This is a genomic window from Agreia sp. Leaf283 (genome assembly GCF_001422485.1).
In the GTDB taxonomy this organism is placed as follows: domain Bacteria; phylum Actinomycetota; class Actinomycetes; order Actinomycetales; family Microbacteriaceae; genus Agreia.
Map to the genome: position 1 here is coordinate 169,825 of NZ_LMNF01000002.1, position 56,635 is coordinate 226,459.

Here is a 56,635-nt window from a genome sequence, read left to right on the forward strand (position 1 = left end):
TCCCCTCGTCATCGACAAGGCCGTCGATCGCTACCGCAAGGGCAAGCGCACGCTCGAGGCCGCCGCGGTCGTCTACGGAGTCGAGCTGCTCGACGCCCACGACGCCGGCGCAGACGCCATAGCCGCGGGCCGCGTCGCCCAGGCGCTTGCCCAGAAGCACGACGCCGTCTCGGCGCTGGCCGTGCACGAACTGCATGAGAAGCAGGTCGACTGGTTCCGCGAGCAGGCCGAGAGCTTCCAGGAGTACATGCGGCGCACGCACAACCCCGAGTTCACGGCGCGCACCGCGTGGCCCGTCGGCTGAGCGGGTATCGCCCCGTCTCGGCGGGTTCCGTCTCGACAGGCTCGACGAACGGGGGCGGGGCTCGACGAACGGGGGCGGGGCTCGACGAACGGGGCCAGACACACAGAAGAAGGGCCGGAAGCGAATCGCTTCCGGCCCTTCTCTCGTGCGGTGCGGCGTGTTACGCGCCGAAGCCCTTGTAGCGGCTGTTGAACTTCTCGACGCGACCGGCCGAGTCCATGATGCGCTGCTTGCCCGTGTAGAACGGGTGCGACTCGGACGAGATCTCGACGTCGATGACCGGGTAGGTGTTTCCGTCTTCCCACTCGATGGTCTTCGAGCTGCCGACCGTCGAACGGGTCAGGAAGGTCGCGCCGGAGGCGAGATCGCGGAAGACAACCGGAGCGTAGTTCGGGTGGATGTCTGTCTTCATGGGGGTTTCCTTATGGGTACGAGTAATGCGAAAAAGTCTGTTCGGCCCTGTACGAACGCGGCACACTGCAGCGCCGACCGGGCCAGCGGTCAACTCTATCAGAAAAGTGCCGAGTCGGAGCGAGTGTCAGGCGGCTCGCGCCGAGTACCGGCCGTCTGTCTCGGTCAGCGTGATGGGAAGGCCGAAGGTGGTCTCGAGATTCTCGGCGGTCAGGACCTCTGCGAGGGGGCCTGCTGCCACGATGCGACCGCCCGAGACGAGCAGCACGTTCGTGAAGCCCCGCGGGATCTCCTCGACGTGGTGAGTGACCATGACGATGGCCGGGGAGTCCGATGAGCTGGCGTAGCCGCCGAGCAGCTGCAGGAGCTCCTCGCGGGCGCCCAGGTCGAGGCTCGCGGCGGGCTCGTCGAGCAGGAGCAGCTCAGGATCGGTCATGACCGATCGGGCGATCTGCACGCGCTTCTGCTCGCCGTCGCTCAGCGATCCGAACAGGCGGTTCTCGAGGTGGTCGAGCTTCCATTCGGCCAGAACCCGGTGGGCGCGTCGGAGGTCGACGTCTTCGTAGTCCTCGTTCCAGCGGCCGGTGACCGAGTAGGCGGCGGTGAGAACGACGTTGAGAACCGTCTCGTCGGCGGGAAAGCGGCGGGCCATGGCGCTCGACGCGAAACCGACACGGGGCCGCAGTTCGAACACGTCGACCTGGCCCAGCTTTCCGTCGAGGACGGTTGCGGTTCCCGTCGAGGGGTGGCTCATCGCCGCTGCGATCTGGAGCAGCGTCGTCTTGCCCGCACCGTTCGGACCGAGGATGACCCAGCGTTCGTCGCCCTCCACCGTCCAGTCGAGGTTCGAGAGAATCGGATTTGCGTCTCGGACTACGGACACATCGGACAGCTGGAGTACCACGGGCATGGCACTAGCTTAACCGGTGATCACAGGAGCGAGCGGTAGATACGCTCCGTCTCGACCGCGATCTGGGCCCAACTGAAGGTGCTCTCCGCCCGGAGCCTGCCGGCGCGCCCCATGGCCCTCGCCCTCTCGGGGTCGTCGAGGACTCTGGTGAGTGCCGCCGCGAGATCGGCGACGAAGCGATCGGGATCGACGGGTGTGCCCGTGCCGTCCTCGACCTGGTCGATCGGAACGAGCACGCCCGTGACGCCGTCGTCGACGACCTCGGGGATTCCGCCCGTCGCGGTTCCGACGACGGGCAGGCCGCAGGCCATCGCCTCGAGGTTCACGATGCCGAGCGGTTCGTACACGGAGGGGCACACGAAGACAGTGGCGCTCGAGAGCATGACCGACAGTGTGCGCGTGTCGAGAAGGCGGTCGATCCAGACGATTCCGGAGCGGGTCTTCTGCAACTCCCGCACGCCGGACGCGACCTCCTCGAGGATCTCGGGCGTGTCCGGCGCTCCCGCGCAGAGCACGACCTGAACCTCGGGAGACAGGCGATCGATGGCCCGGATCAGGTACGGCAGACCCTTCTGGCGAGTGATCCGGCCGACGAAGACCACGGTGGGCCGGTCGGAGTCGATTCCGAGCTCCGCGAGCACGGCGTCGTCGCTCACCGGGTGCCACTTCTCGAGGTCGATCCCGTTGTAGACCACGCTGACGCGGTCCGGATCGAGCGACGGGTAGCTGCGCAGGATGTCCCGGCGCATTCCGTGGCTGACCGCGATGACCGCGTCGGCGCTCTCGAACGACGTCTTCTCGATCCAGCTCGAGAGACGGTAGCCGCCGCCGAGCTGCTCGGCCTTCCACGGCCGGAGCGGCTCCAGCGAGTGAGCGGTGACGACGTGGGGGATGCCGTGCAGCCGTGAGGCGATCTGGCCCGCCGCATTGGCGTACCACGTGTGCGAATGCACCACGTCGGCACCCGCGACGTCGTTCGCGATCTCGAGGTCGGTGCCGAGCGTCCTGAGAGCGGGATTCGCGTCGACGAGCCCGGCCGGTGCCTGGTACGAGAAGACTCCCGGCTCGTCACGCGGCTCGCCGAACGCCCTGACGACCACGTCGATGCTGCCGCGCAGAGCCTTGACGAGTTCGGCGACATGCACCCCGGCTCCGCCATAGACCTCGGGTGGATACTCTCGGGATATCACGTCTACTCGCACAGCTATGAACGTAGTACACGCCCCCGCCGAGGCTCTACTGTTATGACATGGCAGCATCGAAGAAGATATTTGGCATCGTCCTGGCTGGTGGAGAGGGCAAGCGGCTCATGCCGCTCACGGCGGATCGCGCGAAGCCCGGAGTGCCGTTCGGCGGAAGCTACCGGCTCATCGACTTCGCGCTGTCGAACCTGGTGAACTCCGGCCTGCGGCAGATCGTCGTTCTGACCCAGTACAAGTCGCACAGCCTCGACAGGCACGTGTCGCAGACGTGGCGCCTGCCCATGATGCTCGACTCCTACGTGGCCTCGGTCCCTGCGCAGCAGCGACTGGGCAAGCGCTGGTTCGCCGGCTCGGCCGACGCGATCCTGCAGAGCCTGAACCTGATCGGCGACGAGCGGCCCGACATCGTCGTCGTCGTCGGCGCCGACCACGTCTACCGCATGGACTTCGAGCAGATGGTCGCCGCCCACATCGAGTCCGGACTCGGGGCGACCGTCGCCGCGATCCGCCAGCCCATCGAGCTGTCCGACCAGTTCGGCGTCATCCAGACCTCCGACGACGACCCCACCAAGATCTCCGAGTTCCTGGAGAAGCCGAAGGATGCCAAGGGCCTCCTCGACTCCCCCGGCGAGGTGCTCGCCTCCATGGGCAACTACGTCTTCGACGCCGACATGCTCATCGAAGCCGTGATCCGCGACGGCGAGAAGCCCGACTCCAGCCACGACATGGGCGGCGACATCATTCCCGACTTCGTCGAGCGCGGACTCGCCGGCGTCTACGACCTGCAGCGCAACGAGGTTCCCGGAGCCACCGACCGCGACCGCTACTACTGGCGCGACGTGGGCACCATCGACTCCTTCTACGACGCGCACCAGGACCTGATCTCGGCGCTGCCGATCTTCAACCTCTACAACCGCGAGTGGCCCATCTTCACCCAGCAGCTCAACTCGCCGCCCGCCAAGTTCGTGCGGGATGCGAAGGGCAACACGGGCACCACGCTGGGTTCGCTCGTCTCGCTCGGCTGCCTGATCTCGGGTGCGCGCGTCGAGGGCAGCGTCGTCGGACCGTGGTCGACCATCGAATCCGAGGCGCTCGTGCAGGACTCGGTGCTGTTCGACCGGGTGCACATCGAACCGGGTGCCATCGTCAAGCGGGCTATTCTGGACAAGAACGTGGTCGTCGCGGCCGGGGCCCAGGTGGGCACGGATGCGGCGCGGGATCGAGAGCGCGGATTCACCGTGACCGACTCGGGCATCACGGTCGTCGGAAAGGGAATCCGCGTAGAGCCATGAGTCTGACATCGGAGGCAGTTCTGTACAGCCCGGGCCGCCAACCGATAGATTCACGGATCGCGTCGCAGGATCCCGCCCGTTTTCTCGTCGTGCTCGACGTCGATTCGACGCTGATCGAGAACGAGGTCATCGAGATGCTGGCGCAGGCCGCCGGCAGTTTCGCCGAGGTCGCCGAGATCACCGAGCGCGCCATGTGCGGCGAGCTCGACTTCGAACAGAGCCTGCGCTCGCGCGTGGCCACCCTCGAGGGCCTCGCCGTGGAGCAGCTGCCGGACATCGCCGCGCAGATCAGGCTCACCGCCGGTGCGCAGCAGATGATCGACACCCTGCACGCCCACGACAGCGTGGTCGGCGTCGTGTCGGGTGGATTCCACGAGCTGCTCGACGACCTCGCCGGAGAGGTGGGGCTCGATTTCTGGAGGGCGAACCGCCTCGAGGTGCGCGACGGCCGACTCACGGGCGCGGTGCGCGGACCCGTCATCGACGCCGAGGCCAAGGCCTCGGCGCTCACCGAATGGGCGTCCGTCTACGGGGTTCCGGCCACGCGCACGGTGGCGGTCGGAGACGGCGCCAACGACCTGCAGATGATGCAGGCAGCCGGCCTCTCGATCGCGTTCGACGCGCGACCGCTCGTGCGTCAGACGGCGAATGTGGCGATCAGCGAGCGCGACCTGAGCCAGGTTCTTCCGGCCCTCGGCCTGCGCGGCTGACTCGCCGCGGGCCTGAAGGTCAGTGGCCCATTCCGAGGCCGCCGTCGACCGGGATGACCGCACCGGAGATGTAACCCGCGTCATCCGATGCCAGCCATGCGACGACCCGCGCCACCTCGGTGGGCGTGGCGAAGCGGCCGGCGGGAATCGACTTCAGGTACTCGGCCTGCGTCGCCTCGGGCAGGGCGGCGGTCATGTCGGTCTCGATGAAACCCGGGGCCACGACGTTCGCCGTGATGCCCCGTGAACCGAGCTCGCGCGTGATCGAGCGGGCGATTCCCACGAGGCCGGCCTTCGACGCCGCGTAGTTGACCTGCCCTGCCGACCCGAAGAGTCCGACGACGCTCGAGATCAGGATGATGCGGCCGAAGCGCGCCTTGAGCATGCCCTTGGAGGCGCGCTTGATCACGCGGAACGATCCAGAGAGATTCGTGTCGATGACCGAGGTGAAGTCGTCCTCCGACATACGCAGGAGGAGGGTGTCCTTGGTGACGCCCGCGTTGGCCACGAGAACCTCGACAGGCCCGAGGGCGGCCTCGACCTCGGTGAAGGCGCGGTCGATGGACTCCGCATCCGTGACATCGGCGAGCACGGTGAGACTGCCTTCCGGACCGTGGCCCGAGCGGGCGGTGACCGCCACCCGGTGCCCCTGGGCGATGAACTCCTCCGCGAGGGAGAAACCGATTCCGCGGTTTCCGCCGGTGATGAGTACGGTGCGAGTTGTCGTCATGATAAGTCCTTCGATGCGGGGCGTGGATCACTGGCCCGTACCAGCATAAGAGGTGCATACGCGGCGTAGGCTTAGGGCAGCCCACCGGCCCCAGAACCCGAGCAGACGAGCCCATGAAACAGCAGTCGATCACCGACCTCCCGCCTTCCCCGGGTGATGAGCGCCACACGCGCATGGTCAAGTACGGCATCGCCATGGGCATCCGGATCGTCTGCATCATCCTGATGCTCTTCTTGCACGGCTGGTGGCTCATCCTCCCCGCCATCGGGGCGATCGTGCTTCCGTACTTCGCCGTGGTCCTGGCGAACGTCGGCTCCCCCACCAAGTCCGTCGTGAACAGGCCGGGCGGGGTCGTCGCCATTCCCGGGACACGTCCGCCTCGCGATTTCGGTGGTCGTCCGGAATGATCGGCCTCGGGCTCGAGCCGGAGGGCTCGCAATGCTCCCGCGCGGGCTGCCGTGACGCATCCACGTGGCGGATCGAGTGGCGCAACCCCAAGATCCACGCCGAGACACGGCGCAAGGTCTGGCTCGCCTGCGACGAGCACGTCGATTTTCTGCGCGAATTCCTCGCCGCCCGTGACTTCCCCCTCGAGGTGATGGCCGACGGCAGTAGGGACGCTCCCGGTTCGGGAACGGCGGATGCGATGGGCCGGGCATGAATGTCGGCTGGCGGTTCCTGCGGAGCTCGCGCTGGGCGGGGTACCTGGCGGTGACCGTCGTCTTCGCCGTCGTGTGCGTATGGCTGGGCTCCTGGCAGCTCGCACGACGCGACGCCGCTGTGGCCGAGAACGACAGGGTGGCCGCGAACTACGACGCCGCACCTCGCCCGATCGGCGACGTGCTGAGCGACCTCGACTCGTTCGATGCCGAAGACAAGTGGACGACGGTGTCGCTGACCGGCAGCTACCTCAGCGACGATCAGCTTCTGGTGCGCAATCGACCGATGGGCGGCCAGCCGGGATTCGAACTCCTCGTGCCGTTCCAGCTCGACGACGGCGATATCGTGGTCGTCGACCGCGGCTGGCTGCCCACCGGAGAGCAGCAGGACAAGCCCGACGTCGTGCCTGACGCGCCTCAGGGCGAGGTGACTGTAGTCGCACGTCTGAAGGCCGGCGAGCCCACTCTGAAGGACCGCACGGCGCCAGAGGGCGAGATCCCCTCGATCGACCTGCCCACGATCGCCGAGAAGCTGGATGCGCCTGTCTACACGGGCGCGTATGGAGAACTTGCGAGCGAATCGCCCTCGGCCGACACGGGAACGCTCGGCACGCGCCCTCCGGAGGACGAGGGCCCGCACCTGTCGTACGCGTTCCAGTGGTTCGTCTTCGCGCTGCTGGCCTTCGTGGGGCTCGGCTACGCGGCGCGGCAGGAATACCGCCTGGAGAACGCCGACGATCCCGACGAGCAGGAGCGTGCGGCCGAGCGCGAACGGCGTCGCCGCGCCAAGGCGAAGTCCGACAACGACATCGAGGACGAACTCGTCGAGCAGGCCTCGCGCGCCGAGCGGCGCTGAGGCTGACGCCCGAGGGGCCTAGGCCAGCGAGATCAGGTCGGCGTAGTCCTTGTTCCAGTGATCCTCGACGCCGTCGGGCAGGATGAGGACACGCTCGGGGTTCAGGGCCTCGACAGCCCCCTCGTCGTGGCTGACCAGAACGACGGCGCCCTCGTAGTGCGCCAGGGCGTCGAGGATCTCCTCGCGGCTGGCGGGGTCGAGGTTGTTCGTGGGCTCGTCGAGCAGCAGTACGTTGGCGCCCGAGACCACGATCATCGCCAGGGCAAGACGGGTCTTCTCGCCGCCCGAGAGCACTCCCGCCGGCTTGTGCGAGTCATCGCCTGTGAAGAGGAAAGACCCGAGAACGCGCCGTGCCTCCATCTCGGTGATGTTGGGCGACGACGACACCATGTTCTCGAGAACACTGCGCTTCACGTCGATGGTCTCGTGCTCCTGCGCGTAATAGCCGATGCGCAGGCCATGGCCCGGTTCGATCTGGCCGGTGTCGGGCTTGTCCGCCCCGCCGAGGATGCGCAGGAGAGTCGTCTTTCCGGCACCGTTCAGGCCGAGGATGACGACCTTCGAGCCCCGATCGATGGCGAGGTCGACCGCGGCGAAGATCTCGAGCGAGCCATAGCTCTTCGAGAGATTGGATGCCATGAGCGGCGTTCGGCCGCACGGCGCCGGTGTCGGGAAGCGCAGCTTGGCGACGCGGTCGACGGCGCGCACCTCCTCGAGGCCGGAGAGCATCTTCTCGGCGCGGGCGACCATCTGGTGAGCGGCCGCGGCCTTCGACGCCTTGGCGCCGAACTTCGCCGCCTGCAGCTGCAGGACCGACGCCTTCTTCTCGACGTTGACGCGCTCCTTCTTGCGGCGCTCCTCGTCGGCGGCGCGCTGGCGCAGGTAGTTCTTCCAGTTCATGTTGTAGACGTCGATGACCTGGCGGTTGGCATCGAGGTAGAACACCCGGTTCACCGTCTCGCCCACGAGTTCGATGTCGTGGCTGATCACGATGAATCCGCCGGAGTAGTTCTTGAGGAACTCGCGGAGCCAGACGACGCTGTCGGCGTCGAGGTGGTTCGTGGGCTCGTCGAGGATCAGGGTGCGCGCGTCGGAGAAGAGGATGCGCGCGAGCTCGATGCGTCGACGCTGACCACCGGAGAGGGTCGACAACGGCTGGTCGAGGATGCGATCGGGCAGGTTGAGGTTCGAGGCGATCGAGGCGGCCTCGGCCTCGGCCGCGTATCCGCCGAGGGCCAGGAAGCGGTCTGTGAGGTTGCCGTACTTGGTCATGCCTGCGGCACTGACCTTCGGGTCGGAGCTGCCCATGTCCGTCGTGGCCTGCTGCATTCCGAGCACGAGCTGTCCGAGCCCACGGGCGTCGAGGATGCGCGTGCGCGCCAGGTCTTCCGGGTTTCCCGAGCGCGGGTCCTGTGGGAGATAGCCGATCTCGCCGTTGCGCTCGACCTTGCCGCCGTTCGACAGCTGCTCCCCCGCCAGCACCTTCGTGAGGGTGGTCTTGCCCGCTCCGTTGCGACCGACGAGGCCGATCTTGTCACCGTCGGCGACTCGGAAGGAGACGTCCTGCATCAGCACCCGTGCACCGACCCTGAGTTCGAGGTCTTGAACATTGAGCACAGGCAGAATCCATTTCTACTGTCGTGTTTCCACAACGGGGGTTTGGGGGGAGGTAGCAATAGTATAAATCCGAAAGCGGTCGCCGGTTTCGCAAGGCCTTCCGCACCCTCTCAACACGTTCAGTGTTCTGCCCATTCCCTAGGAGTTCTTCAGTGTCGTCACTCACCCTCGCCGCGTCGCGGCCGACCCTCGCCGACCGCCTCTTCTCCCGATCGCTGACCACCGACATCCTGCTCATCGGGGCCGGCGCCGCGCTCACGGGAGTGCTCGCCCAGGTGACCATCCCCCTCTACCCGGTTCCGATCACCGGCCAGACACTGGCCGTGATCCTCGTGGGCAGCACGCTCGGTGCGCTTCGCGGCGCCCTCTCGATGGTGCTCTACCTCGCACTCGGCACGATCGGCCTGCCGTGGTTCAGCGACGCGAGCTCCGGATGGGGCGTCGTCGCCGGCCCGACGGGCGGTTACATCGTCGGCTTCATCGCCGCTGCGGCCCTCACCGGCTGGCTCGCCCAGCGCACCTGGGACCGTCGCGTACTCGGCGCCTTCGTGTCGATGTCGGCCGGAACGCTCGTGACGTTCGCCGTCGGCTTGCCGTGGCTCGCCGCATCGCTCGGGCTCACGCTCGAGCAGACGCTCGAGGCCGGGCTGTACCCGTTCCTGATCGGCGGGGCCATCAAGGCGCTGCTGGCCGCCGGCATCCTGCCCCTCGCCTGGAAGCTGAGCTCGAAGCGCGACCGGTAGGCGCTGGGGCACTCGCCCACGCACGAATAAAGGGCCCCGCCTCGTGGCGGGGCCCTTCTTTTGTGTTCTCACGGACTCCGGCGGAGCTACATCGAGAAGCCGAGGGCCCTCATCATCTCGCGACCGTCGTCGGTGATCTTCTCCGGACCCCACGGCGGCATCCATACCCAGTTGATGCGGAACTGCTCGACCGTGCCGTCGAGGGCCTGGGCGGTCTCCTCTTCGATCACGTCGGTGAGCGGGCATCCGGCGCTGGTCAGGGTCATGCTGATCAGCAGGGCGTCGTTCTCGTCGTCCCACGCGAGGTCGTAGATCAGGCCGAGGTCGACGATGTTGACCCCGAGCTCCGGGTCCATGACGTCTTTCAGCTTGTCCTCGATCTCGTCGAAGCGCTGGGGTGTGAGTGTCGAGGCCATGACCTACGACCCGACGACGGCGTTCGAGAGGAACCGGTCGTAGCCCTCGTTCTCGAGGCGCACGGCCAGCTCGGGTCCACCCTGCTCGACGACCTTGCCCGCGACGAACACGTGCACGAAGTCGGGCTGGATGTACTTGAGGATGCGGTTGTAGTGCGTGATGAGCAGGATGCCCAGTCCGGTGTTCGCCTTGGCGCGGTTCACGCCCTCCGACACGATCTTCAGCGCGTCGACGTCGAGCCCCGAGTCGGTCTCGTCGAGAACGGCGAACTTCGGCTTGAGCAGTTCGAGCTGCAGGATCTCGTTGCGCTTCTTCTCGCCACCCGAGAAGCCCTCGTTGACGTTGCGCTCACGGAACGACTTGTCCATGCGCAGCTGCGACATCGACGAGTCCAGGTCCTTGATCCAGCCGCGGATGGGCGGTGCCGCTCCATCGATGGCGGTCTTGGCGGTGCGGAGGAAGTTCGACACGCTCACGCCGGGGATCTCGACCGGGTACTGCATGGCGAGGAACAGGCCGGCGCGGGCCCGCTCGTCGACCGTCATGGTGAGGACCTCTTCGCCGTCGAGCTTCACGGAGCCGCTCTCGACCGTGTACTTGGGGTGCCCCGCGATCGCGTAGGCGAGGGTGGACTTGCCGGAGCCGTTCGGGCCCATGATCGCGTGGGTCTCGCCCTCGCCGATCGACAGGTCGACGCCCTTCAGGATCTGCTTGGTTCCCAGCTCGGTCTCCACGCTCACGTGGAGATCGCGGATCTCAAGATTCGACATGGCTACACAATCTCTTTCGTTTTGGTCGGGTCGATGTAGACCTCGCCATCGACGATGGTGAGTTCGTACACCGGAACAGGCTCGAAGGCCGGAAGGGTGAGGGGCTTGCCGCTGACGAGCGAGAACTTGGACCCGTGGGCCCAGCACTCGAGGGTCTCGTCTTCGACGAAGCCTTCGGCGAGCGAGATGTCGCCGTGGGTGCACGTGTCGCCGATGGCGTGGCACTCCCCCGCCGAGTCCTTCACCAGAGCGATGGCGACACCATCGATCACGACGCGCACCGCCTCGTTCGGGGTGAGGTCGTCGACGGAGCAGATGAGCTCTGCGGCCATGGTCAGTGTCCCTGCGCTTCGCTGAGTTCGGCCTCGATGGCCGCGGACAGGTGGGTCTCGAGGTCGTCTGACCCGATCTGGGCGACGATCTCCGCGAGGAAGCCGCGCACGACGAGACGCCGGGCCTCGTCTTCGGGGATGCCGCGGGACTGCAGGTAGAACAGCTGCTCGTCGTCGAAACGCCCGGTCGACGACGCGTGGCCGGCGCCCATGATGTCGCCCGTCTCGATCTCGAGGTTGGGGATGGAGTCGGCCCGAGGCCCCTCGGAGAGCACCAGGTTGCGGTTCTCCTCGTAGCTGTCGGTGCCCGTCGCGTGCGGGCCGATCAGAACGTCGCCGACCCAGACGGATCGGGCGGTGGCGCCCTGGAGCGCACCCTTGTACTTCACCCGGCTCTTCGTCTGGGCCGCGACGTGGTCGATGTAGACGCGCTGCTCGAGGTGCTGCCCCGAGTCGGCGAAGTACAGACCGAAGGCGCTGGCGTCGGCACCCGACTCGACGAGGTGGATCGACGGGTTGACCCGCACGACTCCCCCGCCGAGGCTGACGACGATGTGACGAAGGCGCGCGTCACGGCCGACGCGGGCGAAGTGGCTCGCCAGATGGTTGCTCTCGTCATTCCACTCCTGCACCGTGACCACGGTGAGCGCCGCCTGGTCGCCGACGACGATCTCGACGTTCTCGGTCAGCTGGGCGTCGCCCGAATTGCGGAGGATGACGAGACCACGGCTGAACGGGGCAGCGGTGATGACCGTGTGCCCGGCGCGCGGGGTGGAATCGGTCGCCTCGCGGGTCACGACGAACTCCTGCAGCTCCTCGCCGGTGACATCGATGGCGAGGGCCTTGTCGAACGACGACCAGGCGTTGGCGCTGGCCCGCTCTTCGGGCGCACCGGCCGAGCCGATGCGCGCATCCGTGCGGTCGACCCACGCCGCCGTGACGCCCGGCGTCTCGCTGAATGTCAGCGTCGGGGCCGAGCCGTCGAGCTCGCCCTCGATGAGGGCGGTGATACGGGTGATCGGCGTGAGCTTCCACTCGAGCTCGAAACCGGTGACCTTCTCGAAGTCGTCGACAGAGGTGGAGGTGAAGCGCTCGGCCCGTGACTGCACGGGCACGTACGCGTCACCCCCGTCTGAGTGAGCCTTGAGGCCGTGCTGTTCGGTCTCGATGAGACCCGTGTTCGCTGAAACTGCTGCGGACATCTAGCCGACACTGCCTTCCATGCCCATCTCGATGAGCTTGTTGAGTTCGAGTGCGTACTCCATGGGGAGCTCGCGGGCGATCGGCTCGATGAAGCCGCGCACGATCATGGCCATGGCCTCGTCTTCGGGCAGACCGCGGCTCATCAGGTAGAAGAGCTGCTCCTCGCTGACACGCGAGACCGTGGCCTCGTGGCCGAGCTGCACGTCGTCGACCCGGATGTCGATGGCCGGGTAGGTGTCGGAGCGCGACTTGGTGTCGACCAGCAGGGCGTCGCAGCGCACGGTGTTGGCCGAGTGATGGGCGTTCTCCGCCATGCGCACCTCGCCGCGGTAACCGGCACGGCCACCGCCCCTGGCGATGGACTTGGAGACGATGGACGACTGCGTGTACGGCGCCATGTGGATCATCTTCGCGCCGGCGTCCTGGTGCTGGCCGGGGCCGGCGAACGCCACGGACAGCGTCTCGCCCTTGGCGTGCTCTCCGACGAGGTAGATCGACGGGTACTTCATGGTGACCTTGGAGCCGATGTTGCCGTCGATCCACTCCATGGTCGCGCCCTCGTGCGCGATCGCACGCTTGGTGACCAGGTTGTAGACGTTGTTCGACCAGTTCTGGATCGTCGTGTAGCGAACGCGGGCGTTCTTCTTGACGATGATCTCGACGACGGCGGAGTGCAGCGAGTCGGACTTGTAGATCGGCGCGGTGCAGCCCTCGATGTAGTGCACGTAGCTGCCCTCATCGGCGATGATCAGCGTGCGCTCGAACTGGCCCATGTTCTCGGTGTTGATGCGGAAGTAGGCCTGCAGGGGGATCTCGACGTGCACGTTCTTGGGAACGTAGACGAACGAGCCGCCCGACCAGACGGCCGTGTTCAGCGCGGCGAACTTGTTGTCGCCGGCGGGGATGACCGTGCCGAAGTACTCGGTGAAGAACTCGGGGTGCTCACGCAGCGCCGTGTCGGTGTCCATGAAGATGACGCCCTGCGCCTCGAGGTCTTCGCGGATGGTGTGGTAGACGACCTCGGACTCGTACTGCGCGGCGACGCCCGACACGAGACGCTGACGCTCGGCCTCGGGGATGCCGAGCCGCTCGTAGGTGTTCTTGATGTCGTCGGGCAGGTCGTCCCAGGTCGTGGCCTGCTTCTCGGTCGACCGCACGAAGTACTTGATGTTGTCGAAGTCGATGCCGGAGAGGTCTGCGCCCCAGGTCGGCATGGGCTTGCGCTCGAACAGCTGCAGACCCTTGAGCCGGTTCTTGAGCATCCACTCCGGTTCGCTCTTGAGGGCGGAGATGCCCTTGACGACGTCGGCGTCGACACCGCGTTTCGCGACGGCACCCGCCGCATCGGAGTCGGACCAACCGAATTCGTAAACCCCCAGGTTTTCGAGTTCCGGACGGTCGATTAGTACGTCAGACATGACTTTCTCCCTTCCTCGTTGATCTCAACCCGCGGACAGCGGCAGGCATTCCAGACCGGGTGTAAATGTGATTCGGCACGGATCACCGAAATGATTGCCTGATCACGTTCTCGTGGGGAGAACGCACGTACTTAGAATGTACTGAGGTCTGGGGGCGTGAGCCCCGCCCAACGCTGGGCGATATGCGCAAAACGCGTTCGAACGCGGATTTCTACAACTTTCAAATTCTACAGGCAATGCCTGCCGGATAGTAGGTCGCAGGCCTTTTCATCGACAAGTCTTGACAAGGAACACCCGAAGCCGTGAAGCGACTCATCGCATTCCTCCCCGCATCCATCAGTCGACCCGTTCGCGTGCTGGCCTGGCTGTCGCTCGTGTTCCAGGTGGTGCTCATCGGAACCGGCGGTGCGGTGAGGCTCACGGGATCGGGCCTGGGCTGCCCCACGTGGCCGCGATGCACCGACGCGTCGTTCGTGTCCACGCCGGAGATGGGCATCCACGGCGTGATCGAGTTCGCGAACCGCATGCTCACCTTCGTGCTCGCCCTCATCGTGATCGCGGTGTTCCTCGCCGTGGTGCGCTACTGGAGGGAGCGCAGGGACCTGTTCGTGCTCACGCTCCTCCAGGGCCTGTCCATCCCGCTCCAGGCCGTCATCGGCGGAATCACGGTGCTGACCGGGCTCAACCCGTTCATCGTCGGGCTGCACTTCGTGATCTCGATCCTCCTCGTCGTCAACGCGACGATCCTGGTCTACCGCGTGTACCGCGGGCCGCGCGGAAATCGCCGCACCGTGCCGCTGTGGTTCCTGATCGTGGCGCACCTGGCGTCGCTCTTCGTCGCGATCACCGTGGTCGTGGGTATTCTCACCACGGGTTCAGGGCCGCACGCCGGCGACGAGAAGACTCCGCGCAACGGCCTCGACGCCGAGCTGCTGCAGCACTTCCACAGCTGGCCCGCCTACGTGCTCCTGGCGCTCACCGTGGTGCTCGTCGTCGCCGCGCTCGTCGGCCGGCTCGGTGTCACCCGCTGGGCGCTCGCACTGCTGGCCATCGAGGCCGTGCAGGTCGTCGTGGGTCTGACCCAGGCGCGGCTCGGACTGCCCCCGCTGCTCGTCGGCATCCACATGGTGCTCGCCGCGCTCCTGGTCGCGGCCATGACCGCCCTGGTGCTGTCGCTGCGCTCGTCGTCGAACGCCCCCGAATCGGTGGACGACCCCCGGGAGCTCAGCTCCGTCGGTCAGCCCCGGCGCTGACCGATGAGGCCCTAGAGACATTGACTTCCGTTTGTCGGGGTGGAGTCTCTTGAGGCGAAGTAACGGAGCACGAATCGGTCGGCACGCCGCCAGTCGACCTTCGTTCGCGGCGTGTTGCTCCAGATATAGGTCGTAGGTGCCCGTATCTTCGGCAAGTCCGATGCCTAACTGAGGATGACTTTTTATTCCGCGTTGCGCTGAGCCGCGGGAATCGGCGGAATATTCGCTGGGATGGTTCTGCCCGAGCCGGCTGACCTCGACTAGCGCCGGGTTGTGTGTCGCGCTTAGACAAGCTCAGCGAACGGCGTCACCGTACAGAGCCGAGATATCGCTCTGGCTTCGGGCTGTCGGGGTGCAGTCTCTTGGAACGCAGTAACGGAGCACGAATCGGTCGACATGCCGCCAGTCGACCTTCGTTCGTGGCGTGTCGCTCCAGATGTGCGTCTGTAGGTCGCCAGATTTAACGCCAGGTGTGGTCCGCGCTTCGACAGGCTCAGCGAACAACATCGCCAGAGAGAGCCCAGCTAGAACGGGAGCAGCGGGTCTATGGCGACGGCGAGGAAGACGAGCGTCAGGTAGCTGATCGACGCGTGGAAGACGCGCATCGGCTTGACCTCGTGGCCGTGGATGGCCCGGTTGTAGAGCCGGTGCGTCTCGTAGATGAACCAGGCGCCGGAGCCTAGAGCGACGACGCTGTAGACGATGCCCATCGGGGCGACCGGGATCAGCAGCAGCGAGCAGGCGACCGTGGCCCACGCGTAGAGGATGGTCTGGAGGCCGACGACGGCGCGGCCGCGGACGACCGCGAGCATCGGAACGTTCGCCGCCTTGTACTCGTCTCGGTACTTCATCGACAGCGGCCAGTAGTGCGGCGGCGTCCAGAGGAAGATGACGCCGAACAGGATGAACGGGGTCCAGCTGAGCGAGTTCGTGACGGCGGCCCATCCGATGAGCACGGGCATGCAGCCGGCGATGCCTCCCCACACGATGTTCTGCGAGGTGCGACGCTTCAGCCAGACGGTGTAGAGGAACACGTAGAGCAGGATCGCGATGAGCGAGAGTGCCGCCGCCAGCAGATTGGCGAAGACGGCGAGCCAGACGATGGATGCGACGCCGATCACCCACGCGAACACGAGGGCCTCGCGGTCGCTCAGTTCGCCGGTGACCAGCGGACGACCCTGGGTGCGCTTCATGACGCGGTCGATGTCGCGATCGATGTAGCAGTTGAATGCGCCGGCGCTGCCGGCGCTGAGCGCGCCGCCGATGAGCGTGGCGACGACCAGCCAGAGGTCGGGGATGCCGTTCTGGGCGAGGATCATGACCGGCGCCGTCGTCACGAGCAGCAGCTCGATCACCCGCGGCTTCGTCAGCGCGACGTAGGCCTTGGCCTTCGCCGTCAGGCTGATCCGCTGCTTCTCCGTGCGGCCCTCTACAGCGACGTCCATTGCTCCTCAGACTGTTCCGGGCCCCGCGCAGGGCGCGCGCGATCCCGAATCAGTCTAAGCGATCGGTTCTCGAACCTCGGTCGGAGCCGATACCGTGACAGGCATGACGCACACCGACCCCACCACTCCGGACGAGTTCGCCCGCCTTGCCGCCCGCATCGAGGACGAGGTGGCCGAGCTCCAGGTCGACTCCTTCGGGCCGTCCGACGCCTTGAGGCTGGGTCTCATCCTCGTGCGTCTGGGCACGGAGCGCGCCCTGCCCATCGCCATCGACATCCGACGCGGATCGCAGATCCTCTTCCACGTCGCACTCGAGGGAGCGCAGGCCGACAACGACGTCTGGATCGCGCGCAAGGCGCGCGCCGTCGAGCGCTACGGAATCCCCTCGCTGCTGCTCGGCACCCGCCCCAAGATCGCCGGAAAGCGGATCGAGTCCGAGGGCTGGTTCGACCAGATGGAGTACGCGGCCCACGGCGGCGGCTTTCCCGTGTCGGTCAGAGGCACCGGCATCGTGGCCGTCGCGACGGTCTCGGGGCTGCCGCAGATCGAGGATCACGACCTGGTCGTGTCCGCCCTCCGCGAGTTTGTCGAGGGGTAGCCGAGGCTCCCCCCTGATTCCCTATACTTGTAGCGGCGACACAGCAGTCGGTGTTTCCTGCGTGTCTTTCTTGCGGAGAAGCCATGTCGCACTGTGCTGAACACGTACCGTGCGGGGGCTCACATTCGCCGGTCTCTCACGCGGTTCTCCCTGCTACCGATTCACATCGCGGCGCCTGACGGGCAAATCTGTCCGCCTGCAACTGAGAAGGGGCTTATTCCTCGTGGCATCATTCCAATGGACTCCCATTGACGACCAGGCCGTATCCACGGCGAAGATTCTCGCGGCAGACGCCGTCGAGAAGGTAGGAAACGGGCATCCGGGAACGGCCATCAGCCTTGCCCCCGCCGCCTACCTCCTGTTCCAGAAGGTCATGCGGCGCGATCCGAGTGACAACGAGTGGATCGGTCGCGACCGCTTCATCCTCTCGGTCGGCCACAGTTCGCTCACCCAGTACATCCAGCTCTACCTCGGCGGCTACGGTCTCGAGCTCGACGACCTCAAGGCACTCCGCACCTGGGGCTCGCTCACTCCCGGACACCCCGAGTACGGCCACACCGACGGCGTCGAGATCACGACCGGGCCGCTCGGCCAGGGTCTGTCGTCGGCCGTCGGCTTCGCCTACGCCTCCCGCTTCGAGCGCGGTCTCTTCGACCCCGAGGCCGAGGCCGGCACGAGCCCCTTCGACCACTTCATCTACACCATCGCCGGCGACGGTGACCTGCAGGAGGGCGTCACGAGCGAGGCATCGTCGCTCGCCGGCCACCAGCAGCTCGGCAACCTCATCGCGATCTACGACAGCAACCAGATCTCGATCGAAGACGACACGAACATCGCGTTCACCGAAGACGTGCGCGCCCGCTACGAGGCCTATCACTGGCACGTGCAGGTCGTCGACTGGAAGAAGACGGGCCAGTACGTCGAAGACGTCGAGGCGCTCTTCGATGCCATCGAGGCGGCCAAGGCCGTCACCGACAAGCCGTCGCTGATCATCCTCAAGACCATCATCGGCTGGCCCTCGCCCAAGAAGCAGAACACCGGAAAGATTCACGGCTCCGCCCTGGGCGCCGAGGAGCTGAAGGGCCTCAAGGAGGTGCTCGGCTTCGACCCCGAGCAGAGCTTCGAGGTCGCCGACGAGGTCATCGCGCACACCCGCGGCGCCATCGAGCGCGGCCAGGCCGAGCACGCCGAGTGGACGAACGCTTTCGACGCCTGGGCCTCCGCCAACCCCGAGAAGAAGGTCCTTCTCGATCGCGTCCTCTCCGGCGACGTTCCCGAGGGCCTCGAAGAGGCACTCCCGGTCTTCGAAGCGGGCAAGGCCGTCTCCACCCGCGCCGCCTCGGGCAAGGTCATCAACGCCATCGCGCCGATCATGCCCGAGTTCTGGGGCGGATCGGCCGACCTCGCCGAGTCGAACAACACCACGATCGAGTCGGGCGCATCCTTCATCCCGGCCGAGCACTCCACTCACGAGTGGACGGGAAACCCCTACGGCCGCGTTCTGCACTTCGGAATCCGCGAGCACGCGATGGGCGCCATTCTCAACGGCATCGTGCTGCACGGAAACACCCGCCCGTTCGGTGGAACCTTCCTCATCTTCAGCGACTACATGCGTCCCGCCGTTCGTCTCGCGGCCCTCATGAAGTCCCCCGCGATCTACGTGTGGACCCACGACTCGGTGGCACTCGGAGAAGACGGACCGACCCACCAGCCGATCGAGCAGCTCGCGACGCTCCGTGCCATCCCGGGTCTCGACATCGTGCGCCCCGGCGACGCCAACGAGGTCGCCTACGCGTGGAAGACGATCCTCGAGCGCCGCAACGGTCCTGCGGGAATCGCCCTCACCCGCCAGAACATCCCGGTGTTCGAGCGTGGCGAGGGTGACGCATCCGGTGAGACCTTCGCGTCGGCGAAGAACGTCGCCAAGGGCGCGTACGTGCTGGCCGAGGCTCCGAACGGCACGCCCGACGTGATCTTCATCGCGACCGGCTCCGAAGTCCAGATCGCCGTCGAGGCGCGCGAGCTCCTCAAGAACGAGGGCATCAACGCCCGCGTCGTCTCGGCTCCCAGCCTCGAGTGGTTCGAAGAGCAGAGTGCGGAGTACCGCGAGTCGGTTCTTCCCGCTGCGATCAAGGCCCGCGTGTCGATCGAGGCCGGCCTCGACCTGACCTGGCGCTCCTATGTCGGAGACCACGGCAAGAGCGTCTCGATCGAGCACTTCGGCGCATCTGCCGACTACCAGACGCTGTTCCGCGAGTTCGGCATCACCACCGAGCACGCCATCGAGGCCGCCAAGCTCTCGATCTCGTCGCTCTAGACCACACGAACCTCCTAGGAGTACTTACATGACCGATACAACACCCACCGCCCAGCTCTCCGCAGCCGGCGTCAGCATCTGGCTCGACGACCTGTCGCGCGAGCGCATCACCTCCGGCGGACTCGAGAAGCTCATCGCCGAGAAGAACGTCGTCGGTGTCACCACGAACCCGTCGATCTTCGCCGCGGCACTCACCAACGGAGAGTCGTACGCGGCTCAGGTCGCCGAGCTCGCCAAGGCCGGCAAGAACGTCACCGAGGCCGTCTTCGAGATCACGACCCAGGATGTCGCGAACGGCTGCGACATCTTCCGTCCGATCTACGACGCCACGAACGGATTCGACGGTCGCGTCTCGATCGAGGTCGAGCCGGGCCTGGCGAACGACGCCGCGGGCACGACGAAGCAGGCCAAGGAGCTCTTCGACAAGGTCGCCAAGGAGAACGTGCTGATCAAGATCCCCGCGACCATCGCGGGCCTCGAGGCCATCACCGAGACCATCGCGGCCGGCATCAGCGTCAACGTCACGTTGATCTTCAGCCTCGCCCGCTACCGCGACGTCATCAACGCCTACCTGGCCGGCCTGGAGCGCGCGAAGGCCGCCGGGCTCGACCTGTCGAAGATCCACAGTGTCGCCTCCTTCTTCGTGTCGCGCGTCGACACCGAGATCGACAAGCGCCTCGTGGCGATCGGAACCGACGAGGCTCTGGCGCTCAAGAGCAAGGCCGGCGTCGCGAACGCCCAGCTCGCCTACGAGGTCTACGAGCAGGCGTTCTCCACCGAGCGTGCGGCCGGGCTGCTCGCGGCCGGAGCCAACAAGCAGCGGCCGCTCTGGGCATCCACCGGCGTCAAGGACCCGGCCGTGCCCGACACGACCTACGTCACCGAGCTCGTCGCCCCGGAGGTCGTCAACACGATGCCCGAGAAGACGCTCGACGCCACGTTCGACCACGGCGTGATCACCGGAGACACCATCACGGGCTCCTACGCCGCCGCCAACAAGGTGCTCGACGAGATCGCGGCCCAGGGAATCTCCTACGCCGAGGTCACCGAGCTGCTCGAGACCGAGGGAGTCGACAAGTTCATCGTCTCCTGGAACGAACTGCTCGACACGGTCACGACGGCTCTCGAGTCGTCCAAGTGAGTGTCCGGATCCACCTTCCCGGCAGCGGCCATGGCCGCGCCGGAAAGGTGGATCCGGCCCTCGACTCCGGTGTCGTCTCGTTCGAGACGACCGGAGCCACCCCACTTCTGCCGGCCGTCCCTCCCGCCGATCGTCGCCCCGGCGACATCCCCATGAGCTCTTCGTCCGACGGTCCGCATCGCATCCGCCCCGTTTCCCGCGCTGTTCCAGCGCCGCACTAACCCGTCGACCCAGAAGGTCTCAAGGAGTCTCATGCCACCGGTAGAAATCACTCCGGAATACAACCCGCTCAGAATCCCGTCCGACCGACGGCTCAACCGCATCGCCGGCCCGAGCGGACTCGTCATCTTCGGCGTCACAGGCGACCTGTCGCGCAAGAAGCTGATGCCGGCCGTCTACGACCTCGCGAACCGCGGTCTGCTTCCGCCCGGCTTCTCGCTGATCGGCTTCGCCCGCCGTGACTGGGAGGATCAGGACTTCGAGCGCGTCGTGCACGACGCCGTCAAGGAGTACGCGCGCACACCCTTCGACGAAGACGTGTGGCGCCAGCTCTCCGAGGGCATCCGCTTCGTGTCGGGCGAGTTCAGCGACGACGAGGCATTCGACCACCTCAAGGAGACGATAGAGTCCCTCGACGCCGAGCGGGGCACGAAGGGCAACTACGCGTTCTACCTCTCGGTGCCGCCGAAGGCGTTCCCCCTGGTGACGGAGCAGCTGCGCCGCTCCGGCCTGGCGCATCCCGAAGAAGGACAGTGGCGCCGCGTCGTCATCGAGAAGCCGTTCGGCAGCGACCTGAAGACGGCGCGCGAACTGAACGACGTCGTCGAGTCGGTCTTCGCTCCCGACTCGGTCTTCCGCATCGACCACTACCTCGGCAAGGAGACGGTCCAGAACATCCTGGCCCTGCGCTTCGCCAACCAGCTCTACGAGCCCATCTGGAACTCGAACTACGTCGACCACGTGCAGATCACCATGGCCGAGGACATCGGCGTGGGCGGACGTGCCGGCTACTACGACGGAATCGGCGCCGCACGCGACGTCATCCAGAACCACCTGCTTCAGCTGCTCGCGCTCACGGCCATGGAGGAGCCCATCTCCTTCAATGCGTCAGACCTGCGCGCCGAGAAAGAGAAGGTGCTCGCCGCCATCCGGCTTCCCAAGGACCTGGCGAAGCACACCGCCCGCGGCCAGTACGCCGGCGGGTGGCAGGGCGGTGAGAAGGTCACCGGTTTCCTCGAGGAAGACGGAATGAACCCCGAATCCCTCACCGAGACGTACGCGGCCATGCGCCTCGACATCGGCACCCGGCGCTGGTCCGGTGTTCCGTTCTACCTGCGGGCGGGCAAGCGCCTCGGCCGCCGGGTGACCGAGATCGCCGTCGTGTTCAAGCGCGCTCCGCAGTATCTCTTCGCCGACAGCCAGACATCGGCGCTCGGCCAGAACGCCCTCGTGATCCGGGTGCAGCCCGACGAGGGTGTCACCATCCGCTTCGGATCCAAGGTTCCCGGCGCCGGCATGCAGGTGCGCGACGTGACCATGGACTTCGGCTACGGCCACGCCTTCACCGAGGCGAGCCCCGAGGCATACGAGCGCCTCATCCTCGACGTGCTCCTCGGCGACCCGCCGCTGTTCCCCCGCCAGGAGGAGGTCGAACTCTCCTGGAAGATCCTCGACCCGATCGAAGAGTTCTGGACCACCCAGGGACAGCCCGATCAGTACCGCCCCGGAACCTGGGGCCCCGACTCCGCAGACGAGATGCTCGCCCGCGACGGAAGAACCTGGAGGCGGCCATGATCGTCGATCTGCCCGATACCAACACAAGCAAGGTCTCGAAGGCCCTCGTCAAGATCCGCGAGGAGGGCGGCGCCGTTGCCCTCGGTCGCGTGCTGACACTGGTCATCCGAACGGCCCTCGGCCAAGAGGAAGACGCCATCGAGGCGGCCAACGACGCATCGCGCGAGCACCCGATGCGCGTGATCGTCGTCTCGACCGATGCCGACGACGGCGTGAAGTCGGGCCGCGGCGCCAGACTGGATGCGCAGATCCGCGTGGGTGGCGACGCCGGCGCGAGCGAGGTCATCCTGCTCAAGGCCTACGGCGCGGCGGCAAGCGACGAGGAGGGACTCGTCACGGGTCTGCTCCTTCCCGACGCCCCCGTGGTCGTCTGGTGGCCGGGCGACGCGCCCGAATCGCCCTCGACATCCGACCTCGGCCGTATCGCCCAGCGTCGCATCACCGACTCGTCGAACAGCAGCAACCCCAACGAGACGCTGCGCAGGCTGTCGAGCAACTACTCCCCCGGCGACACCGACTTCGCGTGGACCCGGCTCACACTGTGGCGCGCGCAGCTGGCCGCAGTGCTCGACCAGCCGCCCTTCGAGCCCGTCGAGGCCATCGAGGTGTCCGGCGCGTCCGATTCTCCGTCGACCCTGCTGCTCGCAGCCTGGCTCCGTCACCAGCTCAAGGTGACGGTCGACTACGGAATCTCGTCGCGTGCCAACGGATCCAGTGGAATCCACGGCGTCAAGCTCTCCCGCTCGTCGGGTGTCATCGAGCTCGAGCGATCGGTGCCCAACGTGGCGACCCTGGTTCAGCCGGATCAGCCGCTGCACGACCTGGCACTCCCCCGTCGCTCACTCCGCGACTGCCTGGCAGAAGAACTGCGCAGGCTCGACCCGGACGACCTCTACGGCGAGGTGCTCACGCAGGGCGTGCTCGAATTGGGCGAGCCCGATCCCGAGTCCGCCTCGGCGCCGCAGACGACGACAGAGGTGCGGTAGACCATGACGAACGAACGCCGTGTGCTGATTCACCCCGACAAGGCCTCGCTGGCGGGCTCCGTCGCGGCGCGCTTCATCACGAAGACGATCGACATCCTCGAAGACCGCGACGCCGTGAATGTCGTCCTCACCGGAGGCTCCGTCGGCACGGCGGTGCTGGCGGCCATCAATGCGTCGCCGGCCAGAGACAGCGTCGACTGGAACAGGGTGAGCTTCTGGTGGGGCGACGAGCGTTTCGTGGCGCGCGACGATCCCGATCGCAATGAGCTGCAGGCGCGCGAGGCGTTGCTCGACCACATCGACGTTCCCGCCGCACAGGTGCATCCATTCCCGTCGACCGATGAGGTCGCCGATATCGATGAGGCCGCGGCCGTCTACGCGCTCGAACTGCTCGAGGCCGGCGACGGCAACGACTACCCGAAGTTCGACATCACCTTCCTCGGCGTCGGACCTGACGGCCACATCGCGTCCCTGTTCCCGGGCCAGGAAGGCGTGCGCGTGACCGACGCGACCGTCGTCGCCGTGCGGGAGTCGCCCAAGCCCCCGCCCCAGCGACTCAGCCTCACGCTCCCCGTCATCCGTTCGTCGGATCGGATCTGGCTCGTTCTCGCGGGTTCCGACAAGGCGTCGGCGCTCGGCCTCGCGCTGGCGGGAGCCAGCACCGACGAGGTACCTGTCGCGGGTGCGGAAGGTCGTCGGCGAACCGTGTTCTTCGTCGACAAGGACGCCGCGTCGGAAGTGCCGGAGTACCTCATCACGCCGACCTACTACTGATCGGCACGATCGCACGAAAAAGCCCCTCGGCTCGGCCGAGGGGCTTTTTCGTTGACTGCGTGCGAACGGGCTAGGCGGTCGCCGTGCCTCGCCGTGCGCGGAGCTGGGTCAGTGCGTCTTCGAGAAGCTGCGCAGCCTCTTCTTCGGTGCGGCGCTCCTTGACGTACGCGAGGTGCGTCTTGTAGGGCTCGAGCTTGACGACCGACGGAGGATTCTCTTTGTCGCGACCGGCGGGAAGACCCGACGACGGGCAGTCGATCGTCTCAGGGATCTCTTCTTCGGGCAGCGTCGCCGCGAAGTACTTGACCGTCTCGTTTCCCAGGGCGTCCCAGTAGGAGACCTTGATGCGATCGGCGTGGAAGCCCCGATCCTGTTCACCCATCGGGCCCGCGCCCACCCGTGACCCGCGAATTGCACTGCCGCCTGAAGCCATTGCCGATACTCCTAGATTCCGGTGTCGAATTTGGTGATGAGACCGAGCACGACGATGCACACGACCCACACGAGTCCGAGGATCACCGTGATGCGGTTGAGGTTGCGCTCCGCGACCCCGGATGCACCGAGGTTGGATGTCACGCCGCCGCCGAACATGTCGGACAGGCCTCCGCCGCGACCGCGGTGGAGAAGAATGAGGAGGGTCAGAAGGAGGCTCGTGATACCGAGCAGCACCTGTAGAACGACCTGAAGGATCTGCACGAATTGCCTCTCAAGAATGATGGCCGACCGGTGTGAAGCCAGACCAACGTCAATTATACCTGTATGCGTCCGATGAGACGCACCATGACTGCAGCGGCACACGAAAGGCCGACCCGAGACGGGTCGGCCTCTCGCACTGCCTTTAGAACGCGTGCTTCTGGTACCGGATGATGCTGGCGAACTCCGCCAGGTCGAGGCTTGCGCCGCCGACCAGGGCGCCGTCGACGTTGGGCTGCTTCATGAAGCCGCCGATGTTCGTCGACTTGACCGATCCGCCGTAGAGGATGCGCGTCTTCGCCGCGACATCGGAGCCCAGGGTGGATTCGAGCACGGCGCGCAGTGCCGCGCAGACCGCTTCGGCCTGCTCGGGTGTCGCCGCCTGTCCCGAGCCGATGGCCCAGACGGGCTCGTACGCGACGACGATGTCCGATGCGGACTGCACGGATGAGAGGGCGGCCGTCAACTGGGCGACAGGCACGGCGCTGGGGCCGTGCTTCTCGAGGTCTTCGGCCGTTTCTCCCACGCAGACGATCGGCACGAGGCCGTTCGAAATCGCCGCAGCCGTCTTGGCGGCCACGACCTCGTCGGTCTCGGCGTGAAGAGTGCGACGCTCCGAGTGTCCGATGATGACGTAACGGCAGTCGAGCTGCTTGAGGAACGCACCCGAGATCTCACCCGTGTAGGCACCACTCGCATGCTGGGAGACGTCTTGCGCGCCATAGGCGAGCTCGAGCTTGTCTGCCGAGATGAGAGTCTGCACGCTGCGCAGGTCGGTGAACGGAGGGAAGATCGCCGCTTCGACGTCGGCGAAGTTATGCCCCGCGTCTTTCAGGCTCCACGCGAGCTTCTGCACGAACGCGATCGCCTGAAGGTGGTCGAGGTTCATCTTCCAATTGCCCGCGATGAGCGGCGTTCTGCTGACTACCATCCGAGGACCTCCAGTCCGGGCAGGCGTTTGCCTTCGAGGAATTCGAGGCTCGCTCCACCGCCAGTTGAAATGTGACCGAATTGCTCGTCGGTGAACCCGAGGGCTCGTACGGCAGCCGCCGAGTCTCCCCCGCCGACCACACCGAGGCCGTCGACACGGGTCAGCGCGTCGGCGACGGCACGAGTGCCCTCGGCGAACGGCGCGAGCTCGAAGACGCCCATCGGTCCATTCCAGAACACGGTCTTCGACGCCTCGATGATGCGCGCGAACTCGGCGCCCGTCTCGGGGCCGATGTCGAGCCCGAGTCCGCTCTGGCCGAACGGCGTCTCTTCGATGGTCTCGGCGCTCGTGACGGTGTGCTCGGCGTCGGCACCGAACTTCGATGCGACCACCACGTCGGTCGGCAGAACGATCTGCACACCGCGCTCGGTCGCCTCCGCCAGGTATCCCTTGACCGTGTCGATCTGGTCGGCCTCGAGAAGGCTTCCGCCCACGCGGAAGCCCTGCGCCGCGAGGAAGGTGAAGAGCATGCCTCCACCGATGAGCAGGGTGTCGACCTTCGGAAGGAGGTGACCGATCACGCCGAGCTTGTCTGAGACCTTCGAGCCGCCGAGAACGACCGTGTAGGGCCGTTCGGGCTTCTCGGTGAGTCTCTCGAGCACGTCGAGTTCGGCGGCGATGAGGAGCCCTGCAGCGCTCGGGAGCGCCGAGGCGAGTTCGTAGACGCTCGCCTGCTTGCGGTGCACGACGCCGAATCCGTCGGAGACGAACGCGTCTCCGAACGAAGCGAGCCGGGCGGCGAAAGCCGATCGTTCGTCGGCGCTCTTGCTCGTCTCCTCGGCGTTGAACCGCAGGTTCTCGAGAAGAGCGACGTCGCCGTCGGCCAGCGCGTCGACAGCCTGCTGGGCGCTCGCGCCCACGGTGTCTTCGGCGAAGGCCACGGGCTTGTCGAGGAGCTCGGACAGGCGCTCGGCGACGGGCCGAAGGCTGTACTGGGGATCGGGTGAACCGTCGGGCCGGCCGAGGTGGCTGATGAGGATCACTCGTGCGCCCTGATCGACCAGGGCGTTGATGGTTGCCAGAGACGCTCGAACGCGCCCGTCGTCGGTGATGACCCCGTCTTTCAACGGAACATTGAGGTCACACCGAACGAGGACGCGTTTTCCCGTGAGGGAGCCGAGCGAATCCAGAGTGCGCAGAGTCACAGTGGATTCCTCGTATTACAGGCGGTCGGCGACGTACTCGGTGATGTCGACGAGGCGGTTGGAGTAACCCCACTCGTTGTCGTACCACGAGGCGATCTTCACCTGGTTGCCGATGACCTTGGTGAGGCCGGCGTCGAAGATCGAGGAGTGCGGGTCGCCCTGGATGTCGCTGGAGACGATCGGGTCCTCCGTGTAGGACAGGATTCCCTTGAGCGCGCCGTTCGCGGCGTTCTTGTACGCCTCGTTGACCTGCTCGACCGTGACCGTGGAGCTGGTCTCGACCGTGAGGTCGGTGATCGAACCGGTGATGACGGGCACGCGCAGGGCGTAGCCGTCGAGCTTTCCGACGAGCTCGGGGATGACGAGGCCCAGGGCCTTGGCGGCACCGGTCGACGTGGGGATGATGTTGGCTGCGGCGGCGCGGGCGCGGCGCAGGTCGCTGTGCGGGCCGTCCTGCAGGTTCTGGTCGGCCGTGTAGGCGTGGACCGTGGTCATGAGGCCACGCTCGATGCCGAAGTTGTCCATGAAGACCTTCGCGAGGGGCGCGAGGCAGTTCGTGGTGCACGAGGCGTTGGAGATGATGTCGTGGATGGCGGGGTCGTAGGTGCCCTCGTTGACACCGAGAACCAGCGTCGCGACGTCTGAGCCCGTTGCCGGAGCGGAGACGATGACCTTCTTGGCGCCGGCCGCGATGTGCTTGCGGGCGTCTTCGGACTTCGTGAAACGACCGGTCGACTCGATGACGATGTCGACGCCCAGCTCGCCCCAGGGCAGGTCGGAGGGGTCGCGCTCGGCGAGCACGAGGATCGGCTTGCCGTTGACGATGATGTTGTCGCCGTCGAGCTCGACCGTGGCATCGAGACGACCCGTGATCGTGTCGTACTTGAGGAGGTGCGCGAGGGCCTTGTTGTCGGTGAGGTCATTGACCGCGACGATCTCGAGCTCGCTGCCCTTGGCCAGAGCTGCGCGGAAGTAGTTACGCCCGATACGACCGAAGCCGTTGATACCGATCTTTACAGACACGTGAAGTTCTCCATGAATCGTGTGGCCCCGCGGGGCTGGGTGGCTGAAACTGAGGGCGTGCCGGGCCGAGGGCCCGACACGCCGTCGTCGCTACGACAGTAGCAGGAGGCCCGAGGTCTTTTCGCGGGCAGTCTCGAAGCGCGTCGTGACGTTCTGCCAGTCGACGATGTTCCAGAATGCCTTGACGTAGTCGGCCCTGACGTTCTTGTAGTCGATGTAGTAGGCGTGCTCCCACACGTCGAGCATGAGCAGGGGCACCGTTCCGGCGGCGAAGTTCGACTGCTGGTCGAAGAACTGCTGGATGATCAGGCGCTGGCCGATGCTGTCCCACGCGAGGACGGACCATCCTGAACCCTGCACTCCGAGCGCGGTGGCGGTGAAGTGGGCCTGGAACTTCTCGAACGAGCCGAAGAAGTCGTCGATGGCGGACGCGAGTTCGCCGACCGGCTTGTCTCCGCCGTTCGGGGACATGTTCGTCCAGAAGATGGAGTGGTTGACGTGGCCGCCCAGGTTGAAGGCGAGGTCTTTCTCGAGCTTGTTGACGGCGCCGAGGTTCTCGGAGTCGCGGGCTTCTGCGAGCTGGGCGAGCGCGGTGTTCGCGCCGGTCACGTAGGCCTGGTGGTGCTTGGAGTGGTGAAGCTCCATGATGGTGGCGCTGATGCTGGGCTCGAGCGCCGAGTAGTCGTACGCGAGTTCAGGAAGGGTGTAGTCAGCCATTGATATCTCCTCGAATAAGGCGCCGCGCCGAGTACCGGGGCGGCTGTGAGTGACCTGATCAGTCTACTGAGGTCAACGGACAGCGCCCTGAAAACTTCCTGACGCCGGCCGATTGCTCGGGCCTGGATGTCAGTCGTCGAGATCTGGTGGCAGGTTCGAGTCGGTGCCGGGGATGCCGAGGTCGCTGGCCTGCTTGTCGGCCATCGCGAGGAGGCGGCGGATACGGCCGGCGATCGCGTCCTTGGTCATCGGAGGATCGGCGTGGTGACCGAGCTCGTCGAGGCTGGAGTCGCGGAAGTTCAGCCGCAGGTCACCGGCATACTTCAGGTGCGGCGGAACATCCGGCCCGAGGATCTCGAGCGCCCGCTCGACGCGCGAGCACGCGGCGACGGCGGCCTGCGCCGACCGGCGGAGGTTCGCATCGTCGAAGTTGACCAGTCTGTTGGCCGTGGCCCGTACCTCGCGACGCTGCCTCAGGTCCTCCCACCGGGAGACCGCGTCGGCGGCGCCCATGAGGGAGAGCATGCGCGCGATGGCCTCGCCATCGCGGATGACGACGCGGTGGACTCCCCTGACCTCGCGGGCCTTCGCCTGCACGTGGAGTCGAGCCGCGGCACCCACCAGGGCCATGGCCGATTCGTTGCCGGGGCAGGTGATCTCGAGGGCGGCGGAACGCCCGGGATCGGTCAGCGTTCCATTCGCCAGGAACGCCCCCCGCCAGACAGCGGAGAGTTCTTCCTGGGAGCCGGTGGTCAGACGGTTCGGGAGTCCGCGGATCGGCCGGCGCCGGGCGTCGAGCAGGCCCGTCTGGCGAGCGAGCGTCTCTCCGCCGTCGATGACCCTCACGAGGTAGGTGCCCGTGCGCTTGGCGCCCGAGGCCGAGACGTGGGAGACCTCTCCGCGAATGCCGTACAGCTCGGCCAGGTCGCGTCGAACCCGCTTCACGAGCTCGGGGGTGTCGAGCTCGGACTCGATGGCGATGCGGTTCGAGATGAGGTGCAGTCCTCCGGAGAAGCGGAGGATGGTGGCCAGTTCGGCAGCCCGGAGAGTCGTCTTCTTGGCGACGACACGGGTCAGTTCTTCTTTGACATCGGCGGTGAGGGCCAATCTCTATCCATTCGTTCGTGCGGCTGTCTCCCGCGACGGTGCTTGTGGCACCCGGGGCGGAGGCTGCCGGTGTTATTCGCGACCGAGGTCGCGGTGCTTGACGTTGACGACGACGCCCGGGTAGGTGGCGAGTCGGGATGCGAGTGCCCGTGTGAGCGCGACGGAACGGTGTTTGCCGCCCGTGCACCCGATGGCCATGGTCGCGTGTCTCTTGTTCTCGCGCTGGTAGCCGGCGAGGACGGGTTTGAGGGAGGCCGCGTAGGCCTCGAGGAATTCGCTCGCTCCGTCTTGGGTGAGGACGTAGTCGCTGACCTCGGGATCGAGCCCGGTGTGGGCCCGCAGCTCGGGGATCCAGAAGGGGTTCGGGAGGAAGCGCGCGTCGGCGATCGAGTCGACGTCGGTGGGTGTGCCGTACTTGAAGCCGAAACTCATCAGGGTGACCTGGACACCGGGTGTATCGGTGGTGGAGAAGCCCTCCGCGATGCGGGTGGCGAGCTGGTGGATGTTCAGATCCGACGTGTCGATGACCATGTCGCTGGACTCGCGGATGGGGTGGAGTCGCACGCGTTCGCGCTCGATGCCGTCGAGGAGCGTGCCGTCGCCCTGGAGCGGATGCGGGCGTCTCACCTGCTCGAATCGTCGCACGAGCGCCGAATCGGTGGCTTCGAGGAACAGCACGCGGAGCTGGCTGCCGGCGCGGAGCGAGTGGATGATCTCCTGGAGGTCGCCGAAGAAGTCGCGGCCTCGCACATCGACGACGGCGGCGATGCGGGGAAGAGTCGATCCCGCCTTCTCGGCGAGATCGACGAGGGGTCGCAGCATCTGAGGCGGCAGGTTGTCGACGACATACCAGCCCAGGTCTTCAAGTGCGTTGGCGACCGTCGACCGGCCGGCCCCCGACATCCCGGTGACAATCAGCACCTCTTGGGGAAGTGGAGCGTCGGTCATGGGTTCGCCTTCGTGAGGAGTGCCGTCGGGGTGAACGTCCAGCCTACCGGCGAGGTTCGGATGCTGGTGCCGGTCCGTCTGGATGAAGGTGCGCGAAGACGGTCTCTGCCAGGGCCGGACCGACGCCGCGAACGGCCGCGATCGCATCCGGTTTCGCCTGTCGCAGCTGCGACACCGACCCGAAATGCGTGAGCAGGCCCTTGACGCGTGTCGGGCCGAGGCCGGGGATCTCGCCCAGGACGGAGGCGATATCGCGCTTGCGCCGGGAGCGCTGGTGGATGATCGCGAAGCGGTGGGCCTCGTCGCGCAGGCGCTGCAGCATGAAGAGCGCCTCGCTGCCCCGGGGAAGGATCACGGGGAAGTCGCTGTCGGGCAGCCAGATCTCTTCGAGTCGCTTCGCGAGTCCGCAGAGGAAGATGCCCTCGACGCCGGATTCGCGGAGTGCTCTGGCCGCGGCCTGCACCTGGGGCTGCCCGCCGTCGACGACGAGCAGGTTCGGCGGGTACGAGAACTTCTTCGACGCCGAGTCGGACTCGCTGCGCTCCGTGCCCTCGCGCAGGTACGCGAGGCGCCGCGTGACGACCTGGTGGATCGAGTCGGTGTCGTCGGTGGACTCGGCGATGGTGAATCGGCGGTACTGGTCTTTGCGGGGAAGCCCGTCTTCGAAGACGACCATGGATGCGACGATGTTGGTGCCGCCGAGGTGCGAGACGTCGAAGCACTCCATGCGCAGGGGCGCGTCGGGCATGCCGAGCGCGTCCTGGATGTCGGTCATGGCCTGGCTGCGGGCGACGAAGTCGGCGCTGCGCCTCGTCTTGTAGAGCTGCAGAGCGTTCATGGCGTTGACCCGGGCGGTCTGCATCAGCGCCGCCTTCTCGCCGCGCTGGGCGGTGCGCAGGCTGACCTTGCCCTTCTCCCTGCGGCTGCCGAGCCAGGTTTCGAGCTCGGCCCTGTCTTCGGGCAGCTCGGGCACGATGATCTCGCGTGGGGGCACCGTGCTGCCGTCGTAGGCGGCCTGCAGGATGGAGTCGACGAGCTCGGCCGTGGTCAGATCGAGCTCCTTGTCGACGACCCAGGCCCGCACACCGCGGATGCGCCCTCCCCTGACGATGAACTGCTGCACCGCCGCGGCGAGCTCGTCGTGCTCCACGCCGAACAGGTCGGTGTCGACGTTGTCGCTCAGCACGACGGCGCTCTTCTCGAGCACGGCGTCGAGCGCCTGCAGCTGGTCGCGGTAGGTCGCCGCCGCCTCGTACTGCTGCTCGGCTGCCGCCTCTTTCATCTTGCGGGTGACCTCGGTGACGAAGCGGTTGTCTCCCCCGGCCATGAAGGCCACGAAGTCGTCGACGATCGCCCGGTGCTCTTCGACGGTGACCTTGTGCGAGCACGGACCGCCGCAGCGGCCGATCTGCCCGGGAAAGCACGGACGCCCTGTCTGCATCGCCTTCTTGTAGCTCGAATCGGAGCAGGTGCGGATGGGGAAGGCCTTGACCATGAGCTCGATGGTCTCGCGCACCGCCCAGATCTTCGGGTACGGACCGAAGTAGCGGGCGCCCGGGATGCGGGTGTTGCGGGTGACGATGACTCGGGGCGCCTCGTCGGCGAGAGTGATGGCCATGAACGGGTAGGTCTTGTCGTCGCGGAACTTGACGTTGAAGGGCGGATCGAACTCCTTGATCCACGTGTACTCGAGCTGCAGTGCCTCGACATCGCTGCCCACGACGGTCCACTCGACCGAGGCCGCCGTCGTCACCATGCGCCGCGTGCGCTCGTGCAGGCTGCGCAGGGGCGCGAAATAGTTGCTCAGCCGGGCGCGCAGGTTCTGCGCCTTGCCCACGTAGAGCACCCGCCCGGTTGCATCACGGAACCGGTAGACCCCGGGCTGCGTCGGGATCTCCCCCGCCTTCGGGCGGTACGGGACCGTGTCTGGAGAGGTTCGTGCCATGACTACTTCGCCTCGAGAATCTCCTTGAGGAAGAAGCCGGTGTGGCTCTTCTTCACCTTCGCCAGCTGCTCGGGGGTTCCCGTGGCCAGGATGCGGCCACCACCGGCGCCGCCCTCGGGGCCGATGTCGATGAGCCAGTCCGCACTCTTGATGACGTCGAGGTTGTGCTCGATGACGATGACGGTGTTGCCCTTGTCGACCAGGCTGCCCAGCACGAGGAGGAGCTTTCGCACGTCTTCGAAGTGCAGGCCCGTGGTCGGCTCGTCGAGCACGTAGACCGTGCGGCCGTTCGAGCGCTTCTGCAGCTCGGTGGCGAGCTTGACCCGCTGCGCCTCGCCGCCCGAGAGCGTGGTGGCGCTCTGGCCGAGTCGCACGTAGCCGAGACCGACGTCGACGAGCGTCTTCAGGAAGCGGTGGATGGCGCCGATCGGCTCGAAGAACTCGGCTGCCTCGGCGATGGGCATGTCGAGCACCTCGGAGATGCTCTTGCCCTTGTAGTGCACGCTCAGGGTGTCGCGGTTGTACCGCGCTCCCCCGCACACCTCGCACTTGACGTAGACGTCGGGCAGGAAGTTCATCTCGATCTTGATGGTTCCGTCGCCGGAGCACGCCTCGCAGCGGCCCCCCTTGACGTTGAAGCTGAAGCGACCGGCGAGGTATCCCCTGGCCTTCGCCTCTGCCGTGTCGGCGAAGAGATTGCGGATGCGATCGAAGACACCCGTGTAGGTCGCCGGGTTCGACCGGGGCGTGCGACCGATGGGGTTCTGGTCGACGTGCACGACCTTGTCGAGGTTCTCGAGCCCGGTGACCCGCTTGTGCTTGCCGGGGATCTTGCGTGCCCCGTTGAGCTTGTTCGCGAGCACCCGGTAGAGGATGTCGTTGACGAGCGACGATTTTCCGGATCCGGAGACGCCGGTGACCGCGACGAAGGTGCCGAGCGGGAAGTCGACCGTGACCTTGCGCAGGTTGTTGGCCTCGGCGTCGACCACCGTGATCATGCGCTCGGGATCGATCGGGCGGCGGGTGGCCGGAACCTCGATCTCTTTTCTGCCGGACAGGTAGTCGCCGGTGAGCGACTCGGTGTTCGCGAGCAGCTCGGCGTAGGAGCCGGAGTGCACGACCTTTCCGCCGTTGACACCCGCTCCCGGTCCGATGTCGACGATCCAGTCGGCCGTGCGGATCGTGTCTTCGTCGTGCTCCACGACGATCAGCGTGTTTCCGAGGTCGCGCAGCTTGACGAGCGTCTCGATGAGGCGGCGGTTGTCTCGCTGGTGCAGTCCGATCGACGGCTCGTCGAGCACGTAGAGCACGCCGGTGAGACCCGAGCCGATCTGGGTGGCGAGCCGGATGCGCTGGGCCTCGCCGCCGGAGAGCGACGCGGCGGCCCGGGCCAGGTTCAGATAGTTGAGGCCCACCTGGATGAGGAAGTCGAGACGCAGGCGGATCTCGCGCAGCACCTGGGCGGCGATCGCCGCCTCTCTGTCGGTGAGCACGACGTCGTGCATGAACGTCTGGGCGTCTGTGAGAGAGATGTCGGTGACGTCGGCGATGCTGCGGCCGTTGACCGTGACCGCGAGAACTTCGGGCTTCAGGCGCTTGCCGTTGCAGACGGGGCACGGGATCTCGCGGAGGAACTCCGACCAGCGCGCGCGCTGCGTGTCGGTCTCGGCCTGGAGGAACTGCCGTTCGATGTAGGGCACGACGCCCTCGAAGCCGGACGAGTAGCTCACCTCGCGGCCGTAGCGGTTCTTCCAGCGGACCTTGACCTCGAAGTTGTTGCCGCGGAGCACGGCGTTCTGCACCTCGTCGCTCAGCTTGCCCCAGGGGGTCTTGAGCGAGAAGTCGAGGTCGCGGGACAGTCCGTGCAGCAGCTTCTCGTAGTAGCTGAAGAGGCCCTTTCCCTGGGTCGTCCACGGCACGATGACGCCCTCGGCGATGCTGAGGTCGGGATCTCCCAGCAGCAGGTCGGAGTCGACCGACATGCGCGTGCCGAGGCCGGAGCACTCCGGGCACGCTCCGAACGGGGCGTTGAACGAGAAGGTGCGCGGCTCGATCTCGGTGAGGGCGATGGGGTGGTTGTTCGGGCACGAGAGCTTCTCGGAGAACGTCTGCCAGGCGTCCGGACCCTCGGAGTCGACGTAGTTGATCTGCACGAGCCCGTCGGTGAGGCGCAGCGCGGTCTCGAGGGAGTCGGTGAGACGACTGAGGATGTCGGGGCCCGCCACGAGGCGGTCGACGACGACCGAGATGTCGTGCTTGATCTGCTTCTTGAGCTTGGGCGGATCGTTGAGCTGCACGACCTCGCCGTCGACGAGCGCGCGCGAGTAGCCGCCCGCGGCGAGCTCTTTGAAGAGGTCGACGAACTCGCCCTTCTTCTGCGAGACGACGGGGCTGGCGACCTGGTAGCGGATGCCGTCCTCCAGCTCCATGAGCTGGTCGGCGATCTGCTGCACGGTCTGCGACTTGATCTCTTCTCCGCAGATCGGGCAGTGCGGAACGCCGATGCGCGCCCAGAGCAGGCGCATGTAGTCGTAGATCTCGGTGATCGTGCCCACCGTCGACCGCGGGTTGCGGTTGGTCGACTTCTGGTCGATCGACACCGCGGGGCTGAGACCCTCGATGAAGTCGACGTCGGGTCGATCGACCTGACCGAGGAACTGGCGTGCGTAGGCCGACAGCGATTCGACGTAGCGGCGCTGGCCCTCGGCGAAGATCGTGTCGAAGGCGAGAGACGACTTGCCCGACCCCGAGAGGCCTGTGAAGACGACGAGCGAATCCCTCGGGATCTCGAGGTTCACGTCTTGAAGATTGTGGACACGGGCGCCGTGGACGCTGAGGACGTTGGAGGAATCTACCTTCGAAACTGACACCCGGAAAGTCTATGTGCGGCCACCGACACTGCGTCCCCGTTCCGCTGACGGCGTGCAGAGTCGAGCGACTGTGCTAGACCTCGAACACGAGCAGCGTGCTCGACGCGGTGGCCACGGTGCGCCCCTCGGAATCGGTCACCACGCCCTCGGCGAAGGCGACGCGGCTGCCCGGCTTGGTGACCGTGCCCGTCACGGTGAGCACTCCAGAAACGGTGTTGAGTGCGCGGAGGTAGTTGACCTTGATCTCGAGCGAGGTGTAGCCCTGCCCGGCTCGCAGCGTGGAGTGGACCGCGCACCCGAGAGCGGAATCTAGCGCGGTGCACATGAAGCCTCCGTGAACGGCGCCGATGGGGTTGTAGACCGACTCGTCGGGCGTGCAGGTGAAGACGGCTGTGCCGCGGCTCGCAGACACGAGCTCGAGATTCATCAGAACCGCGATCGGCGGGGGCGGGATGCGGCCAGCGATCATGGCGTTCAGATATTCGAGGCCGCCGAGCGTCTTCGCCTCGGCGGCTCCGACGAGCGGATCCTCCCACTCGACGACCCGCCGGCGCAGCGGAGCCGGATCGGCGCTCACGAGAGGTGCCCGGCGGCGGACATCTGACGGAGCTCTTTCTTGAGGTCGCCGAGCTCGTCGCGAAGGCGAGCGGCGAGCTCGAACTTCAGCTCGCCCGCGGCCTGGAGCATCTGCTCGTTGAGGTCGGCGATGATGGCCTCGAGCTGGTTCGCACCCTCAGCGGCGATACCCTCGCGACGCAGGTTGGGGGTGGGCGACTTCTTCTTGGAGTTGTCGCGACCGGCCAGCAGCTGAGCTGTGTCGGCGCCCTCGCGTGCGAGCACCTCGGTGATGTCGGCGATGCGTTTGCGCAGCGGGGTCGGGTCGATGCCGTGCTCGGTGTTGTAGGCCACCTGGAGTTCGCGTCGACGAGTGGTCTCGCTGATGGCGAAGGCCATCGAGTCGGTGACCTTGTCGGCGTACATGATGACCTGGCCCGACACGTTGCGCGCCGCTCGACCGATGGTCTGGATGAGGGAGGTCGACGAGCGCAGGAACCCCTCTTTGTCGGCGTCGAGGATGGCGACGAGCGACACCTCGGGCAGGTCGAGGCCCTCGCGCAGCAGGTTGATGCCGACGAGGACGTCGTAGAGGCCCGCCCGGAGCTCGGTGAGCAGTTCGACCCGGCGGAGCGTGTCGACGTCGGCGTGCAGGTAGCGCACCCTGACCCCGTGCTCGCCGAGGAAGTCGGTGAGCTCCTCGGCCATCTTCTTGGTCAGCGTCGTGACGAGCACGCGCTCGTCTCGACCGGCGCGGAGACGGATCTCTTCGAGCAGATCGTCGATCTGGCCCGTGGAGGTCTTGATGACAATCTCCGGGTCGATCAGGCCAGTAGGCCGGATGATCTGCTCGACCACGCCATCGGCGATGCCCAGCTCGTACTTGCCCGGGGTCGCCGAGAGGTACACCGTCTGGCCGACGCGCTCTTTGAACTCGGGCCACTTGAGCGGGCGGTTGTCGAGGGCGCTCGGCAGCCGGAAGCCGTGGTCGACCAGCGTGCGCTTGCGCGACGAGTCTCCCTCGTACATGGCGCCGATCTGGGGCACCGTCACGTGGGATTCGTCGATGACGACCAGGAAGTCGTCGGGGAAGTAGTCGATGAGGCAGTGCGGTGCCGCGCCGGGAGGCCGCACGTCCATGTGCCAGGAGTAGTTTTCGATGCCCGAGCAGAATCCGATCTGCTGCATCATCTCGAGGTCGAACGTCGTGCGCATGCGCAGGCGCTGCGCCTCGAGCAGCTTGCCCTCTTTCTCGAGCTGGCCGACCCGCAGCTCGAGCTCGTCTTGGATCGTGCCGATGGCGCGCTGCATGACGTCGGTGTCGGTCACGTAGTGGGAACCCGGGAAGACCGACACCGCGTCGAGCTTGCGCACGATGTCGCCGGTGAGCGGGTGCAGGCTGTAGAGGGCCTCGATCTCGTCTCCGAACATCTCGATGCGGATGGCGAGCTCTTCGTACTGCGGGATGATCTCGATCGTGTCTCCGCGCACGCGGAAGTTGCCCCGGGAGAAGTCGATGTCGTTGCGGTTGTACTGCATCGAGACGAACTTGCGGATGAGCCAGTCCCTGTCGATGCGCTGGCCGACCTGCAGGGCGATCATCGCGTTCATGTACTGCTCGGGGGTGCCGAGGCCGTAGATGCACGAGACCGTCGAGACGACGACGACATCGCGGCGGCTGAGAAGCGAGTTCGTGGTCGAGTGACGAAGCCGCTCGACCTCGGAGTTGATCGAGCTGTCCTTCTCGATGAAGGTGTCTGTCTGGGGAACGTAGGCCTCGGGCTGGTAGTAGTCGTAGTACGACACGAAGTACTCGACCGCGTTGTTGGGCATGAGCTCGCGGAACTCGTTCGCGAGCTGGGCGGCGAGGGTCTTGTTGTGCGCCAGCACGAGGGTGGGACGCTGAACAGCCTCGATGAGCCAGGCCGTCGTCGCCGACTTGCCCGTTCCCGTTGCTCCGAGAAGCACCACGTCGGTTTCGCCCGCGTTGATTCGGGCCGTCAGCTCGGCGATCGCGGTGGGCTGGTCGCCGCTCGGGGTGTATTCACTGACGACTTCGAAGGGGTGGACGGAGCGGGTGGGTTCCATGCAATAAGTTTAGGTCGGGGTAGTGACACTGGTCCCTGCCTGGCAGTGGAAACGGATTTCTTTCGAACAGGAGCGGCGCCATGCGCATCGGCATTCTCACCTCGGGCGGCGACTGTCCCGGACTCAACGCGGTCATCCGCGGGGCGGTTCTCAAAGGCACCGAGATCAACGGCCAGGAGTTCGTCGGCTTCCGCGACGGATGGCGCGGTGTCGTCAACGCCGACATCATGGAGCTCACCCGCCACAACATCCGCGGCATCGCCAAGCAGGGCGGCACGATCCTCGGCACCTCGCGCACCAACCCGTTCGAGGGCGAGAACGGCGGCCCCGAGAACATCGCCGCCAACATGGAACGCCTCGGAATCGACGCGATCATGGCCATCGGCGGAGAGGGCACCCTCGCGGCGGCCAAACGCCTCACCGACGCCGGCCTGAAGATCGTCGGTGTTCCGAAGACGGTCGACAACGACCTCGACGCCACGGACTACACCTTCGGCTTCGACACGGCCGTGCAGATCGCCACCGACGCGATGGACCGCCTGCGCACGACCGGCGAGTCGCACAGCCGCTGCATGGTGGCCGAGGTCATGGGCCGTCACGTCGGCTGGATCGCCCTGCACTCCGGTATGGCCTCCGGGGCCCACGCCATCCTCATCCCCGAGCAGAAGACGTCTGTCGAGCAGATGTGCGAGTGGGTGCAGAGCGCCTACGACCGCGGTCGCGCTCCCCTGGTCGTCGTGGCCGAGGGCTTTATGCCCGACAGCATGGACGACCCGCACTCCGAGCGGGGTCTGGATGCCTTCGGCCGGCCGCGTCTCGGAGGAATCGGTGAGCGCATCGCTCCTCTGATCGAGTCGATCACCGGAATCGAGACCCGCGCGACGACCCTGGGGCACATCCAGCGCGGAGGCGTGCCGAGCGCGTACGACCGCGTGCTGGCCACACGACTCGGCATGGCGGCGAGCGACATCATCGGCGACGGGGCCTGGGGCCAGATGGTCGCCCTCAAGGGCACCGAGATCGTCACGGTCGGCTTCGCCGAGGCGCTGGGCAAGCTCAAGACGGTGCCGCAGCACCGCTACGACGAGGCCGCGCTGCTCTTCGGCTAACCGCGAGGCCCTTCGACAGGCTCAGGGAACGGAATGAAGGGGCCCTGTCACGAGACGCGGGCCCTGTCCTGGGCTCGTGCCTCGAGGTCGGTCCACAGCTCGTCGACCTGAGCGAGGGTGTGCTCGAGCGACCCCGACGTGTCGATGACCACGTCGGCGACCGCGCGCCTCTCCTCGTCGCTGGCCTGCGCGGAGATGCGTCGTTCGGCTTCGGCGCGAGGCATGCCGCGGTGTGTGAGAAGACGCTCGATCCGCACTTCGACCGGCGCCTCGCACACGACGATCAGGTCGAACTGCAGTTCCCTTCGGGCCTCGATGAGAAGGGGAACGTCGTAGACGACGACGGCGGCCGGATCCGCTGCCTCGGCTGCGGCGATCAGCTCTGCCGTGCGTGCATGCACCCGCGGGTGGATGATGGCCTCGAGCCGGCCCCGGGCATCCGGATCGGCGAAGACGATCGCCCCCAGCGCGGCGCGGTCGAGCGAACCGTCGCCCGCGAGCACCCCGGCGCCGAACTCGGCCGCGACGGCCTCGAGCCCCGAGGTGGAGGGCTCGACGACCTCGCGGGAGATGGCATCCGCGTCGACGTGCACCGCGCCGTGGTCGACGAGCCGACGGGCCACAGTGGATTTTCCTGATGCGATTCCGCCGGTGAGGCCCACGATGAACATGGCTCCATGGTATCGGCGGCGCCCGGTGGCCCGGTGATGCGTTAACGACGGAACGGCCGCCCCGAAGGACGGCCGTTCCATGGTGCAACTTAGGAGTTGCTGCTCGACAGCTTCTCGCGAAGCGCGGCGAGGGTCTCGTCGTCGGCGAGGGTGCCGGCTCCGGTCGACTCGCTCGAGAAGGAGGAACCGGCGCTGGCGCCGTCGCCCGAGGCGACCTCGGCGTTGCTCGTGGCAACCTGCTTCTTGTGGGCCTCCCAGCGAGCCTGGGCTGCAGCGTAGTCCTGCTCCCACTTCTCGCGCTGGGTCTCGAAGCCCTCGCGCCACTCGTTGGTCTCCGGGTCGAAGCCCTCGGGGAACTTGTAGTTGCCCTGGTCGTCGTACTCGGTGAGCATTCCGTAGAGTGCCGGGTCGAACTCGGTGCCCTCGGGGTCGACACCCTCGTTGGCCTGCTTGAGGCTCAGCGAGATGCGGCGACGCTCGAGGTCGATGTCGATGACCTTGACGAAGACCTCGTCGCCGACCGACACGACCTGCTCAGCGAGCTCGACGTGCTTGCCGGAGAGCTCGGAGATGTGAACCAGGCCCTCGATGCCCTCTGCGACGCGGACGAACGCGCCGAAGGGAACGAGCTTCGTGACCTTGCCCGGTGCAACCTGTCCGATTGCGTGGGTGCGGGCGAAGACCTGCCACGGGTCTTCCTGCGTCGCCTTGAGCGACAGGGAGACACGCTCGCGGTCGAGGTCGACCTCGAGGATCTCGACGGTGACCTCCTGGCCGACCTCGACGACCTCGGAGGCGTGCTCGATGTGCTTCCAGCTGAGTTCGGAGACGTGAACCAGTCCGTCGACTCCACCCAGGTCGACGAACGCACCGAAGTTGACGATCGACGAGACGACGCCCTTGCGGACCTGGCCCTTCTGGAGGTTGTTGAGGAACGTGGTGCGGCTCTCGGACTGCGTCTGCTCGAGCAGGGCGCGGCGCGACAGAACGACGTTGTTGCGGTTCTTGTCGAGCTCGAGGATCTTCGCCTCGATCTCCTGGCCCAGGTAGGGCGTGAGGTCGCGCACGCGGCGAAGCTCGATGAGCGACGCGGGCAGGAAGCCTCGGAGTCCGATGTCGACGATGAGTCCGCCCTTGACGACCTCGATGACGCTACCGGTGACAACACCGTCGGCGTCCTTGATCTTCTCGACGTCTCCCCACGCACGCTCGTACTGAGCACGCTTCTTGGAGAGGATCAGGCGGCCTTCCTTGTCTTCTTTCTGAAGAACGAGGGCCTCGACCAGGTCACCGACCTTGACGACCTCTGTGGGGTCGACGTCGTGCTTGATGGAAAGTTCGCGCGAGGGGATGACACCCTCGGTCTTGTACCCGACGTCGAGGAGGACCTCGTCGCGGTCGATCTTCACGACGGTGCCCTCGATGAGGTCTCCGTCGTTGAAGAACTTCAGTGTCTTTTCGACCGCGGCGAGAAAGTCTTCTGCCGAGCCAATGTCGTTGATGGCGACCTGCTTGGCTACTCTGTCGGTCGTTGCGATTGTCATAAAAGTAAATGCTCCAGGATGGACATATATCAGGCCGACGGCAGACGAGTTCGAGGTTTCGAGCACGACAGCTCCACCGACGGCGAGCGGATGGGATGGCACAAAACGTGCCAAGTCATTCTAGCCCCGTCAGCTGCCCGCGGGCAACACGAAGTCGGCGAACTCCTCGGCGTCGGTGAGTGAGCCCGTGTACTGCTCGCCATCCACGATCACGGTCGGCGTTCCCGAGACTTTCTCCAGGTCGGAACCGGGCAGAGGGCCGGTGAGGGCGCGATCGGTGGCTTCGGTCACCCAATCGGAGAAGCCCTCGGATTCGATGCAGTCGGACACGTCGGAGTCATCGAGCGCACCCGCCTCGTCTGCGAGGTCGACCAGGTCTGCATTGCTCAGTCCTTCGGTGTTCTCGGCGGGCTGGTTGGCGAAGAGGAGGGCGCTGAACGCCTCGAAGCTCTGCGGAGCCGAGTCGGCGACGCAGGCGGCCGCATTGGCGGCCCTGGTCGAGTACCTCGTGTCGAGCGATGCGCGGTCGAGGATGGAGATCGGATGGACCTCGAGCACCACGTCGCCCGACGCGACCCAGTCGGAGAGCTGCTCGGCGTTCGTGGCCTCGAACTGGCCGCAGAACGGGCACAGGTAGTCGACGTAGGTGACGACGCGCACGGCATCCGCTCCCCCGGAACCCACAATGATGCCGTCGCCATCAGCGCCGGCGGGTGCACCCGAGGTCGACTGCTGGCCGGATCCGCCGGAACGGCCCGGCGACGATTGCTGGAGCGACGAGAACACGCTCGTCAGGATGACCACGGCGGCGACGACCACCGCGACGACGACGAGCACAGAGCCCCCGAGCACCCATGGCCAGACCGGACGCCGCCGGGTCGGCGCCGATTGCGGCGAGGGCGCGGCCGGATGCGTGGGCGCGGCCGGATCGGCGCCGGGAACGTCACGCAGGTGCTCGCTCCACGACTGGCCGTCCCACCACCGCTCGCGCGATGAATTCTCGTCGGGGTACCATCCTGCCGGCGGCGTGTTCGTCATCGGGTGGCTCCGTCTCTGAGGAGGAACTGCTGGAGGGTGTCGAGGCCGACCCCGCCCAGATCGAGGGCGCGGCGGTGGAACTCCTTGGCGTCGTAGGAATCGCCCTGCTGGGCCCGGTACCGGTCGCGGAGGGTCTCCCAGATTCTCTGCCCCACTTTGTACGACGGCGCCTGTCCGGGCCAGCCGAGATACCGGTTCACCTCGAAGCGGACGAAGGCGTCGTCCATGTTCACGTTGGCGCGCATGAATTCGAGCGCGTACTCCGCGTCCCAGACTCCCCCGCCGTCGGGGCGCTGCTTGCCCAGGTGCACGCCGATGTCGAGCACTACCCGTGCGGCGCGCATGCGCTGGCCGTCGAGCATGCCCAGCCTGTCTGCCGGGTCGTCGAGGTAGCCCAGCTCCTGCATCAGGCGCTCGGCGTACAGGGCCCAGCCCTCCGCGTGCCCGGACGACCCCGCCAGCTGACGTCGCCACGTGTTGAGCACCGCCCGGTTGTAGACGGCCTGGCCGATCTGCAGGTGGTGGCCGGGAACGCCCTCGTGGTAGACCGTCGTGAGTTCGCGCCAGGTGTCGAAGGTGGTGACGCCCGCGGGAACGGACCACCACATGCGGCCGGGCCGCGAGAAGTCGTCGGTCGGACCGGTGTAGTAGATGCCGCCCTCGTCGGTCGGCGCGATCATGCATTCGAGCGTGCGGATCTCGTCGGGGATGTCGAAGTGGCTTCGAGACAGTTCGTCGACGGCGCGATCGCTCGTCTCCTGCATCCAGCGCTGGAGCGCGTCGGTTCCGTGGAGCTTTCGCGCGTCGTCGGCGTCGAGGTGGGCGATGGCCTCGTGCACGGTGGCGCCGGGCAGGATCTCGTCGGCGATCGACTCCTGTTCGCGGGTCATACGCTCGAGTTCGGCCAGGCCCCACTCGTAGGTCTCGTCGAGATCGATCGCCGCGCCGAGGAATTGTCGCGACCGCAGCGCGTAGATCTCGCGCCCCACGGCATCCACCGGCGTGGCCGCCGGCAGCAGCTCGTTCTCGAGGAAGTCCGCGAATCGGGCGTAGCCCGCCGCGGCGACGGAGGCCGCCTCCGTCAGCGATTCCGTGGCCGAGCCCGCGGGCGCGCCGGCGGCCAGTGCGATGAAGAAACCCTCGGGCGACGCGTGCTTGCGCGCCTGCGCCAGCACCTCGGTCACCTGCCGGCGGGCGGGCACGATGCTGCGCTCGATGCCCAGCCGCAGCATCTCGACGTAGCCGGCGAGGGCATCCGGAACCGCGCGGAGCCGCGTCTCGATGACCCGCCAGTCTTCCGCCGTGTCGGTCGGCATCAGGTCGAAGGCCTCCCGGATGTCCTGCGACGGCGAGGCGATGACATTGAGGTCTCGCAGGTGCAGACCCGCCTCGGCACTCTCGATGGCCAGGCGCAGCGAGCTTCCCAGATCGAGCTGCGTCACCCGGTCGACGTCGTCGACGGGCTCCGCCTCGTCAAGCCGGGCCAGGGTGCTTCGCACTTCGCTGAGGTAGAGGTCGTGGCCCGCAGGAGAGAGATCGCCGAACCGGGAGTTCGCCTCCACGCGACCGATGTAGGTGCCCACGGTGGGCTCGAGGCGCACGAGCGTGTCGACCCACTGCTCGGCGATCGCGTCGATGGCGGTGGGAGTTCGTAAGGGGGGCGTGGCTGAACCGGTCATGAATTCAGCCTAACGACCTCCCCCGTCACGGCGTCGCCGGCGCAGGCGTCGGGGCGGCCTCGCGGATCGAGCGTCGCCTGTCCGGCGAGAGCCGACGGTGACCCTCGGCGAGCACCGTGGCGCCCTGGAACGCCTCGATCGAGTGCTGTGCCGCCTCGATGCTGGCGGCGTGGGCGCCGTACCAGCGCCCGCAGGTGATGAGGGGCGACCCGTTGCCGTCGAGCGCGAACCAGCCGTGCGTGCCGGCGTTCGGACCGTGCACCGACCTGATCTCGAATTCCGAGGCGGCGAGGCGCGCGTCGAAGACCGCGGCGCGGGCGTCGAGGAACGTGCGGTAGAGGACGGCGCTGCGGCCGAGCTCCCGGTTGTTGCTGGCCAGGAGGCGCCAGACGCAGACGGGTCCCGATCGGGGCTCGTCCAGGTCGCCGTGCGTGCGGCCTTCGGGTCGCGGCTCGGCCGAGATCAACTGGTCGCAGAACCGGGACCAGGCCCGGGGCATCGGATCGGCGGCCGACGTGAACGACGAGAATACGATGCTCGCCCCCGCTGTCACCCGTCGAGTCTCGGGCACGGAGGTGTCGTGCGAGCGTCCTAGAGGTGTCCGGAGGGTGTCGGGCACGAGGCCGCTGGGGCCCGGTCGACCAGAGCGCGGCCGACCGGTGCCCTGTCGATCAGTGTGCGGCGTCGTTCCAGTTCGCTCCTCGGCCGATCTGCACCTCGAGCGGCACGCGGAGTTCGGCCGCCGTGCTCATGCGCGTGGTGACGATGCCCGACAGCGTGTCCCACTCGCCGGGGGCGACGTCGAACACGAGCTCGTCGTGCACCTGCAGCAGCATGCGCGAGCCGAGCTGCTGCTCTTTCAGGTCGCGGGCGATGCCGATCATGGCGATCTTGATGATGTCGGCGGCCGTTCCCTGGATGGGGGCGTTGAGGGCCGCGCGCTCGTCGTTGTCTCGCAGGACCCTGTTGGCGCTGTTGAGGTTCGCGAAGGGGCGGCGGCGCCCGAAGATCGTCTCGGTGTAGCCGTCTTCCTTCGCCTGCAGCACGACGTTGCGCAGGAAGTCGCGCACGGCGCCGAAGCGTTCGAAGTAGTCGGACATGAGCTTCTTCGCCTCGCTGGACTCGATGCGCAGCTGCTTGGACAGGCCGAACGCGCTCAGGCCGTAGGCGAGTCCGTACGACATGGCCTTGACCTTCGTGCGCATCGCGGGCGTGACGTCTGCCGGCTCGACGCCGAACACGTGGGCTCCGACGAAGCGGTGCAGGTCTTCGCCCTCCGTGAAGGCCGTGATCAGCCCCTCGTCGCCCGACAGGTGGGCCATGATACGCATCTCGATCTGCGAGTAGTCGGCGGTGAGCAGGGTCTCGAACCCCTCGCCCACCTGAAAAGCGTGCCGGATGCGACGGCCCTCTTCGGCGCGCACGGGAATGTTCTGCAGGTTGGGGTCTGTCGACGAGATGCGACCCGTGCTCGACCCCGTCTGCACGTAACGCGTGTGCACGCGCCCGTCGGGGGCGATGGCCTTGTCGACCGTCTCGATGATCTGGCGGAGCTTCGTGGCGTCGCGGTGCTGCAGCAGGAGGCCGAGGAACGGGTGCGGACTCGATGCCTGCAGGTCGGCGAGTGCCCCCGCGTCGGTGGAATACCCGGTCTTGGTGGCGCGCGTCTTCGGCATCGACAGGCGGTCGAAGAGCACCTCTTGGATCTGCTTCGGCGATCCGAGGTTGATCTCGCCGCCGATGATCTCGTAGGCGTCGGTGGCGAGGTTCGTGGCCGTGGCTGCCAGCTCGCTCGACAGCTCGGTCAGCTCGTCGTGACTCACCGTGATTCCGAAGAGTTCCATGTCGACGAGGGCCATGAGCGTGGGGATCTCGATGTCGCCGAGCACCCTCATGGTGCGCTCGTCGAGCAACGCCTGCTGGGCGGCGGCGACGCGAGCGATGTACCACGCCTCGGTCGCAGGGCCCACGTCGGAGTCGTCGGCGGGGACGAGCTGGTTGGGATCGGGCGTGGGCAGCACCTCGGCCAGGGTGCGGTCGACGAGTTCGGCGAGCGAGCGATCGGCCGACGAGTCGGGGCGCACGAGCCAGGCGGCGATGGTGGTGTCGAATCGCAACCCGGAGACGGCGAGGTCGGCGCGGCGAAGGGCCTTGATCTGCTCCTTCGCCCCATGCATGATCTTGGGCGAATCGCTCGCGAGCCACGCTTCGAGGGCCGTGTAGTCGGGGCTGCCCGCCCTCCACGGCGCGAACAGGCTCTCGGTCTGGCTCGCGACCCCGATGCCGACGGGCACTCCGCCCTGCGTCTCGATCGACAGGGCCAGCCCGTCTGGACTGCTCTTCGCCGCCCTCGACAACCACAGTTCCAATTCCTCGTCGAGGAGCGCCACGGGCGTCGGCGCCGTGATCGTCGCGGGAACGGATGCGGGACCCTCCCCGCCCGGGCCGGCCGAGGCATCCGGTGTCGCGCCCTGGCCGTCGAGCTTGAGAACCCGATCGAGAAGCGTGCGGAACTCGAGTCGGCCGAAGATGTCTCGGAGCGCCTGCTCGTCGATCGGCTTGCGCTCGAGATCGGCAGGGCCGACGGGCAGGTCGACGTCGGTCAGCAGGTGGTTGAGCTTTCGGTTGCGCACCGCGTTCTCGTACTGTTCGCGGAGCTTGTCGCCCACGACGCCCTTGATCTCGTCGCGTCGTTCGATGACCGCGTCGAGGCTGCCGTAGAGGTTGATCCACTTGGCCGCCGTCTTGGGGCCGACCTTGTCGACGCCGATCAGGTTGTCGCTGGTCTCTCCGACGAGCGCGGCGATCTCGGGGTACTGGTGCGGCTGCACGCCGTACTTCTCGAAGACCTTCTCGGCGTCGTAGCGGGTGAGCTGGGAGACGCCCATGGCCGACGGGTAGAGCAGCGTGACGTCGGGTCGGATCAGTTGGATGCTGTCACGGTCTCCCGACACGACGAAGACGCGGAAGCCCTGCTCTTCGCCCTGGCGGGCGAGCGTGGCGAGGATGTCGTCGGCTTCGTAGTCTTCTTTGGACACCGTGGTGATGTTCATGGCGTGCAGCGCCTCTTCGAGAAGAGGGATCTGGCCCTTGAACTCGGGAGGGGTCTCGCCTCGGGTGCCCTTGTATTCGGGGTATTCGCGGGTGCGGAACGAATGCCGGGAGATGTCGAACGCCACCGCGATGTGGGTGGGCTTCTCGGCCTTCAGCAGGTTGATGAGCATGGCGATGAAGCCATGGATCGCGTTCGTGTGCTGCCCGTCGCGAGTCTGAAAACTGTCGACGGGCAGGGCGTAGAACGCCCTGAACGCGAGCGAATGGCCGTCGATGACGAGGAGGGTAGGCTTTTCTGAATCCGACACGTCCCCAGCCTACAAGCCGCCTCCGACGGCGGTCGGCTCACACATTCGAAGGCGACCATGACTGACAACCCGGTGGATGCGCTCGGCTGGATCCGCGAACGTGGGGCGGGCGAGCTCGCCGACAAGATGGGCATCGAGTTCGTCGAGTTCTCGCTCGAACGGGCGGTCGCGACGATGCCCGTCGAGGGCAACAGGCAGCCGGCCCAGCTGCTGCACGGCGGCGCCTACGTGGTGCTCGGTGAATCGCTCGGATCGATGTCGGCGAACCTGCACGCGGGCCCCGACCGTCTCGCGGTCGGCATCGAGATCAATGCGTCTCACACGCGATCGGCTCGCTCGGGCATCGTTACCGCGGTCTGCACGCCCATCCACCTGGGGCGCACGCTCACGACGCACGAGATCGCGATCGACGACGATCAGGGCCGCCGCTGCTCGACGATCCGCATCACGAACATGATCATCGACAAGCACTGAATCGACAAGCACCGAATCGACGAGCGCTGAGGCCTGATCAGGCCGAGGTCATCACCCGGTAGAACTGCACGATGCTGTCGGCGTCGCCGTTGCGGAACGCCTTGAACACCTTGCCGACGGGGTTGCTGAGGTTGTCGGGTGGCAGGGAGACCAGCAGCGGGAAGCTGGCGTAGGCCTCCAGTGCGGTTCCCGCGCTGCCCGTCCACGATCCGTGCGCCTGGCGCACCATGACTTCGCCGACGTAGCAGCCGAACCCGAAGAGGGTCTCGGCGAATCGATCCTCTGTCACTCCCTGCGCGCGGAAGCCGGCGATCAGCGCGTCGACCTGCTCGAGGCTCGCGACCGAATAGTCGAGTTCGACGCCGCTGACCCTGCGCGCGACGGCGACGATGTCATCGCTGAACAGCGCCGCGTTCTCGGGGAGCGCCTCATGCTTGAGCTTGAGCGTGGCACGCCGGACCGGTCGCTCGGACTGGGTGGGCTTCGCGGGGCCCCGGCGGAACGCGGAACCGGTGGACGACAGGGCCGGCTCTACTTCTTGGCGCTGAGCTGCTCGATGATCGCCAGGGCGACATCGTGCATGGTCAGTCGGCGGTCCATCGACGCCTTCTGGATCCAGCGGAAGGCCTCGGGCTCGGTGAGGCCCATCTTCTCGTTGAGGAGGCCCTTGGCCCGATCGACGAGCTTGCGGGTCTCGAAGCGCTCGACCAGGTCGGCGACCTCGGCCTCGAGGGTGATGATCTGGGCGTAGCGCGAGAGGGCGATCTCGATCGCGGGAAGCAGGTCGTTCGGGGTGAACGGCTTGACGACGTAGGCCAGCGCGCCGGCCTCGGTCGCGCGCTCGACCAGTTCTTTCTGGCTGAACGCGGTCAGCAGCACGACGGGGGCGATGTGGCCCTTGCTGAGGCGCTCTGCCGCGGAGATGCCGTCGAGCTGGGGCATCTTGACGTCCATGATCACCAGGTCGGGACGGAGCTCTGTGGCCAGGGCGACGGCGGTCTCGCCGTCTCCGGCCTCGCCGACGACCTCGAAACCGTTGTCACGGAGGATCTCGACGATATCGAGACGGATCAGCGATTCGTCTTCTGCAACGACAACGCGACGGGGCGCGACGGGGGTGGTTTCTTGGTCTGACACCCTGCAAGCCTACGGTATTCTGATGCCAGCACGTGAACGAGCCGGTGTGGCGGAATGGCAGACGCGGCGCACTCAAAATGCGCTGTCCGTGAGGGCTTGTGGGTTCGAGTCCCACCACCGGTACCAGGAATATATTCGCGGCGATCTCGTTGTACTCCTCAAAGGGAAGGAGTTCAGTATGAAGGTACGCAATTCACTGGGTTCGATGAAGAAGATGCAGGGTTCGCAGATTGTTCGACGCAACGGGCGCACGCTCGTGATCAACAAGCTCAACCCCAGGTTCAAGTCGCGGCAGGGCTAAGAAACCCACGCATATGAGCTGAGCATTTCCAGCCCATCAGAGAATGGCCCAGGCGAATCGCCTGGGTCATTCCTCGTTAAGCGTCGCGTCGCGAGAACTGTTCGGCTCGGAGACGGAATTCTGTCTCGAGCTCGGTGGCGAGAACACCGGACGAGTCCAACGTCACTTCGAACTCGCTGTAGCCGAGCCGGAGTGTGAGCACTGATTCAGGCATATCGGCATGGCGTGCGGACAGGACCCATTCGTCATCGAGTCTCTGAAGGCTCTGGTCCTCGAAGCCCTCATGAGTGAGGGCGACGCCCACGATTCGCGCCGCCATGTCCCTGTCTTCGACACTCGTGAGGCCCGACGTCGTGCGCCACGTGGCAGAGCGTGCGGTCTGCAACATGCTCGCCCCGCCCCACGCGTTGTCCTGCACCTCCAGCGACTCCGTGTCGATGTTCGCCCACCAGTGCACACGGAACTCGGCCTCGAGCGCCCGTCGCACCCGGGCCAGCACCCTGTCGTTGCGATCGAGGACGTCGTCGAGACGGAGGCCGTCGAGGACCGATTGATCATCCCCCGCGTGGATGCCGGGGTAGTCGCTCCAGTCGAGTTCGTTTCCGCCGCCCGGCTCGAGAACGGTGCGGACGAGCCGACGCACGGCCTCGGTCAGACGCCTCTGAATCGATCGACGCCGAATGACCGGGGGCCGATCCGGCGCATCGGCGGAGGGGGCGGGCTCGCGCGTGCCGTAGACAGGAGAGATGTGAGCGGCAGGCAGGCCATCGGGCGTGCCGTAGACGGGAATCGACTCGTCGTCCACGCGCACCGCCCGTCTGCTACTGCTCCATTCCCCCACGACGCGGTGCGCCCGGCCGGGGCGGCTGCGGCTTCTGCCGCGAGAGCTCCCCGCCCATCCTGCCACCGAAGGGGCGACCGTGATCGGCGAACTCGGCCCGGAAGTAGCCGAGCCGCCAGTCTCCGAGTTCCAGTCGTGCACCCGTGCGGAGCACCCGGTCGGTCGCTCGCCTCGGCGAGTCGCGGTCGAGGAGGGGCACCGCCCCGCCGTCGTCCGTCTGCGAAACGAGGCGGAACGCGTACTCGTCGGCATCCGTGTGTGTGATGGTCGCGTGCACGGGATCGAGCCCGTCTAGCTGCAGATCGGCGTCGGGACCCGACCCGATGACCGTCACGCCGTCGAGGAGATCGAATTCGCGCGGGGGCGAGCCGTCCCAGTTCTCGGAGCCGATCACGAAGATCAGCCGGGGGCGACCCGATCCCGGTGCAGCGTGCGTCGTGGTCGGTCGGAACCTGGAGTGGCGGTCGAACGTGGGCAGCAGCGGCAGCAGCGTGGACGGCGGGAAGCCGACCCGCGTCGGGGAATCGGACGACGCCCTCTTCTTCAGCATCGAGGAGATGGCGCCCACTCTGCCCAGGCGGATGTGCGGCGAGCCCGAGGCGACTCGCTGCGCGACGGACGTCTTCACGGCGCCCAGCTCCCCCACCATGCCGGACGGCCCGGAGAGGCGCACCGTGATGCCGCGGCTCGCCAGGCCGCGGGCGAGCTCGCGGACGCGACCCAGCGAGGCCCGTGTGCGATCGATGAAGGCCTCGGGATGGGAGAGGACGACCTCGATCGTGGAGCCGGACGCACGAACCGACCCGTCGATGTCCTCGTCGACGCCTTCGAGGACGAAGGTCATGTCGATGTCGAAACGGATGGCGGCCGTCATGGCCGTCAGGACCGCAGGGTGTCTGAGCCGGCGGCCGTGTCGTCGCTGGTGGTGACGCGGAGCGTGCCGTTGAGCTTCCAGGTCGCGCGCGGCGCGTCCGGGCCGATGTCTCGGGGAACCTCGACGACCATGTCGACGAAGCTGTAGTTGACTGCCGCGCCGCGGCCGGTCAGGTACGACCACATCTCCCGTCCGAGATCCGTCCAGTCGCCGATGGTTCGCGCATCCGGGCCGGTCGAGGCCGGTGACTGCGCTGTCGTTCCGTTGATCTCGCCGTTCGTCGTGTCTGTCATGTGCTGACACTATTCCGCGGAATGAGCGGGCGACAGAGCGGACGCCGCCCATTGTCAACGCTGCCGCCGAGGTGTACAAGCGGTTCCTGACGACGCGAAAACGCCCCCTCGCGAGTGTCGCGAGGGGGCGCTTCGAGTTCTCGAGAGTGGTGCTAGTTCTCGATGACCTCGGGCTTCGACGGGTTGTGGGCCGAGCCGACGACATGGATGCGCATGTCGTTCGTCGTGCCCGACTTTCCGGGAGGGGATCCGCAGATCACCACGACCTTGTCGCCTGCTTCTGCCAACTCATTGCTGAGGAGCACCTCGTCGACCTGCACCATGAGCTGGTCGGTGTGCTTGACGCGCTCGGTGAGGTACGACTCGACACCCCAGGTGAGGGCCATGCGGTTGCGGATACCCTCTTCGGGCGTCAGTCCGATCATGGGGATCTTCGAGCGGAGTCGCGACATGCGACGAACCGAGTCGCCCGATTCGGTGAAGACGACCACGAACTTCGCCTCGACGAAGTTCGCCACCTCCTCGGCCGCGAGGGTCACGGCGCCGCCCTGCGTGCGCGGCTTCGTGCCGAGCGCGGGAATGCGGTCGAGTCCGTGCACCTCGGTGGACTCGACGATGCGAGCCATGGTCTGCACCGTGATCACCGGGTACTCGCCGACACTCGTCTCACCGCTCAGCATCACGGCGTCGGCACCGTCGAGCACGGCATTGGCGACGTCGGAGGTCTCGGCGCGGGTCGGGATCGGACTGGAGATCATGGACTCGAGCATCTGCGTTGCGACGATGACCGGCTTGGCCATGCGGCGGGAGAGCTCGATCGCGCGCTTCTGCACGATCGGTACGGCCTCGAGGGGAAGCTCGACGCCCAGGTCGCCACGGGCCACCATGATGCTGTCGAACGCGTCGATGATCTCTTCGAGGTTGTCGACGGCCTGGGGCTTCTCGATCTTCGCCACGACGGGAACGCGACGGTTCTCCTCCGCCATGATCTCGTGGACCCGCTCGACGTCTTTGGCGTCGCGAACGAACGACAGGGCGATGAGGTCTGCACCCAGCTTCAGGCCCCAACGCAGGTCGGCCTCGTCCTTCTCGGAGAGCGCCGGCACGTTGACCGCGACACCGGGGAGGTTGATGCCCTTGTTGTTCGAGACGTTGCCGGCGACGATCACCTTCGTGGTCACGGTGCGGTCGTCGGACTCGATGACCTCGACCTTGACCTTGCCGTCGTCGATCAGAAGGAAGTCGCCGGGCTTCACGTCCTGGGGCAGGCCCTTGAACGTCGTTCCCGACAGCTCCTTCGTTCCGAGCACATCGTCGATGGTGATCGTGAAGATGTCACCCTCGCTGAGGTAGTACGGGCCGCCCTCGAACTTGCCGAGGCGGATCTTCGGGCCCTGCAGGTCGACCAGCACCGCGACGGCGCGACCCGAATCTGCGGCGGCCTTGCGCACGGTGGCGTAGATGCCCTCGTGCACGTCGTACGTTCCGTGGCTCAGGTTCATGCGGCAGACGTCGACACCGGCGTCGATGATCGCCCGGATGTCGTCGTAGGTGGACGTTGCCGGACCGAGTGTGGCGACGATTTTTGCGCGTCTCATCGTGTTGTGGTACTCCGTGTTCTCTGCGCCCGAGGAGGGCGCAATAGGGATCAGTGGCTGAATCGGATGAAGGATGGAACGGGAAATGACGTTCTAGATGGAGATCGAGCGGTCGGTGGGCTTGACGGGGAACGGAAGTTCCGTGGCACCTTCAAGGTACTCGTCTACGGCCGATGCCGCAGCACGTCCTTCGGCGATGGCCCAGACGATCAGCGACTGGCCGCGGCCCGCGTCTCCGGCTGCGAAGACGCCGGGAACGCTCGTCTGGTAGTCGCCGGCCCGTCCGACGGTGCCGCGATCGTCGAAACGAGCGCCCAGCTGGTTCGTGAGATCGGCGTGCTCGGCTCCCGTAAATCCCAGGGCGAGCAGCACGAGATCGGCGGGGATCTCGCGCTCCGTGCCGGCCTTGGGCACGCGACGGCCGTCGATGAACTCGGTCTCGGCTACACGGATGGCCCGGACCTCGCCGGACTCGTTCGAAAGGAACTCGACCGTGGAGGCGAGGTACTGCCGCTCGCCGCCCTCCTCGTGGGCGCTCGACACCTCGAAGAGCGTCGGGAAGGTCGGCCAGGGCTGGTCGTCGCGTCGCTCGCTGGGCGGCTGGGCGCCGATGGCGAGGTTCGTGACCGAGCGAGCTCCCTGGCGGTGCGCCGTTCCGATGCAGTCGGCGCCCGTGTCTCCACCGCCGAGGACGACGACGTGCTTGTCCTCGGCCGTGATCTGGTCGGCGATCGTGTCGCCGGCGCCGATCCTGTTCTGCTGCACCAGGTAGTCCATGGCGAAGTGCACGCCGGAGAGGTCGCGGCCCGGGATGGGCAGGTCGCGGGGAACCGTCGCACCGGTGCAGACGATCACGGCGTCGTAGCGAGCCCGCAGATCGTCCCACGAGATGTCGACGCCGATGGTGATGCCGGCGCGGAATCGCGTGCCCTCGGCCATCATCTGGTTCAGACGCAGCTCGAGCTGCTTCTTCTCCATCTTGAAGTCGGGGATGCCGTAGCGGAGCAGGCCTCCGATGCGGTCGTCGCGCTCGTAGACGGCGACGGTGTGGCCGGCGCGGGTCAGCTGCTGGGCCGCGGCCAGGCCGGCGGGGCCGGAGCCGACCACGGCGACCGTCTTGCCGCTGAGGCGCTCGGGCGGGTGCGGCTGCACCCAGCCGTTCGCGAACGCCTGGTCGATGATCGACACCTCGACCTGCTTGATCGTGACCGCGGGCTGGTTGATTCCCAGCACGCAGGAGCTCTCGCAGGGCGCCGGGCAGAGCCGGCCCGTGAACTCGGGGAAGTTGTTCGTCGCGTGCAGGCGCTCGATGGCCTGGCGACCCTCGCCCCGGAACATGAGGTCGTTCCACTCGGGAATGAGATTTCCGAGTGGGCAGCCCTGATGACAGAACGGGATGCCGCAGTCCATGCATCGGCCGGCCTGGCGACGGAGCTCCGACGGGTCTCCCTGCTCGTAGACCTCTTTCCAGTCCATGAGCCGCACCGAGACCGGTCGTCTCTTGGGCAGCTCGCGCTCCTGTACCTTCAGGAATCCCTTGGGATCAGCCACCGGTTACCTCCAAAATGCGTCCCCAGACGATGTCGCCATCGGGATCGAGTCCTTCATCGACGGCCGTCTGCCTGGTCTGCAGGACCGCGGCGTAGTCGCGGGGCAGAACCTTGACGAACTCCGTCACGGTCGTGTCGAAATCGGCGAGCATCGCCGCGGCGAGCGTCGATCCCGTCTCGAGTTCGTGGCGCGTGAGCAGATCGCGAACGATCTCCGCATCCGCGCTTCCCAGGGGAAGCAGGCTGAGCTCGCCGCTCGCCAGCGAATCGCGGTTCACGCTCTCGGTGCGCAGGCGGTGAACATAGGCTGTTCCGCCCGACATTCCGGCGCCCAGGTTGCGCCCGGTCGAGCCCAGGATGAGCGCGAGGCCTCCGGTCATGTACTCGAGCGCGTGGTCGCCCACGCCCTCGACGACCGCGGTCGCACCCGAGTTGCGCACGAGGAAGCGCTCCCCCACGATTCCGCGGATGAACATGCTGCCGCGGGTCGCGCCGTAGCCGATGACGTTTCCGGCGATCACGTTGTCTTCCGCCGCGAACTGGCTCTTGCGGTCGGGGCGCACGATGATCTGGCCGCCCGAGAGGCCCTTGCCGACGTAGTCGTTGGAGTCGCCCTCCAGCCGGAGCGTGATGCCCGAGGGCAGGAACGCGCCGAACGACTGTCCGGCGGAGCCGAGCAGCGTGACCTGGATCGTTCCCTCGGGAAGCCCTGCCTCGCCGTGCTGCAGCGTGACCTGGTTGCCCAGCATCGTGCCGACCGCGCGCTCCGTGTTGCGGATCGGCAGCGTGATGGCCACGGGCTCGCCGAACTCGAGTGCGGACTGCGCCTCCCGGATGAGCCGGTTGTCGAAGTGCTTCTCGAGCTCGTGGTCCTGCTTGCGGCGGTTCGAGCGCGGCTCGTCGTCGGTGAACTCCGGTCCGACGAGGATCGGGCTCAGGTCGAGGCCGTCGGCCTTCCAGTGCTCGATCGCGCCGTTCATGTCGATGAGCTCGTGGTGTCCGATCGCCTCTTCGAGCGAGCGGAATCCGAGCTCGGCGAGGTACTCGCGCACCTCCTGCGCCAGGAACTCGAAGAAGTTCACGACGAATTCGGGCTTGCCGGTGAACCGTGCTCGCAGCTCGGGGTTCTGCGTCGCGACGCCGACGGGGCAGGTGTCGAGGTGGCAGACGCGCATGAGGATGCAGCCCTCCACGACGAGGGGCGCCGTGGCGAAACCGTACTCCTCCGCCCCGAGCAGGGCGCCGATGATGACGTCGCGTCCGGTCTTCATCTGGCCGTCGACCTGCACGACGACGCGGTCGCGCATGCCGTTGAGCATGAGCGTCTGCTGCGTCTCCGCGAGTCCGATCTCCCAGGGGGTTCCGGCGTGCTTCAGGGAGTTCAGCGGGCTCGCGCCGGTTCCGCCGTCGTGTCCGGAGACGAGGACGACGTCGGCGAGGGCCTTCGTCACGCCGGCCGCGACCGCGCCGATGCCCGACTGGCTCACCAGCTTGACGTGCACACGGGCCAGAGGGTTGGCGCGCTTGACGTCGAAGATGAGCTGCTTGAGGTCTTCGATCGAGTAGATGTCGTGGTGCGGCGGCGGAGAGATCAGCCCGACACCCGCGGTGGCGTGGCGGGTGCGCGCGACCCAGGGGTAGACCTTCGTGGGCGGCAGCTGGCCGCCCTCGCCGGGCTTGGCGCCCTGCGCCATCTTGAGCTGGATGTCGGTGGCGTGGGTGAGGTACATGCTGGTGACGCCGAAACGACCGGATGCGACCTGCTTGATCGCGCTGCGACGGCGCGGGTCGAGCAGACGGTCGGTGTCCTCTCCGCCCTCTCCGGTGTTCGACTTCGCACCGATCGAGTTCATGGCGATGGCCAGCGTCTCGTGTGCCTCCTGCGAGATGGAGCCGTAGCTCATCGCGCCGGTCGAGAACCGCTTGACGATCGACTCGATCGGCTCGACCTCGTCGAGCGGCACCGGCGGACGGGCGCCGTTGCGCAGCTTGAACAGGCCCCGCAGGGTCATGAGGTTCTCGGCCTGCTCGTCGATCAGCCGCGTGTAGTCGCGGAAGATGTCGTAGCGGCGGTTGCGCGTCGAGTGCTGCAGCCGGAAGACCGTCTCGGGGTTGAAGAGATGAGGCGGGCCCTCGCGGCGCCACTGGTACTCGCCTCCGGTGGCGAGGGGCTCGTGCGCAGACGCGGCCTCGTCTTCGG

General features: G+C 66.7%; 54 protein-coding genes and 1 tRNA gene (2 of these 55 running past the window's edge). 18 read left to right on the top strand and 37 right to left on the bottom strand.

Going from position 1 to position 56,635, the window contains the following annotated elements; translation table 11 throughout:
- Positions 1-304, top strand: the final stretch of a protein-coding gene (locus ASF51_RS09715; protein ID WP_255354423.1) for an exonuclease domain-containing protein. 512 nt of this gene lie to the left of the window's left edge; only the last 304 of its 816 coding nucleotides appear in the window; its start codon lies beyond the left edge, outside the window; the stop codon is at positions 302-304.
- A 160-nt stretch (positions 305-464) separates the two neighbouring features.
- Here the strand turns inward: ASF51_RS09715 and ASF51_RS09720 are convergent, their stop codons facing one another.
- The 3 genes from ASF51_RS09720 to glgA form a co-directional block, all read right to left on the bottom strand.
- Positions 465-716, bottom strand: coding sequence for a type B 50S ribosomal protein L31 (locus tag ASF51_RS09720; RefSeq protein WP_044443333.1), 252 nt, complete (start codon positions 714-716; stop codon positions 465-467).
- Between the two features lie 126 nt (positions 717-842).
- Positions 843-1,625 carry an ABC transporter ATP-binding protein gene (locus ASF51_RS09725; RefSeq protein ID WP_055928620.1) on the bottom strand — a complete coding sequence of 261 codons (783 nt, stop codon included), beginning with the start codon at positions 1,623-1,625 and terminating at the stop codon, positions 843-845.
- A 20-nt stretch (positions 1,626-1,645) separates the two neighbouring features.
- The gene (gene glgA, locus ASF51_RS09730) at positions 1,646-2,827 is read right to left on the bottom strand and encodes a glycogen synthase (RefSeq protein ID WP_055928623.1); all 1,182 of its coding nucleotides are present in this window, start codon (positions 2,825-2,827) and stop codon (positions 1,646-1,648) included.
- A 47-nt stretch (positions 2,828-2,874) separates the two neighbouring features.
- Between glgA and ASF51_RS09735 the strand changes: the two genes are divergently transcribed.
- Together ASF51_RS09735 and serB are read left to right on the top strand one after the other, a co-directional pair.
- A complete protein-coding gene (locus tag ASF51_RS09735; protein ID WP_055928626.1) occupies positions 2,875-4,119 on the top strand; it encodes a glucose-1-phosphate adenylyltransferase in 1,245 nt (414 codons plus the stop codon).
- Positions 4,116-4,829: a phosphoserine phosphatase SerB gene (gene serB, locus ASF51_RS09740; protein ID WP_082479721.1), complete on the top strand. Its 714-nt coding sequence runs from the start codon at positions 4,116-4,118 to the stop codon at positions 4,827-4,829. The genes ASF51_RS09735 and serB overlap by 4 nt, the downstream gene beginning before the upstream one ends.
- A gap of 19 nt (positions 4,830-4,848) precedes the next feature.
- Here the strand turns inward: serB and ASF51_RS09745 are convergent, their stop codons facing one another.
- Positions 4,849-5,559: a beta-ketoacyl-ACP reductase gene (locus ASF51_RS09745; RefSeq protein ID WP_055928629.1), complete on the bottom strand. Its 711-nt coding sequence runs from the start codon at positions 5,557-5,559 to the stop codon at positions 4,849-4,851.
- A 113-nt stretch (positions 5,560-5,672) separates the two neighbouring features.
- Here ASF51_RS09745 and ASF51_RS09750 point away from each other — a divergent pair, with 113 nt between their 5' ends.
- The 3 genes from ASF51_RS09750 to ASF51_RS09760 are packed head-to-tail and all read left to right on the top strand — an operon-like array spanning position 5,673 to position 7,074.
- Positions 5,673-5,966 (top strand): DUF3099 domain-containing protein, encoded by a 294-nt coding sequence (locus ASF51_RS09750; protein WP_055928632.1) that lies wholly within the window; start codon positions 5,673-5,675, stop codon positions 5,964-5,966.
- Entirely contained in the window at positions 5,963-6,220 is a 258-nt protein-coding gene (locus ASF51_RS09755; protein ID WP_055928635.1) for a hypothetical protein, read from the top strand. The genes ASF51_RS09750 and ASF51_RS09755 overlap by 4 nt, the downstream gene beginning before the upstream one ends.
- On the top strand, positions 6,217-7,074 hold the full coding sequence (locus ASF51_RS09760; protein ID WP_055928639.1) for an SURF1 family protein: 858 nt from the start codon (positions 6,217-6,219) through the stop codon (positions 7,072-7,074). The genes ASF51_RS09755 and ASF51_RS09760 overlap by 4 nt, the downstream gene beginning before the upstream one ends.
- Positions 7,075-7,092: 18 nt before the next feature.
- Here ASF51_RS09760 and ASF51_RS09765 read toward each other — a convergent pair whose 3' ends face one another.
- Positions 7,093-8,691 carry an ABC-F family ATP-binding cassette domain-containing protein gene (locus ASF51_RS09765; RefSeq protein WP_055928642.1) on the bottom strand — a complete coding sequence of 533 codons (1,599 nt, stop codon included), beginning with the start codon at positions 8,689-8,691 and terminating at the stop codon, positions 7,093-7,095.
- 152 nt (positions 8,692-8,843) lie between these two features.
- Between ASF51_RS09765 and ASF51_RS09770 the strand changes: the two genes are divergently transcribed.
- Entirely contained in the window at positions 8,844-9,434 is a 591-nt protein-coding gene (locus ASF51_RS09770; protein ID WP_055928646.1) for a biotin transporter BioY, read from the top strand.
- Positions 9,435-9,520: 86 nt separating this feature from the next.
- Here the strand turns inward: ASF51_RS09770 and ASF51_RS09775 are convergent, their stop codons facing one another.
- Genes ASF51_RS09775 through sufB form a run of 5 tightly spaced genes read right to left on the bottom strand, consistent with a single transcriptional unit; the run spans position 9,521 to position 13,574 of the window.
- On the bottom strand, positions 9,521-9,850 hold the full coding sequence (locus ASF51_RS09775; RefSeq protein WP_055781451.1) for a metal-sulfur cluster assembly factor: 330 nt from the start codon (positions 9,848-9,850) through the stop codon (positions 9,521-9,523).
- Between the two features lie 3 nt (positions 9,851-9,853).
- On the bottom strand, positions 9,854-10,621 hold the full coding sequence (gene sufC, locus ASF51_RS09780; protein ID WP_055928649.1) for a Fe-S cluster assembly ATPase SufC: 768 nt from the start codon (positions 10,619-10,621) through the stop codon (positions 9,854-9,856).
- Positions 10,622-10,623: 2 nt separating this feature from the next.
- The gene (locus ASF51_RS09785) at positions 10,624-10,953 is read right to left on the bottom strand and encodes a non-heme iron oxygenase ferredoxin subunit (RefSeq protein WP_055928652.1); all 330 of its coding nucleotides are present in this window, start codon (positions 10,951-10,953) and stop codon (positions 10,624-10,626) included.
- Between the two features lie 2 nt (positions 10,954-10,955).
- Entirely contained in the window at positions 10,956-12,155 is a 1,200-nt protein-coding gene (gene sufD / locus ASF51_RS09790) for a Fe-S cluster assembly protein SufD (RefSeq protein ID WP_082479722.1), read from the bottom strand.
- Positions 12,156-13,574: a Fe-S cluster assembly protein SufB gene (gene sufB, locus ASF51_RS09795; RefSeq protein ID WP_055928655.1), complete on the bottom strand. Its 1,419-nt coding sequence runs from the start codon at positions 13,572-13,574 to the stop codon at positions 12,156-12,158. It lies immediately after the preceding gene.
- 302 nt (positions 13,575-13,876) lie between these two features.
- Between sufB and ASF51_RS09800 the strand changes: the two genes are divergently transcribed.
- Positions 13,877-14,827, top strand: coding sequence for a heme A synthase (locus ASF51_RS09800; protein ID WP_055928657.1), 951 nt, complete (start codon positions 13,877-13,879; stop codon positions 14,825-14,827).
- A 524-nt stretch (positions 14,828-15,351) separates the two neighbouring features.
- On the opposite strand, the gene ASF51_RS09805 is transcribed toward ASF51_RS09800, so the two are convergent.
- Positions 15,352-16,272, bottom strand: a complete 921-nt coding sequence (locus tag ASF51_RS09805) for a heme o synthase (protein ID WP_055928660.1) — start codon at positions 16,270-16,272, stop codon at positions 15,352-15,354.
- 103 nt (positions 16,273-16,375) lie between these two features.
- On the opposite strand from ASF51_RS09805, the gene ASF51_RS09810 reads away from it, so the two are divergent.
- The 6 genes from ASF51_RS09810 to pgl all read left to right on the top strand — a co-directional run bounded on the left by ASF51_RS09810 (position 16,376) and on the right by pgl (position 23,882).
- Complete coding sequence (locus ASF51_RS09810) at positions 16,376-16,870, top strand: heme-degrading domain-containing protein (RefSeq protein WP_055928663.1); 495 nt, start codon at positions 16,376-16,378, stop codon at positions 16,868-16,870.
- Positions 16,871-17,093: 223 nt separating this feature from the next.
- A complete protein-coding gene (gene tkt / locus ASF51_RS09815; protein ID WP_055928664.1) occupies positions 17,094-19,187 on the top strand; it encodes a transketolase in 2,094 nt (697 codons plus the stop codon).
- Positions 19,188-19,215: 28 nt separating this feature from the next.
- Entirely contained in the window at positions 19,216-20,328 is a 1,113-nt protein-coding gene (gene tal, locus ASF51_RS09820) for a transaldolase (RefSeq protein ID WP_055928666.1), read from the top strand.
- Between the two features lie 252 nt (positions 20,329-20,580).
- The gene (gene zwf / locus ASF51_RS09830) at positions 20,581-22,122 is read left to right on the top strand and encodes a glucose-6-phosphate dehydrogenase (protein ID WP_055928671.1); all 1,542 of its coding nucleotides are present in this window, start codon (positions 20,581-20,583) and stop codon (positions 22,120-22,122) included.
- Entirely contained in the window at positions 22,119-23,108 is a 990-nt protein-coding gene (locus ASF51_RS09835; protein ID WP_055928673.1) for a glucose-6-phosphate dehydrogenase assembly protein OpcA, read from the top strand. The genes zwf and ASF51_RS09835 overlap by 4 nt, the downstream gene beginning before the upstream one ends.
- A 3-nt stretch (positions 23,109-23,111) precedes the next feature.
- Positions 23,112-23,882: a 6-phosphogluconolactonase gene (gene pgl, locus ASF51_RS09840; protein WP_055928676.1), complete on the top strand. Its 771-nt coding sequence runs from the start codon at positions 23,112-23,114 to the stop codon at positions 23,880-23,882.
- Positions 23,883-23,952: 70 nt separating this feature from the next.
- Here the strand turns inward: pgl and ASF51_RS09845 are convergent, their stop codons facing one another.
- From ASF51_RS09845 to uvrB, 12 genes are all read right to left on the bottom strand, one after another.
- Positions 23,953-24,315, bottom strand: coding sequence for an RNA polymerase-binding protein RbpA (locus ASF51_RS09845; protein WP_055928678.1), 363 nt, complete (start codon positions 24,313-24,315; stop codon positions 23,953-23,955).
- An 11-nt stretch (positions 24,316-24,326) separates the two neighbouring features.
- Positions 24,327-24,578 carry a preprotein translocase subunit SecG gene (secG, locus tag ASF51_RS09850; protein WP_055928680.1) on the bottom strand — a complete coding sequence of 84 codons (252 nt, stop codon included), beginning with the start codon at positions 24,576-24,578 and terminating at the stop codon, positions 24,327-24,329.
- Positions 24,579-24,720: 142 nt separating this feature from the next.
- On the bottom strand, positions 24,721-25,506 hold the full coding sequence (gene tpiA / locus ASF51_RS09855) for a triose-phosphate isomerase (protein WP_055928685.1): 786 nt from the start codon (positions 25,504-25,506) through the stop codon (positions 24,721-24,723).
- Entirely contained in the window at positions 25,500-26,711 is a 1,212-nt protein-coding gene (gene pgk / locus ASF51_RS09860; RefSeq protein WP_055928688.1) for a phosphoglycerate kinase, read from the bottom strand. The genes tpiA and pgk overlap by 7 nt, the downstream gene beginning before the upstream one ends.
- A 15-nt stretch (positions 26,712-26,726) precedes the next feature.
- Positions 26,727-27,734: a type I glyceraldehyde-3-phosphate dehydrogenase gene (gap, locus tag ASF51_RS09865; RefSeq protein ID WP_055928691.1), complete on the bottom strand. Its 1,008-nt coding sequence runs from the start codon at positions 27,732-27,734 to the stop codon at positions 26,727-26,729.
- Between the two features lie 90 nt (positions 27,735-27,824).
- The gene (locus ASF51_RS09870; protein WP_055928694.1) at positions 27,825-28,451 is read right to left on the bottom strand and encodes a superoxide dismutase; all 627 of its coding nucleotides are present in this window, start codon (positions 28,449-28,451) and stop codon (positions 27,825-27,827) included.
- Between the two features lie 129 nt (positions 28,452-28,580).
- Complete coding sequence (whiA, locus tag ASF51_RS09875) at positions 28,581-29,558, bottom strand: DNA-binding protein WhiA (protein WP_055928697.1); 978 nt, start codon at positions 29,556-29,558, stop codon at positions 28,581-28,583.
- A 72-nt stretch (positions 29,559-29,630) separates the two neighbouring features.
- Entirely contained in the window at positions 29,631-30,506 is an 876-nt protein-coding gene (gene rapZ, locus ASF51_RS09880; protein WP_055928699.1) for an RNase adapter RapZ, read from the bottom strand.
- Between the two features lie 43 nt (positions 30,507-30,549).
- The gene (gene uvrC / locus ASF51_RS09885) at positions 30,550-32,451 is read right to left on the bottom strand and encodes an excinuclease ABC subunit UvrC (RefSeq protein ID WP_055928703.1); all 1,902 of its coding nucleotides are present in this window, start codon (positions 32,449-32,451) and stop codon (positions 30,550-30,552) included.
- A gap of 2 nt (positions 32,452-32,453) precedes the next feature.
- Complete coding sequence (gene uvrA / locus ASF51_RS09890; protein WP_055928706.1) at positions 32,454-35,321, bottom strand: excinuclease ABC subunit UvrA; 2,868 nt, start codon at positions 35,319-35,321, stop codon at positions 32,454-32,456.
- Positions 35,322-35,394: 73 nt separating this feature from the next.
- Positions 35,395-35,898, bottom strand: coding sequence for a PaaI family thioesterase (locus ASF51_RS09895; RefSeq protein WP_055928709.1), 504 nt, complete (start codon positions 35,896-35,898; stop codon positions 35,395-35,397).
- Positions 35,895-37,964, bottom strand: coding sequence for an excinuclease ABC subunit UvrB (gene uvrB, locus ASF51_RS09900; protein ID WP_055928712.1), 2,070 nt, complete (start codon positions 37,962-37,964; stop codon positions 35,895-35,897). The genes ASF51_RS09895 and uvrB overlap by 4 nt, the downstream gene beginning before the upstream one ends.
- An 80-nt stretch (positions 37,965-38,044) precedes the next feature.
- Here uvrB and ASF51_RS09905 point away from each other — a divergent pair, with 80 nt between their 5' ends.
- Entirely contained in the window at positions 38,045-39,073 is a 1,029-nt protein-coding gene (locus ASF51_RS09905) for a 6-phosphofructokinase (protein ID WP_055928715.1), read from the top strand.
- A gap of 47 nt (positions 39,074-39,120) precedes the next feature.
- Here the strand turns inward: ASF51_RS09905 and coaE are convergent, their stop codons facing one another.
- From coaE to polA, 6 genes are all read right to left on the bottom strand, one after another.
- Entirely contained in the window at positions 39,121-39,744 is a 624-nt protein-coding gene (gene coaE, locus ASF51_RS09910) for a dephospho-CoA kinase (protein WP_055928718.1), read from the bottom strand.
- Positions 39,745-39,833: 89 nt separating this feature from the next.
- A complete protein-coding gene (gene rpsA / locus ASF51_RS09915) occupies positions 39,834-41,288 on the bottom strand; it encodes a 30S ribosomal protein S1 (protein WP_055928721.1) in 1,455 nt (484 codons plus the stop codon).
- Between the two features lie 129 nt (positions 41,289-41,417).
- The gene (locus tag ASF51_RS09920) at positions 41,418-42,326 is read right to left on the bottom strand and encodes a thioredoxin domain-containing protein (protein ID WP_055928724.1); all 909 of its coding nucleotides are present in this window, start codon (positions 42,324-42,326) and stop codon (positions 41,418-41,420) included.
- Positions 42,323-44,005, bottom strand: coding sequence for a DUF885 domain-containing protein (locus tag ASF51_RS09925; RefSeq protein ID WP_055928727.1), 1,683 nt, complete (start codon positions 44,003-44,005; stop codon positions 42,323-42,325). Before ASF51_RS09925 ends, ASF51_RS09920 begins: the two co-directional genes overlap by 4 nt.
- A gap of 25 nt (positions 44,006-44,030) precedes the next feature.
- Positions 44,031-44,558: a hypothetical protein gene (locus ASF51_RS09930; RefSeq protein ID WP_055928729.1), complete on the bottom strand. Its 528-nt coding sequence runs from the start codon at positions 44,556-44,558 to the stop codon at positions 44,031-44,033.
- A gap of 118 nt (positions 44,559-44,676) precedes the next feature.
- On the bottom strand, positions 44,677-47,367 hold the full coding sequence (polA, locus tag ASF51_RS09935; protein ID WP_055928732.1) for a DNA polymerase I: 2,691 nt from the start codon (positions 47,365-47,367) through the stop codon (positions 44,677-44,679).
- 57 nt (positions 47,368-47,424) lie between these two features.
- Between polA and ASF51_RS09940 the strand changes: the two genes are divergently transcribed.
- The gene (locus tag ASF51_RS09940) at positions 47,425-47,841 is read left to right on the top strand and encodes a PaaI family thioesterase (protein WP_055928735.1); all 417 of its coding nucleotides are present in this window, start codon (positions 47,425-47,427) and stop codon (positions 47,839-47,841) included.
- Between the two features lie 37 nt (positions 47,842-47,878).
- On the opposite strand, the gene ASF51_RS09945 is transcribed toward ASF51_RS09940, so the two are convergent.
- Positions 47,879-48,130: a hypothetical protein gene (locus ASF51_RS09945; protein WP_200926120.1), complete on the bottom strand. Its 252-nt coding sequence runs from the start codon at positions 48,128-48,130 to the stop codon at positions 47,879-47,881.
- 242 nt (positions 48,131-48,372) lie between these two features.
- Positions 48,373-48,978 carry an ANTAR domain-containing response regulator gene (locus tag ASF51_RS09950; RefSeq protein ID WP_055928741.1) on the bottom strand — a complete coding sequence of 202 codons (606 nt, stop codon included), beginning with the start codon at positions 48,976-48,978 and terminating at the stop codon, positions 48,373-48,375.
- A gap of 40 nt (positions 48,979-49,018) precedes the next feature.
- Here ASF51_RS09950 and ASF51_RS09955 point away from each other — a divergent pair.
- Positions 49,019-49,104, top strand: a tRNA-Leu gene (locus ASF51_RS09955).
- Positions 49,105-49,156: 52 nt separating this feature from the next.
- Complete coding sequence (locus ASF51_RS09960; protein ID WP_055928744.1) at positions 49,157-49,279, top strand: ribosomal protein bL36; 123 nt, start codon at positions 49,157-49,159, stop codon at positions 49,277-49,279.
- A 76-nt stretch (positions 49,280-49,355) separates the two neighbouring features.
- On the opposite strand, the gene ASF51_RS09965 is transcribed toward ASF51_RS09960, so the two are convergent.
- The 6 genes from ASF51_RS09965 to gltB form a co-directional block, all read right to left on the bottom strand.
- Complete coding sequence (locus ASF51_RS09965) at positions 49,356-50,090, bottom strand: hypothetical protein (RefSeq protein WP_157412100.1); 735 nt, start codon at positions 50,088-50,090, stop codon at positions 49,356-49,358.
- 10 nt (positions 50,091-50,100) lie between these two features.
- Positions 50,101-50,994, bottom strand: a complete 894-nt coding sequence (locus ASF51_RS09970; protein ID WP_055928750.1) for an FHA domain-containing protein — start codon at positions 50,992-50,994, stop codon at positions 50,101-50,103.
- Between the two features lie 5 nt (positions 50,995-50,999).
- Positions 51,000-51,287 (bottom strand): hypothetical protein, encoded by a 288-nt coding sequence (locus ASF51_RS09975; protein WP_235497208.1) that lies wholly within the window; start codon positions 51,285-51,287, stop codon positions 51,000-51,002.
- 152 nt (positions 51,288-51,439) lie between these two features.
- Positions 51,440-52,885: a pyruvate kinase gene (gene pyk / locus ASF51_RS09980; protein ID WP_055928753.1), complete on the bottom strand. Its 1,446-nt coding sequence runs from the start codon at positions 52,883-52,885 to the stop codon at positions 51,440-51,442.
- A gap of 93 nt (positions 52,886-52,978) precedes the next feature.
- Entirely contained in the window at positions 52,979-54,436 is a 1,458-nt protein-coding gene (locus tag ASF51_RS09985) for a glutamate synthase subunit beta (protein ID WP_055928757.1), read from the bottom strand.
- Positions 54,429-56,635: the end of a glutamate synthase large subunit gene (gene gltB / locus ASF51_RS09990; protein WP_082479723.1), read on the bottom strand. 2,440 nt of this gene lie beyond the right edge of the window; 2,207 of the gene's 4,647 nt are visible here — the last part of the coding sequence; the start codon falls outside the window, past its right edge; its stop codon occupies positions 54,429-54,431. The genes ASF51_RS09985 and gltB overlap by 8 nt, the downstream gene beginning before the upstream one ends.

What these genes read in the sequence shown, in the direction of transcription:
- pyk (WP_055928753.1), bottom strand. Translation starts at nt 52,885, where the DNA reads ATGAGACGCGCAAAAATCGTCGCCACACTCGGTCCGGCAACGTCCACC.
- ASF51_RS09905 (WP_055928715.1), top strand. Translation starts at nt 38,045, where the DNA reads ATGCGCATCGGCATTCTCACCTCGGGCGGCGACTGTCCCGGACTCAAC.
- ASF51_RS09775 (WP_055781451.1), bottom strand. Translation starts at nt 9,850, where the DNA reads ATGGCCTCGACACTCACACCCCAGCGCTTCGACGAGATCGAGGACAAG.
- ASF51_RS09735 (WP_055928626.1), top strand. Translation starts at nt 2,875, where the DNA reads ATGGCAGCATCGAAGAAGATATTTGGCATCGTCCTGGCTGGTGGAGAG.
- ASF51_RS09925 (WP_055928727.1), bottom strand. Translation starts at nt 44,005, where the DNA reads ATGACCGGTTCAGCCACGCCCCCCTTACGAACTCCCACCGCCATCGAC.
- ASF51_RS09760 (WP_055928639.1), top strand. Translation starts at nt 6,217, where the DNA reads ATGAATGTCGGCTGGCGGTTCCTGCGGAGCTCGCGCTGGGCGGGGTAC.
- ASF51_RS09810 (WP_055928663.1), top strand. Translation starts at nt 16,376, where the DNA reads ATGACGCACACCGACCCCACCACTCCGGACGAGTTCGCCCGCCTTGCC.
- ASF51_RS09970 (WP_055928750.1), bottom strand. Translation starts at nt 50,994, where the DNA reads ATGACGGCCGCCATCCGTTTCGACATCGACATGACCTTCGTCCTCGAA.
- ASF51_RS09750 (WP_055928632.1), top strand. Translation starts at nt 5,673, where the DNA reads ATGAAACAGCAGTCGATCACCGACCTCCCGCCTTCCCCGGGTGATGAG.
- tpiA (WP_055928685.1), bottom strand. Translation starts at nt 25,506, where the DNA reads ATGGTAGTCAGCAGAACGCCGCTCATCGCGGGCAATTGGAAGATGAAC.
- rapZ (WP_055928699.1), bottom strand. Translation starts at nt 30,506, where the DNA reads ATGACCGACGCTCCACTTCCCCAAGAGGTGCTGATTGTCACCGGGATG.
- ASF51_RS09805 (WP_055928660.1), bottom strand. Translation starts at nt 16,272, where the DNA reads ATGGACGTCGCTGTAGAGGGCCGCACGGAGAAGCAGCGGATCAGCCTG.
- pgl (WP_055928676.1), top strand. Translation starts at nt 23,112, where the DNA reads ATGACGAACGAACGCCGTGTGCTGATTCACCCCGACAAGGCCTCGCTG.
- uvrC (WP_055928703.1), bottom strand. Translation starts at nt 32,451, where the DNA reads ATGGCACGAACCTCTCCAGACACGGTCCCGTACCGCCCGAAGGCGGGG.
- sufB (WP_055928655.1), bottom strand. Translation starts at nt 13,574, where the DNA reads ATGTCTGACGTACTAATCGACCGTCCGGAACTCGAAAACCTGGGGGTT.
- uvrB (WP_055928712.1), bottom strand. Translation starts at nt 37,964, where the DNA reads ATGGAACCCACCCGCTCCGTCCACCCCTTCGAAGTCGTCAGTGAATAC.
- ASF51_RS09725 (WP_055928620.1), bottom strand. Translation starts at nt 1,625, where the DNA reads ATGCCCGTGGTACTCCAGCTGTCCGATGTGTCCGTAGTCCGAGACGCA.
- ASF51_RS09785 (WP_055928652.1), bottom strand. Translation starts at nt 10,953, where the DNA reads ATGGCCGCAGAGCTCATCTGCTCCGTCGACGACCTCACCCCGAACGAG.
- ASF51_RS09975 (WP_235497208.1), bottom strand. Translation starts at nt 51,287, where the DNA reads ATGACAGACACGACGAACGGCGAGATCAACGGAACGACAGCGCAGTCA.
- tal (WP_055928666.1), top strand. Translation starts at nt 19,216, where the DNA reads ATGACCGATACAACACCCACCGCCCAGCTCTCCGCAGCCGGCGTCAGC.
- ASF51_RS09720 (WP_044443333.1), bottom strand. Translation starts at nt 716, where the DNA reads ATGAAGACAGACATCCACCCGAACTACGCTCCGGTTGTCTTCCGCGAT.
- ASF51_RS09745 (WP_055928629.1), bottom strand. Translation starts at nt 5,559, where the DNA reads ATGACGACAACTCGCACCGTACTCATCACCGGCGGAAACCGCGGAATC.
- zwf (WP_055928671.1), top strand. Translation starts at nt 20,581, where the DNA reads ATGCCACCGGTAGAAATCACTCCGGAATACAACCCGCTCAGAATCCCG.
- ASF51_RS09845 (WP_055928678.1), bottom strand. Translation starts at nt 24,315, where the DNA reads ATGGCTTCAGGCGGCAGTGCAATTCGCGGGTCACGGGTGGGCGCGGGC.
- rpsA (WP_055928721.1), bottom strand. Translation starts at nt 41,288, where the DNA reads ATGACAATCGCAACGACCGACAGAGTAGCCAAGCAGGTCGCCATCAAC.
- ASF51_RS09835 (WP_055928673.1), top strand. Translation starts at nt 22,119, where the DNA reads ATGATCGTCGATCTGCCCGATACCAACACAAGCAAGGTCTCGAAGGCC.
- ASF51_RS09870 (WP_055928694.1), bottom strand. Translation starts at nt 28,451, where the DNA reads ATGGCTGACTACACCCTTCCTGAACTCGCGTACGACTACTCGGCGCTC.
- ASF51_RS09920 (WP_055928724.1), bottom strand. Translation starts at nt 42,326, where the DNA reads ATGACGAACACGCCGCCGGCAGGATGGTACCCCGACGAGAATTCATCG.
- ASF51_RS09755 (WP_055928635.1), top strand. Translation starts at nt 5,963, where the DNA reads ATGATCGGCCTCGGGCTCGAGCCGGAGGGCTCGCAATGCTCCCGCGCG.
- coaE (WP_055928718.1), bottom strand. Translation starts at nt 39,744, where the DNA reads ATGTTCATCGTGGGCCTCACCGGCGGAATCGCATCAGGAAAATCCACT.
- sufC (WP_055928649.1), bottom strand. Translation starts at nt 10,621, where the DNA reads ATGTCGAATCTTGAGATCCGCGATCTCCACGTGAGCGTGGAGACCGAG.
- ASF51_RS09940 (WP_055928735.1), top strand. Translation starts at nt 47,425, where the DNA reads ATGACTGACAACCCGGTGGATGCGCTCGGCTGGATCCGCGAACGTGGG.
- ASF51_RS09960 (WP_055928744.1), top strand. Translation starts at nt 49,157, where the DNA reads ATGAAGGTACGCAATTCACTGGGTTCGATGAAGAAGATGCAGGGTTCG.
- sufD (WP_082479722.1), bottom strand. Translation starts at nt 12,155, where the DNA reads ATGTCCGCAGCAGTTTCAGCGAACACGGGTCTCATCGAGACCGAACAG.
- serB (WP_082479721.1), top strand. Translation starts at nt 4,116, where the DNA reads ATGAGTCTGACATCGGAGGCAGTTCTGTACAGCCCGGGCCGCCAACCG.